The following is a 42,070-nucleotide window of genomic DNA, read 5'->3' on the forward strand; positions in this document are numbered from 1 at the left end:
ACTGGAGCGATTACGGTTTCTTCGTCGTCTACGGGTGTTGAGTATAGCTTCGACAACGGCGTTAGCTATCAGGCAGGCAATGCGAAGAGCGGCTTGGCTTCAGGCATTTACCAACTCAAGGTTCGCTCAACGGCTTGGGGCTGTGAGTCAGCGTCCGTGAGCGCAACGGTCAATGCCGCTCCGGAAGTACCGGCCAACCCAACGGCGAATGTGATCCAGCCGACCTGTGCCGTTTTAACGGGAGCGATCACGATCAATACGCCGTCTACGGGTGTTGAGTACAGTTTCGACAACGGCCTCAGCTATCAGGCAGGCAATGCGAAGAGCGGCTTGGCTTCAGGCATTTACCAACTCAAGGTTCGCTCAACGGCTTGGGGCTGTGAGTCAGCGTCCGTGAGCGCAACGGTCAATGCCGCTCCGGAAGTACCGGCCAACCCAACGGCGAATGTGATCCAGCCGACCTGTGCCGTTTCGACGGGGACAATCACGATCAATACGCCCGCCGGCGGTGTGGCCTACAGTTTCGACAACGGTCTGAGTTATCAGTCAGGCAATGTAAAGAGCATTTTGGCGGCAGGCGTTTATCAACTCAAGGTTCGCTCAACGGCTTGGGGCTGTGAGTCAGCGTCCGTGAGCGCAACGGTCAATGCCGCTCCGGAAGTACCGGCCAACCCAACGGTGAATGTGATCCAGCCGACCTGTGCCGTTTCGACGGGGACAATCACGATCAATACGCCCGCCGGCGGTGTGGCCTACAGTTTCGACAACGGTTTGAGTTATCAGTCAGGTAATGCGAAGAGCGGTTTGGCTTCGGGCGTTTATCAACTCAAAGCCCGCTCGACGGCTTCGGGTTGTGAGTCGGGGCCTGTGAGCGTAACGGTGAACATTGCTCCGGAAATACCGGCCAATCCAACGGCGGGTGTAGTGCAGCCGACCTGTACCGTTTCGACGGGAGCGATTACGATCAATACGCCGGCCAGCGGCGTTGAGTATAGCTTTGATAATGGCGTAACCTATCAGGCTGGCAATGCGAAGAGTGGTTTGGCTTCAGGCATTTACCAACTCAAGGTTCGCTCGACGGCTTCGGGTTGCGAATCGGGGCCCGTGAGCGCAACGGTGAACGCGGCTCCGGAAGTACCGGCCAACCCAACGGCAAGTGTGGTGCAGCCGACCTGTACCGTTTCGACGGGAACGATTATGATCAATACGCCGGCCATCGGCGTAGCCTATAGTTTTGACAACGGCCTCAGCTATCAGTCAGGCAATATGAAGAGTAGCTTGGCGTCGGCCGTCTACCAACTCAAGGTTCGTTCGACGGTTTCGGGCTGCGAGTCGGGGCCCGTGAGCGAAACGGTGAACGCGGCTCCGGAAGTACCGGCCAACCCAACGGCGAATGTAGTGCAGCCAACCTGTGCCGTTTCGACGGGGACGATTACCGTCAATACACCCGCCAGCGGCGTGGCCTACAGTTTCGACAACGGTTTGAGTTATCAGTCAGGCAATGTAAAGAGCGGTTTGGCGGCAGGTGTTTACCAGCTTAAGGTGCGCTCAACGGCTTCGGGCTGTGAATCGGGGCCGGTGAGCGTGACGGTCAATACCGCTCCGGTAGTACCTGCTATGCCAATAGCGAATGTGGTACAGCCGAATTGCCTGACGTTAACAGGAACAGCAGCGATTATATCGTCATCAACAAATCAATGGTATAGCTTTACCGGTGGCGTTGATTTTCAGGAATCTGCCCTTAAAACCGCTATTGTGCCGGGCACAAAGCTGACTATTCTGACAAAAGATAAAGAAAGTGGGTGCTTGTCAGCAGCGTTATCTGTTATCATAAGCGATCTGGCGAATTGCCCGCCGGTTGCCCGACCGAATGCGGGGACAGTGCTGCTTGGAAGCTCGCTGACCGGTAATTTACTGACAGATGACTACGATCCGGAGGGAAGCAATTTACGGATCAGCCGGATTACTGCGAACGGTATCAATTATACACTAAACAGTAATGAGCCAATTTCGATCACGATACCAGGTAACGGCACCCTAACCGTTGATGGGAATGGTACGTTTACGTTCCTGCCAACACCTGCGTTTACCGGTGCTGTACCTGTTATTGACTATGTCGTGAGTGATAATGCCGGCGCAACGGCCATGGCCACGTTAGCCCTGTTCGTTAATAAGATTGATTTACAGCTTATTGCCCCGATCTACGAGTGTGCATCAGGCAAACTTATCATACAGATGAAAGGCGGCGACGGATCGGCCGCTGAATGGCGTGCTTCCGGGCTGACCGACTGGACAACAAACTTGTCGGCAACAGTACCGGACGAGTTGAGAAGTGATCCGAAAACCATCATTCTGTACGTACGTCAATCGGGTTATATCGCGACTTATTCCTTTGACCTGGTAGCCACCTGCGGTGATTGTTCTCCGGGGCCGGACAAGCCGCTTCGTCTGAAAACACCGGTGCTGAATTGTAAGGAAAGTACTGTTTGTATAGCCACCTGCGGCGGTGACGGGTCGGCAGTAACGTATAAGATTGACAATGTAAGCGAATGGAATACCGAAGCCTGTGTAATGGCAGGGGATGATCTGGTACACCGGGATCCGAAAGTCCTGTTTATCCGTGTTCGTCAGGGTACGCAGGAGCAGGTTTTTGAGTATAATCTGCCGCTTATTTCGGCGGCATGTCCTGACAGCACCCGACCCTGGAACCAGCGTATTCCGGTGACCCCGCCACCACCGTCAACAACAACGACCATTCCCGGATCGCCAACCGGCAATACAGGTCAGCCAATGGCCTTACTGGAACCTTTATACAGCTGTGGTACCGGCGTGATTACGTTCCGGTATCAGGGAGGAGACGGGCAACCGGTTGAGTATATGGCGGTCGGGGTTACCGGCTGGACAGCCCAGGCAATCCATCACGTAGAGGAGGCGCTCCGGCTGGAACAACCGCCGGTTCTGATTTATGCCCGGCAAGGAAGTTCTCTGGTCAGTTACCTGTTCGATCTGAAAGGATACTGCCAGAAGGCAGCCGTACCGCTACCACCACCACCCGCTACCACCAGTGCTCAGCCTGCATCACCCGTCAGCCTGACGTTGTTGCCGCCTGTATACGATTGTCAGACCGGCGGGTTGCGCTTTCAGGTGGCGGGCGGGGACAATAGCCCGGTTGAATTCATGGCAGTTGGTATTACCGGCTGGACAACCCGGACGGAGCATACACTGGAGGCTGCCATCCGGGAAAGCGGGGAAACGGTCCGGATTTTTGCACGGCAGCAGGGGATTGTCAGCAGTTTACTCTGGAACCCTGCACAGGCATGCGGGTCAGGGGGAAGGCAGGCGCAGGGGGGCAGCGGTTTGCAGGTGCAGTTGCTGGGAAATCCTGTGCTGACAAGCCATGCGGTCCTTCGGCTGACTGGTTTAAGGGCAGGTAAAGCGGTGAGGGTGCTGTGCTACGATAGTCAGGGGCGGTTCGTCAGCAGTACGGTTCAGGAACCACTGACCGAATCAGTCAGTATATCGGTTACATTAGGCCAAATGGCTGGTGTTTATGTTATTAGCGTTTTAGCTGATGGGCAGCAGGTACAGGTTAAGGCGGTAAAGCCGTAAAAAAACTGTAGTTTTAACCGACAATCTGCAGTTTACATAGTTATGCTGTTGGTAAAATGAATACAGGCTATGCGTATTGAACACATTCGGGAGCAGATTCATCAGCTCGTTGATGAGATAGACGATATTTATGTCCTTAACGGATTATACCGGAACCTGATGGCGGAAAAACGCCAGAAAGAAGAATACGAGCGCGATCAGGCGAAGTCGTCGGAAAAAGCCAAAGGCCGCCGGATGCGCGATGCATAAATACATGCGGCAGGAGTGAGCAACAATGTTGCCCACTCCTGTCAGTTATTCAGAACGAAGACTGTTGGCCGGATTGGTTTGGGCTACACGGTACGTCCGCCAGCCGATGGTTAATCCACCCACAAGCAGCAGTATGCCCAGACAGCCGCCCAGTGTTTCTACGCCAATACTGACATGATAGGCGAAACTCATCAGAAAGGTGTACCCCAGTAACGTTCCCAGCGGAAAAGCAATGGCGCTGGCAATCAGTAACAACCGGACGAAGTCCCACGATAGTAACCAGACCAGCTCGCCCACTTTCGCCCCCAGCACTTTCCGGATACCGACTTCCTTGATGCGTAACGTTGTATTGTACGTTACCATTCCAAGCAGCCCCAGACACGCAATCGACAGAGCAAGTCCTACGAGTAGTGACATGAAAAAGAGGTCGTCGTTATGGCTGTGGCGCTGATCCAGATAGTCAGTATACCACTGGCCCTCAAAGGAGTCATATGGCGCCAGTTTTTTCCAGATACGGTTAACGTCGGCCAGCACCTGCGCTTCGGCTCCGTTGGCAACCGTAAGGTTGAGGTACCGGAAACGATGAGGTTGGTATTGAATCAATAGCGGCATAATGGCCCATGCCATGGTCGCATACCGGAAATCGGCCACAACCCCGGCAATCTGCACATCCGTACTGTCGTTGAGCCAGATGGTTTTACCAACCGCATCCCGGCTATCTCCCAGCTTCAACGCCTTCACCATCTCCTGATTCACCAGAACCAGCCGGCCCGACGAATCGTTATGGCTGACCGGCAGGTTCTGACCCGCTACCAGCTTCAGGCCCATAGCTGGCAGAAAACCCGCATCAGCCGAAATGCTCATCGTACCAACCGAGTCGGTAGCCGACCGGCTCCGGCGGACCATGTTGTGATCATCGCCACCGTGGTCGGCCAGCATCACCGACAACGGGGAAAGCTCTTCGACACCGGCCACTGACGTTAACTCATTGGCCAGCCGCTGATAGGGAAGGCCGCCCAACGGAATACTTAAGACGCGTTCAGTACGGAAACCGTAATTCGAGCTGGCCATAAACCGCTGCTGCCGGATCATGGTCAGTAATCCGATCATGGCAATCATGGAAATGGAAAACTGAGCCACAATCAGGGACTTACGTAATGAAATGCCTTTGATCACTTTCAGTCCGGTATGGCTCCGGAGAACCTGTGCCGGTTCGAAAGCAGATAAAATACGGGCGGGTGCAAAACCGGCCACAAGACCAGCTACTAAGGCAAAACCGACAAAAAGACTGAAAAGTGATACATCCCAGGTTGCCCCTTTAACCAGCCACTGCTGAACAAAAGGCATCGGTGTCACAAGTTGCAGAAAGACAAACGCCAGCACCAGCGCGAGAACGGAAAGTACCACTGATTCGGCCATAAACTGGCCCATCAGCTGCCAGCGAAGCGCCCCCGAAACCTTACGGATACCTACTTCCCGCGCCCGGCTCAGCGAGCGCGCCAGCGTAAGGTTCACATAGTTGAAGCCTGCCAGCAGTAAGGTCAGTAAACCAACCCCCATTTCGACGCTGAGGCCACCAATCTGCGGCTCATAGGTTGAAAAGGCCAGTTCGGTAAAGGCGGGGGAAATGCTGGTCAGCGCCTGGCTCCGGAAGGTGTAGCGTTTGGCATAGGGGAATTGGGTAGTCTGGCAGATTTTAGCCGATAATCCGGCCAGAATCCGGTCGAATGTTGCGACAGGCGTGTTTGGTTTGAGGCGTACATAGGTGTAGCCACCCGTGTAATTTTTCCAGTCGCTGAGGAATTTCCGGCCACTGGCATTGGCTCCGTTCAGCGAAATCAGCAAATCAAAGCGGAGGTGAGAATTCCGGTGCTCGTCTGCCAGCACGCCGGTAACGGTCAACGGAGCCAGATCGCTGATCAGGATGGTTTGGCCGATTGGATTGGTTTTGCCAAAAAAGCGTCTGGCTGTTTCGTTAGTCAACACAACCGTATTGGGTGCGGTGGCGGGACTGCCTGTCTGTAGGCGGAAGCCGAATAGGGAAAAGAAATCCGGATCAACGGCATAGCTTGTCGCATCCAGCCGCTTATTATTGACGTTAATGTCACCGTATACCCGCGTAAACCGGGTCATTTTTTCAATAAACGGATAGTCGCGGGTAAGCAGCGGAGCAAGGGGCATCGGTGACGTTGCAAAGGCTGTCAGGTTGCTGCCTTTGTCTTCGACATCGGTCAACACGCGGTAGATGCGTTCGCCGTGGGGATGAAAGGTGTCGTAGGTAAATGCGGTCCGGATATGGGTAATGGCCAGTAAACAGACGGTTAGTCCCGAAGCAAGTCCGAAAATATTGATAGCGGTAAACAGACGGTGCTTCCAGAGATTCCGAAGCGCGATGGTAAAGTAAGACCGGAGCATATTTTCAGGCTATAAAGGTTTGCCGGAATAGAGCCTCAAGGAATATGCCATAAAGATAATCTGCTTGATTATCAGAAGGGTATAGGGGATAAAAAAACGGGTGATGTCCGCACGCGGACATCACCCGTTCAGAAAGGGACAGCCTCGGTTTAGTCGTTCAGGTAAACGCTGCCGCTGGCCGAAGAGATTTTTACCGGAATACCGCCACCGTTCAGGCGACCGGTTACCCGTGTTTTTTCAATGCTGCCGTCGAAATTACTCAGCGAGGCCGTTGACACACGGTTGCCGCGCAGGTCAAGGTCCAGGCCTTTGTTGAGCGGCATCCGTACGCGGACGCTGCCCGCACTGCCGCTGAGCCGGACATAGTCGCCGAGGCGGGTGATTTCGGCCTCAATGCTGCCACCGCTGGTACTGGCATCAACGCTGCCGGCAATGCCCGTCAGGCGGACAGACCCACCGGATGTGCCGGTTTTGAGACTGCCGTCAATATCGTTCGCCTGAACACTGCCGCCACTGGTATGGGCATCGATCTGGCCTTTCAGGTTGGTCATCCGTACCGAACCACCCGACGTTGTCAGGTGCATATCTCCCGTCGATTCGCTGGCCGTGATCGACCCGCCCGAGGTTCTCATGTCGATGCGTTCGCCGCTGCGGCCCGAGCGGCAGTTGGCCATCGTGATGCTCCCGCCCGATGTCCGGCCGTTGATATTACCCTCAATGGTGTTAATGTTGAGGCTGCCGCCGCTGGTAGCAAAGTTTTGCTGGCCGGTCAGGTTTGCCAGCCGGATGCTGCCGCCTGATGTCCGCAGATCGGTGTTCATGTTGCGGGGCGTATATACTTTGAATGAGATACTGACGCCGTTTTTCCAGCTCCAGTTGCCGTCCTGATTTTTACGCTTTGCCGTTGCAATGATTGTTCCGCCCTGAGCATCGAGCGTAATATCATACTCTTTCAGGCGTTCGGCAATTTCATCTTTTGAGAGTTCGTCTTTGCCAAACCAGTTGTTGGGCCGCACATACATTTCAACTTTTGTTTCGGCCGACTGACCGCCTTCAACAGAGATGCTCCCGCCTGACGTTTCAACCCGCAGGTTTGTCAGATTGCCCTTGAATGACTTAACCTGATACGGCGGCAGGTTATCATCCGTTCCTGTAAACGAGGATAACGTGATAAAGGCAAGCAGTGTGAGAACAGATAGTAATGGTTTCATGGCTCAGCGTTTTTGTTGTTGTTTTTTCAAAGATGCAGTAGTGTGCCGAAACGTTGCGTGTAGTTTGATTTTTTTCTGAATCTGCCTGAAATCAATACTTAACTTTATTTTAATATGTGTACCGGAATTAAGTAAATTAGTAGGTCGATATAATACTAAAATTGCTAATAATTGTCATATTTTGCCCAGTGTTGACTGTTTTTTAACAATATTGATACTAAGTGATGATATTGCATGGTAGAATAGAGTCGTTAAGTACTTTTTAATAAAAATTAAGAATATCTTTGTTTTATGCATAAGTAAGACCTCATTGTGCAAAAACATTACAATGCCATTGTAAAATGCTTTTCTGATCTTAACCTTAAAACGTATGAAAAATATCGTGCCATATCCGGTTAGCCTGCCTGTCCCGGCCTTTCCTCATTCCAGTTAGTAGTTAACAGACCATGCATATTATCCGGCAACACCATGCTCCGGCTGTTGCTTAACCCTGTTTCATAAAGGGGTTTACAGCGCGTGCGATCAAGCCTGCATTACCAATTTTACCAACTTAGTATGTAGATCCTCTTGATATAATGGAATGCTCTTCTTTGTCTTGTAACCGTCCGGGAACAAGTCCCTATTTGTAAACAAAAGGCTGTTAGTTCTTTTCTAATTTATCTTCAATGAAAATTTCTACTCCAGAGAAATTCCAAAGTGTAAAAGCCGGTCTTTTCGCTTTGTTGCTGCTGGTCGGTACGGTGACGGCCTCTTTTGCCCAGAATTTTACGGTAAAAGGGAAAGTGGTCGATGATCAGGGGCAGGCCCTTCCGGGGGTTAGTATTGTCTTAAAAGGTACGACAACGGGCTCCGTCAGTGACAATGGCGGTAACTACTCCCTGTCGGTGCCAAACGGTAATGGTACACTGGTGTTCTCGTTTATCGGGTATCTTACCCAGGAGATCGCGGTGGCTAAACAATCTGCTATTAATGTAACACTGGCAACCGACCTGAAAACACTGAATGAAGTCGTTGTCGTTGGTTACGGTGTTCAGAAGAAAGAAACGGTAACCGGTTCGGTTGCCAGCGTAAAAGGGGCCGAACTGGTGAAATCACCGGCCGTTAACCTCTCAAACTCAATTGCGGGCCGTATGGCGGGGGTTGTCGCGGTGAACCGGAGCGGTGAGCCTGGCTATGATGACTCATCAATCCGTATTCGCGGAGCCAACTCACTGGGTAACAACGATGCTTTGATTGTAATTGATGGTGTTCCTGCCCGGGCAGGAGGGATCAGCCGGATAAACCCGGCCGACATCGAAACGATTTCGGTTCTGAAAGATGCGTCGGCAGCCATCTATGGTTCACGGGCGGCGAACGGGGTAATCCTGATTACCACAAAACGTGGTAAAACGGGTAAGCCAGAACTGTCGTACTCGTTTAACCAAGGTTGGGCGCAGCCGACTGTAATTCCAAAACTGGCTAACTCTGCTCAGTATGCTGAGATGCTGAATGATCTGGATATCTATCAGCTACCGACAAATGAGTGGTCAGCCGCCAATACAGCTTATAGAGCGAGTGGCTCATTTACACGCCCTAACGGTACGGTACGTAAGGCGCCGTACTCGCCTGCTGAAATTCAGAAATATAACGATGGCTCTGACCCATGGTTATATCCAGATACAGATTGGTATGCAGCTACTCTGAAACCATGGTCGCCACAGTCACGCCATAACCTGCAGCTGACGGGTGGTACGGACAACATCAAGTATCTGGCTTCGCTTGGTTATCAGAATCAGGATGCCTTTTACAAAAACTCGGCTACCGGCTATTCTCAGTATGACCTGCGATTGAACCTTGATGCTAAAATTAACAAATATGTTAACGTTAGTATTGGCATGTTGGGCCGTGAAGAAAATCGCCGCTTCCCGACTAAATCAGCCGGTGCCATTTTCCGGATGCAGATGCGGGGTAAGCCGAATCAGCCGGCTTTCTGGCCGAATGGTTTGCCGGGTCCTGATATTGAAAATGGTGAAAACCCGGTGGTTATCACAACAAACCTGACGGGTTATGACCGTGATAAGCAGTTTTATGTACAGACTAACGGACAGATTGATATCAAGATTCCGGGGGTCGAAGGGTTAAAGTTTACGGGTACAGCCGCCCTTGATAAGCGTAACCGGAATACGAAGCGGTGGGAGACACCATGGACATTGTATCAGTTAGGGTCTGGCTTCGAAGCGGATGGTAAGACTCCTAAGCTGGTGCCAAGCCTGCGCGGACCGGCCGAACCTCGTCTGACGCTGGGTAATGAAACGCAGCTGAACGTATTGTTAGGCGGTATAATGACGTATGAGCGCAAGTTTGGTAACCACGGTGTTACGGTCCTGGCCGGTACAAACAAAGAAACTATCGAAGGGGATAACTTTAATGCATATCGCCGGTTCTTTATCTCTACGGCACTTGACCAGTTGTTTGCCGGTGGTGACCTGGAGAAAAATAACGGTGGCGGAGCCTTTGAACGGGCGCGTATCAATTACTTTGGCCGGGCGGCTTACAATTATAAGGAAAAGTACCTGGCAGAGTTCCTGTGGCGGTACGATGGTTCTGATATCTTCCCTGAAGAGACTCGGTATGGTTTCTTTCCTGGTGTAATGGGGGGCTGGGTTATTTCAGAAGAAAACTTCTGGAAAAACAATGTACCTTCTGTAAACTACCTGAAACTGCGCGGTTCATGGGGGCAGTTGGGTAACGACCAGATCGCTACGTATCAGTATCTCTCGACATATGGTTTCCGGAGTTATATTGTAAATAACGTAGAAACCAAGACGTTGTTTGAAGCTCGGATTCCGAACAAGAACATCACGTGGGAGGTTGCCAACAACTCAGATATTGGTCTGGAAGGACAACTGATGAATGGCAAATTCTCGTTTGAACTCGACTACTTCTACAATCTGCGTACCAACATCCTCTGGACACGTAACGCTTCTGTACCGCAAACAACCGGTTTATCGCTGCCTGCCGAAAATATTGGTAAAGTAGCAAACCGCGGTTTCGATTTTAATATCGCCTACCGGAATCAGGCCAAGCAGTTTAAGTATAGCATTAGCCTGAACGGTGGTTACGCGCAAAATAAAATCCTGTTCTGGGACGAAGCTCCGGGTGCTCCGGACTGGCAGCGGACAACCGGCCGCCCGATGAATACATTCATGGCTTATATCTATGACGGCGTGTTCAAAGATCAGGGCGAAATCGATGCCAACAAGATTGATTATAAGTCGATTGTCGGTACGTTGCGTCCTGGTGATATGAAATATCAAGACTACAACAATGACGGTAAAATTACACCGGATGATCAGGTTCGGACGAACTTCACCCAGCTTCCGATGTTCCAGGGCGGTATGAACCTGACAGCACAGTACAAAAACTTTGACCTGACGATTCTCTTCCAGGGATCTGCCGGTGCGAAGCAGTATGTAAGTGCCGGTGAATCAGGTAACATTGGTAACTTCCTGCTGGATATTTACCAAAACCGTTGGACGATTGACAACCCGAGCAGCGTTCACCCACGGATTGCGAACCGGAGTGATCAGTATTACTCAAATAATAACACATACTGGCTGCGCAGCTCAGACTACATCCGTCTGAAAAACTTCGAAATCGGTTATACGATTCCAGAAAACATTGGTAAAAAAGTCGGAATCAATAACTTCCGTGTCTATCTAAACGGTCTGAACATGTTTACGCTGGTGAATAAACTGGGTGTATATGACCCTGAGACCATCAACTCGACAGGCCAGTACTATCCACAGTCGAAAATTATGAACCTTGGTTTGACGGCTAGTTTCTAATCCTAACGCTGAACGATTATGAATCGATTGAAATATCTATTGGTAGCAGCTGTTGTAGGATCCTTCATGGTGACAAGCTGCAATGATGACTTTGTAAATACGCAACCGCTTGATCAGGTGTCCGAATCAGCGGTGTGGACGGATGCTGCGCTGGCAGATGCCTTCGTGACGGAAATCTATGCCGGTTTAGGGAATGGAGGCTTTGATGAGCAGATGCTGGCCTCGCTGACAGATGAAACAATCTTTACGCACCCTGGCCGCGGGATTACGACAATCACAGAGTCGCGCTCAAATCCGGCTGATATCGGTTGGGTAAATGGTACGCTGAGCTGGCCGAGCATGTATTCACGAATCCGGGCGTGTAACCTGGCTCTGAAAAATCTGGAAACTCCGAAGTTTACCAACACAAACGGTGTAGTGGAACGGCTACGGGGTGAGACTCTCTTTATGCGGGCCTATTACTACCAGCAGTTGATTCGTTACTATGGTAGTGTACCTCTGATTGACCGTGCCTATGACCTCGGCGAAGCGGACTATCTGGCTCCGCGCAATACATGGGATGAGTGTGTGAACTTCATCGTTAAGGATTGCGACGAAGCCGCTAAATTGCTCGATGGCCGTTCAATGGCCCGCGGCCGTGCCAACAAGGCAGCGGCGCTGGCCCTGAAATCACGGGTGTTATTGTATGCTGCCAGTGATCTGCACGACGTGCCAACCGCTAAGGCCAAGTCAAGCGTCCTGGCAGCTTATGCGAAACCGGAGTTTTTCGGATCGCTGAGCGGCAGCCGTACTGATCGTTGGCAGAAAGCAAAAGATGCGGCTAAAGCTGTTGTCGATATTGCCGGATACGGTAATATGTTGACCCTGAGCGCGCCCTTATCGAAAGATGAAGCAACGCAGACATACATCAACAACTCTATGTCGCGTAACGGTGGTGAAAAAGAAATGTTGTTTGGCCGCTATTTTATCAATGCAAAACAAGAGAATGGTGGCCGTCAGGGCTTATTTAATGGCCCGAACGGATATAACAACTGGGCCGGTAATACGCCGGTGCAGCTGATGGTTGATGACTACGAAATGATGGATGGGTCGAAGTTTGACTGGAACAAACCGGAGCATGCCGCTAATCCGTATGGTAACCGTGATCCGCGTTTCTACGCCTCTATTCTGTATGATGGTTCACAGTGGAAACCACGGAGCGCTGCAAACGCGTCCCGCGATCCGCTGGGGCAGATTCAGACCGGTCGTTATGAGATCGTGAACGCATCAGGTGCCAAAACCACTCACTTTGGTCTGGATACACGTAACAGCCCGATCGAAGACTGGAACGGCAGCTACACCGGCTACTATGCCCGTAAGTTTATCGACGCAAACCCGGCGATTGTTGATCAGAACACATGGCAGGAGGTACCATGGCCGGCACTGCGTTATACTGAAGCGGTCTTTAACTATGCCGAGGCGTGTATTGAGTTAGGTCAGGATGCGGAAGCGCGTACGTGGCTGAACAAAATCCGTTTCCGGTCGGGTATGCCTGCTCTGACTGAGTCGGGAGCTGCCTTGCGCCAGCGCTACCGCAACGAACGCCGGATTGAAATGTACCTTGAGGAACAACGGTACCATGATGCCCGCCGCTGGATGATTGCTGATGCAACGCTGGGCCGGAAAGCTAATGGTATTAATATTATCGGTACGCTGAAAGCCGGCAAATCGGTATCTCTGTACAAGTATGATCCGACCAGTTACGATTACAGCTACAAGGTATTCGAGATCGATCCGGGTAAGGAAAACCGGACGTGGTTAGATAAAATGTACCTGTTACCGATCAGCCGCGACGAGATGAACCGGAATAATAAACTGGTGCAAAACCCTGGCTATTAATCGCTAAAGGTTCCGGCAAGTGAAAAAGTTGGGTAGCCACTGGTTACCCAACTTTTTTTTGACCCTATGCCTAGCGTAAGGCTGCCAATCCTTGCGTAGCCGACGAATCGGACGGGTTGTAGAGGAGCGCTTTTGTAAACAGCTCGCGGGCTTCGTTGCGCTGGCCGAGCATGTATTTTGTCCAGCCGAGCATCAGCACGCTGTCATGGTCGAACGGATAGAGCCGCAGTACTTTCTGGAAGTACCCTTCGGCGGTTTTGTAGTCTTTGCGGTTATAGAAAATGAGCCCCATACGGTAATTGGTCAGACTGTGGTTGGGGTCGAGCCGCAGAATAGCCTGGTACTGCTCCATCACCTTATCCCAGTGATTCAGGGTCGATGCGGGCAAGGCATACCCAAGCCGGGCTTCGATTGAAGACGGCTGTTTGTAGATGGCTTTCTCGTAATAACTTACCGATTCGGTGAGCAGCCCGGCGGCGTAATGTAGCCAGCCAAGCCGGAGGTTTACCTCGTAGGTGTCGGCTCCGGCTTTTTTGAGGGCAGCTATCGCCTGTCTGTAGTCCTTCTTCGCTTCCTGTACATAGCTTTCTTTAAAAGCGGCAATAGACTGGCCATTGCCGGTTGTGACGGCTCCGCTGCTCAGCAAGAGGGCGATTGTAAAAACAGGTATGATTTTCATGGTAGTAAATACGTTTTCAGGTGGTTAAAAGAGAATTGTCAGGCCGCCAACGCCGGTTTGGTAGGCGTAGGCCTGACTGGTAGTAGCCGATGTTTTACGTTCGTACTGGCCAAGCACATAGGCAATTACCCGCTTTGTTACCTGCCCGGTCAGGAGCAGGGTCGTCTTATCGACGGTCGGGTCGGGCGGGTTGTTGAACATACCGGTTGTGATGTCCAGAAAATGATTGGTGTTTATGTAGCTGTACCCAACCCGGACATTGAGCCGGGGCGACAGCGTAACCTGCGTATGCAGACTCCCCATTGGATGCCGGTTAAGCGCCGGTTTGGTTTGCTGCTGCATTGCCAGACTGCCATATAGCCGTACGCGCCCCATGGCATACTCACCGCCGACACCCGCCTGCCACTGGGCTTCAACGGTACGTTTGTATACCCCCGTTTCGGTCAGGGCAGTACCTGCCGTACTGATCTGCGAAATAGCCAGGGCGGGGTAGACTTTCCAGCCCGGACCACTCCGGGTAATACTGAGCTGACCAACCCAGCCGTTCTGGCTCATGGTCGTGTTGAACGTAGCCGTACCGGAAGCGCCAATGAGTTGAAGACCAGGCGAGAGTAGCCAGCTGGCTGCGGCCCGGACATCGGCCCGGAGGCTGTACTGCCACTGGTTCACGTTCAGCACCTGATTATAGCGTACGTTCAGACCCGTCAGCGAATGTGACAACTGAACGGCGGGGCTGATGCGATGCCCCAGCCCGAGGGTAGCGTAATAGACATTGCCTACTGTATTGGGGATGGTGCTGATTTTAATCCCGCTTTCAAGGTTTACCGATGTCAGGAATTGCTGAGGGCGTATCCCTAACCGCTGCTGCACAGATGCCGGCAGTGTCGTTGTCCGGGCAATGGCCTCGGCGGGTTGATTATCCCTGAGCAGGCTATAATACAGAAACTCCAGCGCGGTGGTATCGCAGTGGTCGAAGCGCAGGGCCGCGTTTAAGTGCTTTATACTGCTGCGGTAATTCCCCTGCCGGTAGCTGCTGATACCTGCCCGTTGCCGAAGCCACAAATAATCGGTTTTGCTGGCCAGTGCCTGTCTGGTGGTTGCCTGTACGGCCTGCCAGTCGTGTTGGGCATAGGCGCGTCGGGAGGCCGACTCAATGCTGAGAAAGTCCGGTGGTTCCTGCGCAATACTAAGCTGATAGCCGGCCCAGAGCGTTGCCGTAGTGAGCCATTGGTAGATTCGTTTCATGAGGGTTAGTCAATACTAGCTGTTACGGGTACTTCGTCGGCCGTCTCCGGTTGCGGCATTACCTGCCTGGCCGTCAGGGTCCGGTTATTGTGCCGGATGCTGAACGCACTGAGCGCATTTTTTTCCAGCAGCAACTCAAAATCAAAGAAATCGCGCTGCCGTCCCAGTACTTCCCGGCTTACCGACGACTGTAGTTTCATCCGCGTCGGACGGATGGTATTGTCCGTATACGGGTAGGTGAGCCGGTACAGGTAATGCCGGTAGATGGTAAACGGTGCCATAAAATCCTGTAGAAACCGTCCGGGGCCGCGGTCGAGCTGATGCAGTGGCACGGCATCGCTGATGGTTGTATTCCGGTAATAGCCGAGCATAACCTTGTGGGCAGCCAGGTAGAAGTAGTGCAGCAGCGTGTACCGTGGGCCGGTGTACGCGGAGAAGTAAAACATGGTTCCGTCGTTGACGAAATACGCGGTTGCGCCCGTCGCCACGCAATGCAGATAGGCTTCGTTCTGACTGGTGGTACCAGCCAGCCATTCTTCGCGCAGCTGCCCGTCTTCGGTCTCGAAACGGAGGGTTTGTCCGGGCGTAAAGGTAAACGCATCGCGCAGTAGCGGGGTTGTTTTAATGTTGGCGATGGTTTCGGTCTCCTGAGGCACGTCATAGCTCCGCAGATCAAGCGACTGCGGCCCTTTGAGCAGGTAATACGCCAGCGGGTATTGCAGGGTCGGCGCCGTAAGTTCGGGCGTCGCCTGTAGCTGAAAGTGAATATGGGGCTCCGGCGACCGTCCCGAATTGCCCAGCGCGGCCAGCACATCACCTTTCCGCACATAATCCCCGACCTTGACCGTAAAGCTGTCTTTTTTCAGGTGCGCTATCTTGGAATACAGGTAATCGGCATGTTTGATAATGACGGCGTTACCCCAGTTTTCCTTGATGTTTATGTTGCCGATAGCGTTGTCGTCGACACCGTCGATGACCGCTACTACGTACCCGGCTGCCGGAGCAACTACCGGCATGTTGTAGCCGTAGTAATCGTCGGGCGATTGGCCGGTACTCCGGAACGTTTTGTCCGAAGCATCGCGGATCACGAAATCCCAGGCAAAACGGTAGTTGTCCTTGTGGGTATATTTCCCGTTATACCCCTGATATACCGACCACTCGCCGAAGAAAGGCAGGCCAATCTGCACATACGTCGACTTCCCGAACCGCTGCTGGTAGTTCTGGTAGGAGTACAGGTTTTTTTCGGGCGAATGTTGCTGGTAAACCACCTCAACGATGCCCGGAATCCGGTTGCTCATCCGCAATACATAAATCACCATCGGTACGGTTAGCACAAACGGCAGCGATAAAACGGGCAGGCCGGCTTTTTCCGACAGATTCATACCGGCGACGGATAACAGTACCACAAGGGGCATCAGCAGGACCACGAGCCCGTAGGTCCGCCAGTTAGCGACGAAAAAGAAACCACCTACCGCTAAGGCTGTCAGAATAAAGTTAAAGCCAATGTAATGGCTCCCGATGTGAATGGGGTTGCCGCCCAGCGCCGTAAAGCACGCATATCCAACGCCAAACCCCAGTATTGACAGCGTGAAGCTGATCCGCGACGCCCACAGGATACCGGCAGCAACCAGCAGCCCTGTCACCAGATTGCCTTCGAACAGAATGCTGCCCAACGACCGCAGGTAATCCTGAAACCAGCCGGGCAGGGGCCAGCTTTCGGCAGCGTAATACCAGACCTGGGCATCTTCGGGGGCAAAGACCAGCGGTTGGATGCCGGTAAAGCTGCCGATACACAGCAGGATGACCCAGTACGTCAGTACAAAGGCGAGGCTGAGCGAAGGCAGTTTTGCCTGGCCAAACCCGTGCGCAAGCGCCGCCGACAGCAGCACCGAGAGCAGGCAGGCAATGCCGAACAGGGCCAGAAAAGCGCCGTTTACCTGGAGCGAAGCCGCCAGCCCCAGCGACACCAGCATGCCGTTGTAGCTGACCATACCCTGCTGCCGCAGCACCGGATTGATCCGCAGCAGGGCGGCTATTCCCTGGCAAAGCAACGCCCCCGCCAGACCCCAGATACCAATGCTAGGGGCCGTCATAGAAGCCAGCAGCAGCAACCCACCCGTTACGTTGTTTTGGGTAAAAAACAATTGGGCATAGCTGTTAAGCACACCGGACCCGATGGTTTTAAGCGATTCTTTCATGAAAAAAGGTCTTCGTTTGGGACACAGCCGTTAGAGGTCAAAGGCGCTCAGGTGGGCTGGTGTCGATTCCAGCTGGGTGAGGTACTCCACGGTTTCGGCCTTGCGGATCAGGTGCGGCTGTCCGTCGGTGTCGATCAGGACAATGTTGGGCCGGAGCGAGATGAACTGCATCCACTGTGTCATGTTGTAAGCCCCGACACGGTGCACCACCACCTGATCGCCTTTGTTGAGGAGCGGCAGCCGGATGCTCTCCCGCACCACGTCGATGTTCATACAGAGCGGCCCGTACAAGACCGTATCTTCGGTATACTGGCTGCATTCCTGGGCGGGCGAAATGGTATGCTCGTACCAGAAGGCCGTAAAAAGCAGGTTTACACCAAAATCCATGATGGTGGCCCGCCGCCCGTCGGATAGCCGCTTGTTGGCCAGGACAGTGCCGAGCATGAATCCGGCGTCGTCGATCAGGGCGCGGCCGGTTTCCAGAATCAGGAGCGGTAATTCTTCGGAGCGGAAGCCCGCACGGATGAGCGTTGAGCAGATTTGTTCGGCGTACTCATGAAACGAGGGGGCCACATCGGCGCCGTTCAGGTAGGCTCCCTTGAGGGTGTTGCGCGAAGCAAAGCCACCGCCCAGATCGAGGTATTGAATGTCAATACCAAACTGCCGCTTGATGTTCAGGGCCAGATCGGCCATTTTGGCGGTGGCAACGGCATAGGCGTTGGTCGAGAGCATAAACGTACCGATGTGGCAATGCAGCCCGACCAGATCCATGCGGTCTGTCTGGATGATTTTCAGGATTGCATCCCACGCCTGACCGCTTTCGTAATTGAAGCCGAAACGGTCCCAGATGGGTTGTACGCCCGTATCCATATTTACCCGGATCGCCACTTTGGGGCGTTTGCCCAGCTTCTGACTCACCGCCATCAGGCTGTAAAGTTCGTCGAGGTGGTCGATGTGAATGGGCGAATTGTTCTGTACCGCCACCATGTGGTCGTCGGTGGTTTTGTCGGGGCCGTTGAAGATGATCTTATCGCCCGGAACGCCGTTTTTCAGCGCTTTTTCGTACTCAAACCGCGACACTACTTCGGCCCAGGAGCCTTCCTGATGGAAGATGTTGCAGACGGCGTTCATGTAGTTGGTTTTGTACGACCAGGCAAACTGCACGTTCGGGTACCGGTTGGCAAAGGCACTGAACGCTTCCTGATAGGTTTGCCGGATGGTTCGTTCCGACAGGACAAACAACGGTGACCCATACGTGTTGATGAGGTCTTTAACGGCAATGCCGTCGATGTGCGTATGCGGCATAAGGCCCATTTGCGGGCCGAATTTATTGGTGACGCCGGTGTTGAGTTGTTTAATAACCGGACGTTCGTATTTCAGTTTCTGGTTGGTTTCCATGAGTAGTTGGTAGGGGTTGTTAAGCATTTACGCTAAAGCCTCCGGCCGGATCGTGACTTCGCCGGTAGTCGCTATTTGCTGAAAACGGCTTAGATCGCATACCATATCCCACGAATAGCGGACAAACATGCGGCCCACATTGTAGTCGGTAAAGGGTTCTACGGCCTGCCCCAGTGCCAGTCTGACCAGTGCTTCGGGGTGATTCTGGCCGCAAGCCGTTGCCAGGTACACCCATGCCGGAAAGCGGGGATTGATTTCAATCAGGTAGACCTCGCCGGTGCTGTCTTCTTTGATCAGCTCCAGTTCGAGGCCACCGCCCCAGCGCGTTTGGGTAACGACCGTCCGCGCCATATCCAGCAGCGTATCGTCTTCGATGGCAATGCCGGCCCAGCCCTTCCCGTTGCTGGTGACGTAGGTTTTGCGCATCGGCACCGCGCCGATCAGCCGGCCCTTGCCGTCGCCCAGGGCCGTGACGTTGAACTCCTGTCCGCGGATAAACTGCTGAACAATAATGGGAAAGCCCCATTTGGCGGAAAGCCTGTAAAAATACTGTTGCGCCTGGTCGGCGGTGTGGGCTACGTAAGCCTCGTAAAAGCGTCCTTTGACGACAACCGGGTATCTGGATTCAGCCAGTACCTGCATCAGCTCCCCGATACCGGTAACGGCGTCGCTTTTGGGAACGGCAATACCAAACTGCCTGGCAAAGTCGGTAAGCCGGTCTTTCTGCCGCGACTCAAACTGTTCCTGGGTTGGCAACAGCGTTCGGATGCCCATGGCCGATAGCATGTCGGCCAGCTTAATAAACGTGAGCAGTTCGGCGTCGAAATTGGGAATAATGAGGGTCAGGTCTTCACGTTCGTGGATGTACACCAATCGGGAAAGCAGCATTTCGTGGCCCATCGACGGATAAGGCAGCGTATATACCACGTCAGCCATATCGTCCATGTAAATGCCCGGCTCAAGATTTTCGTAGACCAGCCCCACAATCCGTACCTCAAAATAGCTGCTTTCGCGCAGGCTCCGGATCACCGGAATACCGGGACCGGGGTTGTCCGTATTGTTCAGCCCTGTCACCGCAATTGTGATTGGTATTCTGTTCATACATCCAGCAGGTTATGTTGTTTCAGCACTTTAAGAAAATCGTACAGGTCTTTTTCGCAGGTTGTTTCGTCAATGTCGTACAGGTCGAGCAGCAGAGTTTTCATGTCCTCCTCCGACTTACCGTCGCGCAACCAGTCCAGAATCCGGGCGCCGGTGGGGTTAGCCGAAAACGAATCACCCCGCGACGCATTAAAAACAAAGCCATTTTCGCTGACAGCAACACTTTTTCTTAGTTTCATACTACTTTTGATCAAATCTGTTACAATAGACGGATTTGCTTGCTGAAGCTTGCGGGCTATTCAGCGAATGACCTGAATGAGTCTGTGAATAACCTGATATAGTCAGCGAACGGACATGACCACCGAGACGTTTACTGCGTTTAGTTACCTGATTTATGAAGATAGCCGGGATGCTTCGCAATGGCTGAAGCAGTACCTGAGCGAGCTGGTACCTACACAATCAGTGCGTGTAGTCAGCGATTTGGAAACCGTTGAGAAAAAACTGGCCGAGGAGGAATACAGCGTCCTGATTGTACAGGTCGGAACACTGCCGGTCAACACGTTCAGGCGCCTGGCAAAACTGCCGGTGTGCCCGCCCATTGTGGTTTGTAGTGCCGACCGGGCCGTTGCTGCTGATGCCTATACACTCGATGTCGCCGGATTTGTTCAGCAGGGGGCCGACCGGGACACCGTTTACCGGCAGCTGCACAAAGCGTTGCAGCAGTCGGTCAGGCTGACGGGGGACCGCAACCGGCAACCCGCCAACCGTTGCCGTTCTTTTTTGTGAAGTCGGATTACAAGATTGTACGCATCAATTTTACGGACATTCTGTTCGTCGAAGCAATGGGGGAGTACTTCCGGATTTATACCGATACAGGGCGGTATGTAATGCTGCAATCACTGACGCGGCTGCTGGAAATGCTGCCTGTACAGCAATTTCTGCGTATTCACCGGTCGTACATCGTTAACCTGTACCGGATAAATTTTATTCAGAATAACGTCGTGTCGGTGGGGGCCACGCAGCTGCCCATCGGTAAAAGCCACCGCAAAGCCTTTCTGGAACTGATCGAGCAGATTGGCTTATTTTAACCCATAACCAGTCATCAACAAACCCTTAATCAACGATATGTCTGCTGCCTCAAACGTCCATTACCGTACCTGCAACCTGTGCGAAGCCATGTGCGGGCTCGAAATAACCTACCGGGACCGCGAAGTGCTGTCGATTGCGGGGGACAAGAACGACCCGTTTAGCCGGGGGCACATCTGCCCGAAAGCAGTAGCGCTGAAGGACATTTATACTGACCCGAACCGGCTGAAACGGCCTGTCCGGCGTACGGAAACGGGCTGGGAGGAAATCAGCTGGGAGGAAGCGTTTACCGAGGTAGTCACCCGGCTCCGGCAGGTGCAGGCCCAACACGGGACCGATGCCGTGGGCGTATACGCGGGTAACCCGTCGATACACAACCTCGGAACCACCATAGCGGCTCCGGGTTTCATTAAGGCCTTACAGACACGCCACATGTTTTCGGCTTCGTCGGCCGATCAGTTTCCGCATCATTTTGCAGCCTGGCAGATGTTCGGTCACCCGATGCTGATGCCGGTTCCCGATATTGATCATACCGATTACTGGCTGATTCTGGGGGGCAATCCCATTGCGTCAAACGGAAGTATCATGACCGCTCCCGATGTGGCTAACCGGCTCAGGGCCATTCAGCAGCGCGGGGGCAAGGTGGTTGTGGTGGATCCCCGCCATACCGAGACGGCCCGTAAAGCGGACGAACATGTGTTTATCCGGCCCGGCACCGATGCTTTTTTGCTGATGGCAATGGTGCATGTCCTGTTCGCCGATGGGCTGGTTAATGTAGGTCGGCTTGCTGCATTCACTGACGGGGTAGATACGGTACAGGCCCTGGTCGCCACGGATTTTGCGCCCGAACAGGCGGAGGTCTTGACGGGAATACCGGCCCAAACCATCCGGCGGCTGACGCATGAGTTTGCCGCAGCACCCAAAGCCGCCTGCTATGGCCGCGTCGGGGTGTCGACGCAGGCATTTGGCGGGCTTGCGCTTTGGCTGGTAAATGCCATTAATGTACTGACCGGCAAGCTGGATAGTCCCGGCGGCATGATGTTTACCACCCCGGCGGTTGATTTTCTGGCGGGGGCCAAACCCTATAACCGCTACGGACGCTGGAAAAGCCGGGTGCGCGGGTTGCCGGAGTTCATGGGCGAATTACCCGTTTCGACCCTGTCCGACGAAATTCTGACGCCGGGACCTGGGCAGATCCGGGCGATGGTGACGAGTTGCGGCAATCCGGTGCTGTCGACGCCGAACGGCCGGAAGCTGGACGATGCCTTTGCGTCGCTCGATTTCATGGTGTCGATTGATATTTACATCAACGAAACCACCCGGCACGCACACATTATCCTGCCAACCGCAACCGGTCTGGAAACGGCGCACTACGATACTACGTTTCACTTTCTGGCCATCCGGAATACGGCGAAGTTTTCAGAGCCGTTGTTTGAGAAAGATGCGGGCGCGAAATATGACTGGGAGATTTTTGAGGAGCTGCGGCTCCGGCTCGAACACGCTGAATTCGATGCGACAACGCCGCTACCCCGCCCCGAACAGAAAATTGACCTTGGCCTGCGGTATGGGCCCTATGGTAAAACAGGCTTATCGCTCCGGACGCTGATCGACAATCCGCATGGCATTGATTTAGGGCCGTTGCAGCCCCGGTTGCCGGACCGACTGCTGACTGCCGATAAACGGCTGAATCTGGCTCCTGAACTGATTATCGCCGATGTTTCCCGCCTCAAAGAAGCCCTTACCGCCCGGCTGACCAATGCTATGACCCTGCAACTGATTGGTCGCCGGCACCTGCGCGACAATAACTCGTGGATGCATAACTCGGAGCGGCTCGTTAAAGGGCCCAACCGGTGTACGTTGCAGATGCACCCGCAGGACGCTGCCAGCCGCAGCATTGTGGCCGGTCAAACGGTTACGGTGCGGTCGCGGGTGGGAGCCGTCGAGGTGCCCGTTGAGCTGACGACGGACATGATGCCGGGGGTTGTCAGCATGCCGCACGGATACGGGCATGGCCGTAAGGGCGTAAAACTGGCTATTGCCAGCCAACATGCCGGGGTTAGTATCAACGATTTAACGGATGAGCAGGAGATCGACGCCCTGACCGGGACAGCGGCTTTTAACGGCGTATGGGTTGAGGTACTGGCAGGGGAGAATGTATAGTGAGCATCATCATAGGCAGGTCGGTCACTGCAATCTACTTTTGATTAACTAAATGCACCGGCGCGTTGTTAACCGGTAAACTACACAACGTACTATGGAATTCGTCGATTATTATACCGTGCTGGGGGTACCGAAAACCGCCTCCGACGATGACATAAAAAAGGCCTACCGGAAGCTGGCCCGGAAACTGCATCCGGACCTGAATCCGAACGATACGGATGCGCATAAGAAATTTCAGCAGCTCAACGAGGCAAACGAAGTACTGAGCGATCCGGAAAAACGGAAAAAATACGATCAGTACGGCAAGGACTGGCAGCACGCCGAACAGTTTGAACAGGCCCGGCAACAGCGGCAGCAACAGGCCCGCCAGACGGCCGGTGCGGGCATGGGCGGAGAATATGACTTTTCGGACGGCTTTGGCGGTGCCGATTTCTCCGACTTCCTGTCGTCGATGTTCGGGCAGGAAGGTGGCGGGGCACGCGGACGGCAGGTTAAATTCCGTGGGTCTGACTATCAGGCTGAACTGCACCTGAACCTGCGTGATGCCTACACGACCCACAAGCAGACGCTGAACCTCGACGGGCAACAGATCGGTATTACCATCAAGGCCGGTGTTGAAAACGGTCAGAAAATCAAGCTGACCGGCTATGGCGCACCGGGCGTTAACGGCGGCCCGAAAGGGGATTTGTACATTACTATTCTGGTGGCTGAAGACAGCAGGTATAAGCGGAAGGGCAATGACCTGTATGTTGAGGAGGAGATTGATCTCTATACGGCCGTACTGGGCGGTGAAAAGGTGATTGAGACCCTGAGCGGGAAGGTGAAAATTCCGGTTGCGGCCGGTACGCAGAACGGTGGAAAAAGCCGTCTGAAAGGCAAGGGGTTTCCGGTCTATAACCAGGACGGCACCTTCGGCGATCTGTATGTGCAATGGCAGGTGAAGATACCAACCGACCTGACCGACGAACAAAAAGACTTATTCCGGAAACTGGCCAACCGTTAACTGCAACACACACTGTATGAATACGGAACACTTAATTTCAATCCGCGAATTCTGCCAATACAATCAGGTGGAATTTACTTTTATTGAGGCGCTGGAATACAATGGCCTGATCGAAACGGTGATTGTTGAACAGGTCGTCTATATCCATCCCGAACAACTGGTGCGGCTGGAAAAACTGGTGCGGCTGCATCAGGATCTGGCCATCCACCCCGATGATCTGGATGTCGTGACCGGCCTGCTGGAACGGGTCGAGGCGTTGCAGCAGCAGATTGTGACGCTGCAGAACCGGCTGGCGTTTTACGAACCGCTGTAAAAACAGACAGCCGGTAACCATGCAGGTTACCGGCTGTTTGTCTGGGCGGGTCCGGCGGCTTATGCCATCGTCAGCAGTTGCCGCTGTTTGGCCAGATCTTCTTTTTTTACAAAGGTGACCGGGACAAATTTGTCCGTCGGCGAACCGATGTAATACAGGGTCCAGTCCTGATCGTAGCCGGACAGCATCTGCCGGATGCAGTCGACGCGGTCAAAGGACGGCACGGTGCAATCGCCCCAATAAAACAGTTCTACGCGATAATGCAGTGCCTGTTTCTGGCCGTTGATCGTGACGTCGATTTCGATGTCCTGTTTGCCGGGCACCGTCGGAATAGGGATTGCAATATGTGCCATGAGTGAAAAGGGTTAGTGTAATCCGAGGCTTTTTTCAGTTTCGCGGATAATGCGGCTTTTTTCCTTATCTGACTTCCCCTGCGCGTTGACAGTGCGCTCAAAAATGAACTCTTCGCCGTCTTTTTCATAGCGGTACCGCATAAACAGACGACCCGTTTCGGGATCCTCTTTAATCTGTTTGCTGTACGGCATATGGTCGTTTGTCGTCAGACTTTCAACCGTGCCGCTGTCTGACGGTTGTGGTTCGGGAGTTTCGGTGCGTTCGGCTATGATAATTTCGTCAACCTGCTGGCCTGTTGCCCGGCGGTCAACGTTCACCGAACGCGTATCGTTTTGCGTAGCACCGTAACCTCTGCTGCGGGAGCTGATGACGGCGCCGTGTGCGCTGGCTACCGGCTGATTGTCCTGAAACCGTTTGGCTTTGGCGGGGCCGTTCACACCCAGTGAATCCAGAATGCGGGTTTCGAGCGCCTGCCGTTCAGCGGAGTCCAGACCCTCAATGTTAAACCGCTTGTGGTAATGCAGGGTACGGCCCGGTTCTTCGATATCGACCTTAATGGTCATGATCAGATCATCGACAATGATGTTCTTGCTGACAGACGACCGCTGCGCCATGGCCGTCAGCTGAAGGAGTAGTAAGGCGAAAAGAGCGAATAATTGTTTCATGCCTGAGTGGGGGAAATGACGGTGAAATGCTGCTGAATGGCTCCGGATGGCGGAGAATAACGTATGAAGAACGACAAATGATGAAAAAAGCGTGTAGACTGCTTAAAATTTTCCGGTCATGAGTTCTGTCGGTGCCAGCCGGTAAAAAATAAGGGCCAATCGTTTCCCCGTAGCTGCCGGAGAAACCATTGGCCCCATACTATTAAGTGCGTTCCGAAAGGAATACCAGTATTGTTTCGGACCTTCATCGTATCTGTTGTTTATGGGCTAACGCCTCATATACCAGAATGCCAAATCCTGTGCCAGAAATAATAGTATTCTGATCATCAGTTGGTTGTGTTTTTGGTCTATTCGCGTTTTGTCCGCAAACGGACGGTTTTTCGTTCGTTTGCGGACAAAACCTCTATTCACTGCGCAGGGACCGGACCGGATTAATGAGGGCGGCGCGGATGGTTTGGTAGCTAATGGTCAGGAGGGCAATCAGCAGGGCAGAAATGCCGCCGGCGACGAATACCCAGGCACTGAGCGGAGCGCGGTAGGCGTAGGCACTCAGGTACTTATCGAGCCCCCAATACGCAAGCGGTATGGCAATGAGCGCCGCCAGGGCAACCAGCCACAGGAAGTGCCGGCAGAGCATAACCGTAATGCTGACCACCGACGCCCCGAGTACTTTCCGGATGCCGATTTCCTTTGTCCGCTGCCGGGCCGCCAGTGTGATCAGGCCGAAAATACCCGCACAGGCCGTCAGAATGGCCAGAATCGCCGTGAAGTTGATCATTTTCCAGACGCCTTCGGTCCCCATGTAGGTCTTGTCAACTTCGTCGCTCATGTAGACGTATTTGAAGGGCCGTTTGGCGGGAATCTGCTTAAAGGCTGCTTCCAGTTCTGCCACGATAGCAGGGCTGTTCCGGACGTCGTCGAGCCGGATCGTGAGGTAGTCTTTCAGGTCCATTTTACCCCCGTACCAATGCAGCAGCGGCTCAATCTTGTCTTTCAGCGACTGATAGTGAAAGTCTTTCATCACGCCGATGACCGTCATTACTTCGGAGGAGTTACGGCCCTGAATCTGCTTGCCGACTGCCGTTGTCCAGCCAAATGCCTTTTTGGCTGATTCGTTGATTAATACGGGTTTCGAGGTAGCGTCGCTGGCAATCGTCTCTGAAAAATCACGGCCTTCGACCAGCCGGATGCCAAAGGTTTGCGTGTAGCCAATACCGCCGGCAACGTGCCGCAGGTTTACAAACTTTCGGGTGGTGCCAACGGGCTCATAATCATTGTAATTAGACCAGTAGCGGGTCGGGATGACCGCCGAACTGGCCAGGCTGGTAACGTGTGGGTTTTTGCGGAGCCGGTCGATGATGCCGGTAAACTGGCTATTGGCCGTTTTTGGATCTTTGTAATCCAGATTTGTGCTGACAACCAGTAGATTGTCTTTGTTGAATCCTAAATCCGCCCGTTTCATAAAGCTGATCTGCTGGCGGACGGCGATGGTACCAATGATAAAGAGTACGGCAATGGCAAACTGAACCACAATCAGGCTGTTCTGGGTCATCCGGTTGCCGCGCGGGTTGCTTTGCAGTTTGCCCTTGAGGCTGTTGGTCAGGTTGAGTTTGTTGAGCTGGTAGGCAGGGTAGGTACCTGCAACCAGCGTAACCAGCAGCGCGATGCCGAAAACGCGCAGAAACGTCGGGTAATCGGTGGTCAGGTCGATGGTCAGCTGCATACGTCCCTGGCGGAATTCATTAAACTGCGGCACCAGTACATAAAAAGCGAAGAGCAGGGATAGCCCGAGCGAGAGAAATACTACGAGGCCGGCTTCGACCCAGAACTGAGCCAGAATCTGACGGGTAGCCGAACCGATAACGCGTTTCACGGAGACCTCTTTGATACGCGTCAGCGAAGACGCCATACTCAGGTTAATGAGGTTGATGCTGGTAATGAGCAGGATGAAGGCCGCAATGGTAATGGCCCCGTACAGAATGTTTTTGAAGTTTGGCTCGTCAATAAAAACGCGGTCTTTGACCGGTGCCAGCAGAATCTGCCGGTTCTGAGCCTCCCTGTGAAAGTGCGTTTTAACCAGCGCCGGAAACTTAGCCTCCAGCTTGCGCGGGTCGGCGTCGGGCCGGAGCTTCACGAAAATCTGCGCAAAGGTGTTGTACCAGTCCGCACCCTCTTTAAAGCCCGGAAAGTCGTAGAGGTTGGTGGCCGGGAGCAGTACATCAAACTGAATGGACGAATTGGCCGGTAGTTCTTTCAGTACGCCGGTAACGGTGTATTGGAGGGTGTCATCCAGTGTAACCACCTTCCCGACCGGATTCGTATCGCCGAACAGGTTTTGAGCAACCTTATCGACCAGTACAACGGACCGCTTCGTTTTGAGTGCCGTGGCCGCGTCGCCGTATTTTAACGGAAAGGAAAAGACATCAAAAAAGGTAGAGTCGGCGTAAACCGTTGACTCCTGGACGTTCTTGCCATTGGCGGTAATCCACGGATAACTCCAGGTCTGAATGTGCGTACCGGTTTCAATTTCAGGGTACTCTTCAAGCAGCTGTCCCAGCAGCGGATAGACGGTTTGCCCGTAGGCCTTGTCGTCGCTTTTCGTTTGTACAAAATACAGCCGGCCAATATCACGGTGAAACGCGTCAAACGTAAAGGACTTCTGCACAAACAAGAGCAGTATAATCACACTGGCCAGGCCGGTCGACAAGCCCACGATATTGATCGTCGTAAACAACCGGTTTTTCCACAGACTGCGGACCGCGATTTTAAGGTAATTACGAAGCATGGTGATGTTTTGGGGTTACCGGGTTATTTGTTGTTACTGGGTTATTTGTTGTTGTTGAGTTGCTGGTTGTTGCTGGGTTGCTGGTGTAGCCACCACTCTATAATTCCGTCAAATCCTGTACCGGATTGGTAAGTGGTTGATAATAAGAGGATATATTGGTGCTGTCAGCGTTTTTTGTCCGCCATCGGACACCGTCCGTTCATTTGCGGACGTGTGTTAAAGAGTGAAAGAGCGATAGAGAGAAAGAGTGAAAGGGGCTGTGCAGGTAGGTGGCTGAGTCAGACACATTCGCTCTTTCGCTCTTTGCTGCACCGCAGCCGCTCTTTCGCTCTTTGAGTAGATAAAGGGTGGGTTTTCCTCTCTTTATCATGCAGCGACGAACGTTTATTCAGCAGGCGGCGGCGGTGGCAGCAACGGTAGGGGCAACGGGGTCGATGACACTGGGCGGTACCGGCGTAAAGCCGCAGAACAAACTGCCGAAATGGAAAGGCTTTAACTTACTCGACTTCTTTTCACCGGATCCGGCCCGTAGCCGGCCCGCAACCACCGAAGACCACCTGAAATGGATGCAGGACTGGGGCTTTGATTTTGTCCGGCTCCCGATGGCGTATCCTAATTACCTGTCCTTCGACCGTAGCCGGCCGATCAAGCCGGATGAAGTCTATCAGATTGATGAACGGGCGGTTGACCGCATCGATCAGCTGGTGCATCTGGCGCATAAACACAAACTCCACGTCAGCCTGAACCTGCACCGCGCACCGGGCTACTGCATCAATGCCGGCTTCAACGAACCCTACAACCTCTGGACCGATCAGGCGGCAGTCGATGCGTTCTGTTTCCATTGGAACATGTGGGCAAAGCGCTACAAAAACGTGTCGGCCAAAAAAATCAGCTTCGATCTGCTGAATGAACCCAGTATGCGGGCTGATATGAACGATCAGCACTCCAAAAGCGGACCGGTCCCCGGGGCTGATTACCGGCGGGTAGCGATAGCCGCCTCGGACGCAATCCGGCGCGAAAACAAGAAACACCTCATCATTGCCGACGGAAACAGCGGAGGATCTACCGTGATTCCGGAGCTGGCCGATCTTGACATTGCCCAGAGCTGTCGCGGCTATACGCCCGGCAGTATTTCCCATTACAAAGCCCCGTGGGCCGTGAAAGACCCCGACCGGCAGCCCGAACCGAAATGGCCGGGGCAGGTGGGCAGTCAGTACCTGAGCCGGCAGATGCTCGAAACGTTTTACCAGCCGTGGATCGATCTCGTGAAACAGGGCGTCGGTGTGCATTGCGGTGAATGTGGCTGCTGGAACAAAACCCCGCACGATGTCTTTCTGGCGTGGTTCGGCGATGTGCTCAGCATTCTGTCGGCCAACGGCATCGGCTTTGCCCTGTGGGAGTTCATCGGCGACTTCGGTGTCATGAACTCCAAACGAACCGACGTAGCCTATGAAGACTGGCATGGCTATAAACTTGACCGTAAATTATTAACCCTCCTGATGAACGCCTGATTGCATGTATCGTAACCTGCTTTCCTTATGTGTCGGCGCACTGATGCTGAGCTGTGCTCCGCAGCGCCCCCTGAACATTAATGTCGATAGCTTTTATAAGCCCGACCAGAATCCCATTGTCCGTGCCGATTCCAGCTACACGTTTTTTTGCCCGGTAAAGAATCAGGAAATCCGCTGGCAGAAAGCTGATGTCTTTAATCCGGCGGCTATTGTGCGCAACAACAAGGTGTATCTGCTGTACCGCTGCGAAGACAATCCGGCGGCTCACCTCGGGGGCCGTACATCCCGCTTGGGGCTGGCCGAAAGTGAAGATGGTATCCACTTCAAAAAATACCCGACGCCGGTTTTATATCCCGACAACGATGCGTTTAAGCAGTATGACAGTCCGGGCGGCTGCGAAGACCCGCGCCTGGTCGAAACCGAAGACGGGACTTATGTAGTTGCCTATACTTCATGGAATTATAAAACGCCCCGTTTGTCGATTGCCTTCTCAAAAGACCTGATTAACTGGGAGAAAAAAGGGCCGGCCTTCGCCGTAGCCCATGACCGGAAGTTTCTGAACGTACCCAGCAAATCGGGGTCTATCGTGACGAAAATGGTGAAAAATAAGCCCGTTGTCGCTAAAATCAACGGCAAATACTGGATGTATTGGGGTGAACACCTCGTCAACCTGGCGTGGTCAGAAAACCTGTACGACTGGTATCCGCTTCTGAACGACAAAGGCGATCTGCTGGCAGTGGCGCGGCCCCGTCCGGGTAAGTTCGACAGCAGCCTGACCGAGTGCGGCCCACCGGCCGTTATCACCGAAAAGGGCATTGTGTTGCTCTACAACGGCCGGAACGCGACCAATCAGAATGCCGACCCGAATCTGGCGAAAGGCACGTATTCGGTCGGGCAGATGATTTTTGATCCGGCAAACCCTGAAAAAATGATCGGCCGCTCCGACAACTCGTTTCTGAAACCGACATTGCCGCACGAGGTGGCCGGTCAATATAAATCCGGAACCACCTTTGCCGAAGGCCTTGTCTATTTCAAAGGTAAATGGTTTCTCTATTACGGCACGGCCGATTCCTTTGTGGGGCTTGCTGTGACCAAATAAGCTAAAAGTCAACCGTCAGGACCGATTCGAGCTGTTTGGCACTGACCGACGCGGGAATCTGCCGGAAGACAAAATTACGGATGGCGGCCAATATCGGGCTGCTGAGCTGGGCGACTTTGCCGGCCTGCCGCGATCGGTTTACGATGGCGTGGGTGCGGGAAAGCCGCCTTTTTTCAAAGGCCAGAAAGGCCGCTTCAACAGTCAGGTGTTTGTACCATTCCTGCGCCAGCACCACCGCATCTTCAATGGCCTGACACGCGCCCTGGCCCATATTCGGTGTCGTGGCGTGGGCCGCGTCGCCGAGCAGCAGGATGTTGCCGAAGGCATACCGGTCAATGGGCGTCAGGTCGTTGATGTCGGTCCAGATTAGCTGATCGGGGCGGGTGCGTTCCAGCAGGGCTGGAATGGGATCGTGAAACTTACCGAAATGCCACAGCAGGTCATCGGGTGTATAGCGTTTATAGGCCTCGTTCCGGGGCGTGGAGTTGATACAGGCAAACCAATAGACCTGTTGTCCGGTCAGCGGGACCACCCCGAACCGGCCTTCGGTCCCCCACGTTTCGGTTGCTTCGGTCAGCGTCAGGCCGGGCATATCAACGACTGCCCGCCAGCAGGTATAGCCGGCATACCGCACCGGTTTGTCGGGCAGCAGCTTTTGCCGGACCGGCGACCGGATACCGTCGCAGGCCAGCAGGTAGTCGGCCTCAGCCGAGGTACCGTCGCTGAAATGAAGCGTTACGCGGTCGGGCGTTTGGGTGATGTCAACACAGCGTTTGTTAGTCCGGATACAGGCCGGATCGATGTACGACAGCAGCGTCCGGTGCAGGTCGGCGCGGTGGATGGTAAAATTGTCGGCCCCGAATTTTTGCGACATGGCCACACTATCGGTTTTCGTCAGGATGCGGCCCGATGGCTCTTTGATGGTGAAGGCGTTGAGTAAACTTCCCTTCTGCATAATGGCGTCCTGAATGCCGAGCCGCGCGAATGCCTGCATGGCGTTAGCGGCCAGGGCAATGCCCGCGCCGACCGGCCTGATGTCGGGAGCGGCTTCGTAAATGGTGCAGGAAACCCCTGCATTCCGGAGAGCAATGGCTGTGGTCAGCCCCGCAATGCCCCCGCCTGTAATCGCTACGTTCATAGTATTGTCTGTTAGATAATGTCACAAAGGTCCTGAACGCCGGCGAACTCTTTTTTTACATACGTTAAATTATTGAATCCCTGCACGGATGCGGCTGAGGCTGACCTGGGAGGTGCCCAGATACGAAGCAATGTATTTGAGCGGGCACCGGTTGCTGATGCCGGGGTACCGCTTCTGAAGCTCGGCGTAGCGTTCGCCTGCCGAGTGAAACCGGAGACTTTCGATGCGTTCCTGTTCCTGAATTAACGCAAAAAAAGCCATTTTCCGGATGGCCCGTTCGAGGTCGTGATGCGCCGCACAACAGGCTTCGATGTCTGCCAGTGAAATGCTGTCAACCTCCGAATCTTCAATCAGCCGGATGGCTTTACGGCTAGGTTGTTGCGTAAAGGCGCTCGGCACAGCCCCGACAAACTGCCCGTCGATGGCAAAATAGTCCGTCACGTCCATTTCCTTGTGGTAGTAATACACCCGCGCCAGCCCTTTGCGGATGAAGTACATCGAATGTGCCACCTGCCCCATGGCCAGCAATTCGGTATGGCGGCGGCAGGTTGTCGTACGCAGCACCGCTGCCAGGGCCTGACGGCTTTCGGGCCGGAGCGGGCTGACAGCGGTAATAGCCTCAATCATTGTCATCTTTGTTACCCCGGAGATTCGTGTATTTTTGCTTTCCGAACACGGCCAATCCGACCCAGCCATGACGCAACCCGCTATTCTTGAACAGGTATTATACCAGTTTGCCGGCATTGACGCAGATCACTTTGCCTTGTCACTGCCTTACTGGCAACCCAGAACCTACAAAAAAGGGGAATTTTACAACGAATATAAAAACGTTTGCAGGCACCTTGGCTTTATTTTCGACGGTCTTTTCCGGACGTATTACGTCAACGATGCCACGGGCGAGGAGCGGAATGTCTTTTTTTTCGGGAAAGAACAGGTAATTGTGGCCTATAAGAGTTTTCTGGAGCAATCGCCGTGCAACTACTACACCGAGTCGATGGTAGAATCAACGATTCTGTACATTCATTACGACCATTTACAGACGTTGTATCAGACATCGCACCAGTGGGAGCGGTTCGGGCGGCTGGTAGCCGAGCAGGGTTTTGCAATGATAATGAACCGGACGGAGGATATGCTGTTTAAAACGCCCGAGCAGCGGTATCTGCATCTGGTAGAGGCGCACCCCGACATCTTCAACATGATTCCGCTTTACCACATTGCGTCGTACCTCGATATTCAGGGCCCCTCGCTGAGCCGTATCCGGAAGCGGATTTCGGGGAAATAGGTGCCGGCCAGGTGGAAAAAAACAACTCCCCGAGGGTTCTGAACCCTCGGGGAGTTATCAAAATCGCCAGGCAACCCGGCCGCGGGAAGTTAAATTACCATCTTCTGTTTAATTTCTCTTACAAATTCAATAGAAACAGCTGCTATATCGGCTATTAAGGCCTCATCAAGGCCTTTTACTAAACTATTTTTAACAAACTCTTCAGTTTTTTTACGTTCAGCTTCTTTCAGGCGTTTGTTTTCGTTTTCAATGGCCAGTGCATTGGCGGATAGCGTCATTTCATAAGCCATCCTTTTCTCAGGAGACATAGCCCGGGTATCCAGCTCTTTAATTGCCGCTTCTAACCACTCCTCATTCCAGAATTGAGGAAACTGCTTTGTTTTGGTGGTCTTATGTAACGTCTTCATCGTGTAAACCAGTTTTTCCAAATCCGTTTTAACGCTGGCTAAAGGTTTTCTGAATTTAGCTAGTTCTACTGTAATAAACGTGGTCTGATCGTCTATCAGTTCACCGTTGTCGTTTTTTAAAACAGCAATGTTGTGATAGTCTGCAATATCCGGAAAAATTTCGACTGCCAGAATACCAATACAGTAAATCTTAGGCAACCCGTCAAAACGATATCTTCCTTTCCGTATCAACGTATTGAGGCGATAAAAAGAATAAAACTTCATTCGCTGAATGAAATCCGGGTATTTACTCAATTGCATTTCGACAATGAATTGATTACCGGATTCATCTACACAGGCAATGTCATAGACGCCGCTACGGCTGTCTTTGGTTAATCCTGGAAGTTCACTTTCGATAAAGTCAACGGTATGTATGGCTACCGGAGACTGAATAAGAGCCTGCAACGCCTTTCGTAAAAAACGGGTATCTGTCTGATTTCCGAAGGTTACCTTAAAGCCATAATCAGAGAGGATAGAAATAAATTGATTTTCATTATTATATAGTTTCATATTATAAAAATAGCAAAAAAGAACCTTCCGGGAACAGGGCCGCCTGGCGGTTTAAAACTTCCTGGAAGGTCAGCCGGCACTACTTCACCGCTTCCCGCACCAGACTGCGGATACGGAGCGAGGTAGCGCGGCTGAGGGTATAGCCCGCGTTGAGCTGGAAGGTAAAAATATAGCCGGTCAGTTTTTTCGACGGCACAATCCACGGATGGGCACCAAACAGACCGGGGCTGGAAACCTCTTCGGCCTGGTCGCCGGGCGCCACCACATCGCGCCAGCAGCCAATGCCGTAGCGGATAATATCGTTGTGATACGGGTTGAACTGCGGGTTGGCGGGGTAGGGCGAATGCCCGATCACGACGTTGCCCGACTGGTTTTGCTGCATCGCCAGCACCGATTGCGCACTCAGCACGCGCTTCCCGTTAAACACCCCGCCGTTGACGAGCATGATCAGGAAGTTGGTGTAGTCGCCGGCCGTTGACCGCACACTGCCCGCAAGCGCCGGATTGGTCATTTGCCCGTAGTCGGTGTCGCGCATCTGGCACGGCCCCGCAATTTTCTCCTGAAACAAGGCTTCCCACGCTTTGCCCGAAACTATTTCGGCAATACGCCCGGCTACCTGCATACTCACCCCGCCATACTCAAACGTGCTGCCGGGTTTGTATTTCAGCGGGACGCGCAGGGCGATGGAATCGGCAATGGCGGCCAGGGTGCTGTTGCGGTACCGGATCAGCTCGTACCGCTGCTCCGAATTGCCCGGAAACCCCGAGGTGTGCGACAAGAGCTGCCGGATGGTAATACCGCCCTTGCCATACCGCGAGAAAACGGGCAGGAACCGGCCGACCGTATCCGACAGGCTTAGTTTGCCCTCGTCGACAAGGCTCAGCATCACCGCTCCCGTCAGCCATTTGCTGTTGGAGGCAATCGGGCGTCGGGTGGTGGGCGTCAGGTTGCCGTATGACCGGACATAAACGGGTTTGCCGTCAATCGTGAGCATAATGACCGCATTGCCGTTGTAGATCGTGCTGACCGAATCGCGAATGATTTGGTCAATGGCCGAAAAATCATAGGCGGTCTGTGGCCCGGCCGGCGTCAGACCGGTTGTGCAGGCCAGGCTCAGCAGGCCTGCAAAGAGGATACATACGGTTAACAGGCGCATCATTTCCGGCCACGGCGTTGTTTAAGCTCTTTCCGGAGCTCGTCCTTCATCTGCTCATACTGCTGATACTGGGTGGCGTCGAGTACCGCTTTCAGTTCCTTGTCTTTCCGCTGCATGATGTCCCGCGCCTGCCGGGCGGTTTTCAGGTTGCGTTCGCCGTCCTGGAGCACCGGCTGCATTTCCTGTGCGTATTTCAGGTTGATGGCCGAAACGCTGGTAAGCTGGGCTTCCGAGAGTTTCAGCGATTCCTGCATACGCTCGGTCTGGCGTTTGGCCCGCATGTCGGGTGTGCCCACCTGCCGCTGCTGCGCAAAGGCTGTCAGCGAAAGTGCGAGGCAAAGGCCGGTGATAATCAGTTGTTTTTTCATAGCTATACAGTATTTGTTAAAAGGTTTCCATCCATTTCCGGAACAGCGGTACCCGCTCTTTGCTGACCAGCACCTGATGGGTTGGTGCGGGCCGGAGTTTGAGCAGCAACCGTCCGTTGAAGTAATATTCGGCTTCGACGACGCTGGTTCGTGCGATAATCAGTTGCCGGTTGGCGCGGAAAAACAGCGCCGGATCGAGCCGGGTATCCAGCTCGTCGAGGGTGGTGTCGAGCGGGTAGCTGGTTTTGTCGGATAACGTGGCCGAAACAACCCCGCCCTCGATCTGAAACCAGGCAATGTCGGTTGTTTTGACGGGGATCAGTTTGTCGCGGAACGCTACCAGAAAGCTTTGGCGGTAGGCGGGGGGGCGGAAATGTCCCCCGCTCAGCAACTGTTGCAGCTGCCGGGCTACGGCATCGGGTTGGGCCAGCGAGCGGTATTTACGCAAGGAGCGCTCAAGTGCTTCGGTATCAATCGGTTTAAGCAGGTAGTCAATGCTGTTGAGCCGGAACGCACGGATCGCATATTCGTCGTAGGCCGTCGTGAAAACAATCGGACAGGGTACCTCAACCTGTTCGAGCAGCGAAAAGCTGAGGCCGTCGGCGAGCTGAATATCCGAAAAAATCAGGTCGGGCGGCGACAGGGTCGCCCAGATCTGCCGGCCATCGGCCACGCTGTCGATGACCTGCATGATGCGTATCGCCGGGTCAAGATCGTGCAGCAGCGCCGTCAGGTGATTGGCTGCCGTGGGCTCGTCTTCCAGAATCAGTACGTTCATGGTTGTTCGGGAATGATGGGTAGGTAAACGGTAAACGAATCCTGCTGATGCACGATCCGGACTCCTCGGCCGGTCAGCAGCTGCATGCGGCTGTCCAGATTGGCTAACCCGGTGCCGGTACCATCAGAGGGTTCTGCCTTAGGCTGGTACGGGTTCGTAACCCGGATAACGCCTGCCGCTTCGTCGCATTGCACCAGAACCGTCAGCGGCCGGGTGCGGGAAATGACGTTGTGCTTCACCGCATTTTCGATCAGTAGTTGCAGGGTCATCGGCGGAATAAGCCAGGGCGGGTTGTCGGGCAGCTCATCAATAATCCGGAGCTGTTCGCCAAAACGCATGTGCAGCAAAAAGGCAAACGCTTCCGTAAACCGTCGTTCATCAGCAATGGGCACGAGCTTCTGCTGCTGCACCTGGAGCGAATACCGCAGTACCTGCGACAACTTCTGGACAAACGGCTGACTCAGTTCGCTGTGTTCCCGGATGAGGGAGCTGAGCGTATTGAGCGAGTTGAATAGAAAGTGCGGGTTCAGCTGATCGCGCAGGGCGTTGAACTGTGCCTGAATCGTTTGTTGTTTCAGGCGCTCGTTTTCGGCCAGCATCGTCCGGTTCTGGTCCAGCACCTTCAGGAAGTACCCGATCAGCAGGGCGGCAAACCAGACAAAAAAGCCCCGGAAGTAGGCCGTGAACGCAACCAGCACAGGGTAATTGGGTATGGTCTTCACTACCAGAGCCAAAAAAAGGCCAATCAGGAAGACATACAACAGCACATTGAGGGCGAACCAGCCAATAATCTGTAACGGATTCTGCATCGCCCGCCGCGTCAATATCCAGCGGTTAAATTCAATAAAGAAAAAGGCAAAGGCGCTGTAAAAAAGAAAGCGCAGGCCAAAAAACAGCACGTCGGGAACGCCCTGAAACAGACTGAGCCTGGCCTTCGGCAGAAGGTTGATCAGGGGCAGGTTGGTCAGCAGGGCGACCAGGATAGCAGCGATGGCCGCAATCTGGCGAAGGGATAATCGACTGTGCATGGCTGAAATTAATCAGGAAACAGGGCACAGTATCGGAAATCGGGGTGAACCTGACAAAAAAAGCCGTCAATCGTCTCCGGAAGCCTGTAAAAAAAAGCGGGCGGTTTGATCGATTTTAACCCGGGTTAATTTTTTTCAGGTGCCGGTTGCTGACCTTTGTTCTGTTCAAACACAGAAACAAAACGCAAAACCGCATACAAACATGAAACGCAAAGCTACTGCCGTCTGGAACGGCTCCGGAAAAGAAGGTAACGGCCACCTGACTACCCAAAGCACCGTCCTGAATCAGACACAATATTCGTTTAACAGCCGGTTTGCCGAAGGTATTGGCACCAACCCCGAAGAACTGATTGCCGCCGCCCACTCAGGCTGTTTCACCATGAAGCTGAGCTTTGTCCTGGGCGAAGCGGGTTTTACGCCGGAAAGCCTCGAAACTACCTCGGTGATTACGTTCGAAAACGGCGTAATCAGCAAATCGCACCTGATTCTGAAAGCGAAAGTACCGGGCATCAGCCAGGACGTATTCGATGCCAGCGTGAAAGACGCCGAACTGAACTGTCCGGTAAGCCAGGTGCTGAAAGCTGACATCAGCGTGGAAGCTACGCTGGAGAATTAAGGATAAGGCTTAGCCGAATCGAATACCTTCCAGGAAGTTTAGAACCGCCAGGCGGTCCTGTTCCAGGGAGTTGAACGCCGATACCTTCCAGGAAGTTTAGAACCGCCAGGCGGCCCTGTTCCTGGAAGGTTGTATTTACTCCTGATATATTGGCTTCCCTCCCTGCTGAATCACCCACTTGCCTCCCGACTGCGACACATCCAGCTGTTCATCCTGCCACGAGGCGTTGGTCGCCGACCGGTTCAGGATGGGAACCGGCGCCTGATTCGGGAAAAAAACTTCGACCTGGCTGCTGTCCGCACCAAAGACAATAAACGCCGACATGGTGGAGTCCTGCCCCGCCGCGGCATTCAGGCGAACACCGGCTTCAAAGACCCGGATACACTCCTTTTTTACCTCCGACCAGGTGTAGCCCGCCGACCCGATACAGTCGTGGCTGTCCCGGTCATTCCCGGTTAATATTGTTTCTGTTTTTGTCTCTTTTTGTTCCGCCGAACTACATTGACTGAATAAGGCTGTGACTGTCAGTGCATAGAGGAGATACCGTGTGTTCATGCTTCAGGGAATTGTTGGTTTTGTAGACAGATAGGTGGGAAAAATATATAAAAAGCATCATAGTATGGGTTTTGACAGCGGTATATTGTTTTTAGAAAATAATTAGTAGATATTTGTGTAAGCAGTTACGTAATTGATTAGGTATGGATTTTATTGCACAATTGGGGCCACTGGCATTTGTCAGCCGGATGCGCCGGTTAGCCGAAACCGTGAATGCACAGGCTGGAGCGGTCTACAAGCAATATGGCCTGGATTTTGATCCCAAATGTTTTCCCGTATTCTGGCTGCTCAGTGAGCGGGGACCGATGAGCATCACCGAAATTGCCGATCAGCTCGGTTTTTCGCATCCGGCCATTATTCAGCTGGCGCGGCAGTTGGAGCAGGAAAACCTGATTGTGTCCGGAAAATCGGCAACGGACGGGCGTAAACGCATCCTGCAGCTATCGGAAACCGGGCAGGCGCGGCAACCGGAATTCCGGCAGGTATGGAGCTATATTCAGGCCGTGAACACGCAGTTGCTGAACGATCAGCGGCACAACCTGCTCTGGGCCGTGGAGGAACTGGAAAACGCCCTGGCCGAACAGGACTACCTGAGCCGGTTCAGCGCGTATCTGAAGGAGCGGCAACAGGAAGAGGTAACGATTCTGCCCTATGAACCGGCCTTTGCCCCGGCGTTCAAAGCCCTGAACGTTGCCTGGATTGAGCAGTACTTTGTCGTAGAAGAACATGACCTCGAACAACTGGATGCCCCCGAAGCGATTCTGGCCGGCGGCGGGCATATCCTGTTTGCGCAGTACCGCGGCGAGATTGTCGGGACGGTGGCGCTCGTGGCCGACGGCCCCGGCGTGTTTGAAATGGCCAAAATGGCGGTCGATCCGAAGGTGCAGGGTAAACAGATCGGCAAAACCTTAGGCCTTGCCGCCGTGGAAACGGCTCGTCGGGCGGGGGCGCATCAGCTCTGGCTGGAATCGAACACACGGCTGTTTCCGGCCCTTGAGCTGTACCGGAAACTGGGCTTTTACAAAGTCGAAATGAGCGCGACGCCCTACGCCCGCGCCAATATCAAAATGAAACTTGATGTATAAAATAAGCATGGAGCTAAGGGCAAAGAGCTGCCTGGTATGCCGCCAGAAAAGAACATTATGAACATACGATTAGCCACCACGGCCGATTTACCGGCATTGGGTGAATTACTAAAACAGGTGGTGCCGGTGATGCAGGCGGCCGGTAATTTTCAGTGGGATGCCGGTTACCCGAACATCACCGTTTTCGGGCAGGATATCGAACGCGGCGACCTGTGGGTGGCCGACGTTGACGGCACGGTGGCCGGTGTGGCCGCCCTGACCACCATTCAGGACCCTGAATATGCCCAACTGGGCTGGGACTTATCGGAGACGGCGCTGGTCACCCACCGGCTGGCGGTGCATCCCGGCTTTCAGGGGCGGGGGATTGCCGCCGCCCTGCTGGAACAGGCCGAAGCCCTGGCGGTGGCGCGTGGGATCGGCGTGCTGCGCATCGACACCAACTCGGAGAACGCGGCCACACAACGCCTGTTTCCCAAACTGGGCTATGCCTTTGCCGGTGAACTGACGCTTGGCTTCCGACCTGGCCTGCGGTTTCTGGGGTACGAGAAGCGGTTGATTTAAGCTAGTACACTGTCCGCAGCGACCGGGTGGCTCATGGGCCACCCGTTTTGTTTATCAGGACTTTACTAATAAAAAGTTTCACCGTATCGTCATCAAGTATTTTAATACTTGCCTCTATTTACTTTATTTGCGGATAGCCACCACTAAGTAAACACGATGCACCCATTTACGTACACCACCCCGCTTCTCCGCCCGCCTGACACGGGTACTGTTTCTGTTTTACGTTCTGCCGGATTTTATGGGAAGTATTGGCAAACCTGATGCGATGATGGTGTTGGAAAAGGCCCCATTGTAAAAGTGTATGGCGCTTTGTATTGTTTCAGCTGAGTAGTCAAGGTTTAAAAGAATAGCAGGTATCTTACTGTCAGATAGTTGTGATTTTGGCTGAGAGATAATTTGGATGATTCGTTATTAGCGTATTAAGAAATGATTGTATATGAAAAATGTATTACTAATTTATGTGTCTATTCCATTCTGGATAAAAATTGCTCGCGAAACGCGAGCGATAACAGGAATGCTTCAACGTTATCTTTTATTTTAAATAGACAATGAAATTAAAAGAGAAAGGACGATATTTAGAATTACCAATTAGTGGGCTAAAAATCAAGAAACTGATATTTGACGGATTTTTAACAGTAGTATTTGATGATCAAGAGGAAAGTTATCTTGAGTTTCATTCAGCATTGAAAGTAATGCAATACAATCAGACTATGGATTTGTACCCTAATAACAAAGATACTCTAATGCTATTCTACGATCATTTTAGTCAAACGATAAAAGAAGCGAAAGCTGATAAAAAGGGTAACTTATGGGTTAGGTTTGAAAACGGTACAGAAATAGCAGTTGAAGATGGACCATACGAGAACTGGCATTATACAAAGAAGAGCCTGATTAATCAACTGGACAGTTTATCGGTACATGGTGGTGTTGGACGGACAATATATTAAATAAACTACCGCTAGCATGAAACCCGTGGTTGTCGGGCTGGCCTGCAAGCCTGAATCTTTGTACTTCTATTGAAGCTCAGTCCAGATTGACAGGTTTGTGCACCTAACCCCCCCTGAATGCAAGGTCCGAAAGCCCGGATTATTATTAGTAATACCATGATTGACCAGGCACTTGACATATTTCTAACGGAAAGAGCGGACACGTTTAACTTAAAAAAGATTGCGTTTGATACGCTCAATGCAATATTTTCCGAACATTCTGGTGATAGGGATTTTTTGTGTGGCTTTGAACAGAATGAAATTAAACCCGTATTCGATAGATTTGAATATCATGTTAATAGACGACACGGTGGTTCAATTATCAAAACAAGAATAGGACTCTATGTTGACAGTCAAAATTCACTGGATAATTTAGATAATATCGGCTATTATGAGCTTGAAACAAATCTGAATGGCGAAGTCATAGATGACTGGTTTGTAATTCAAAAAGAAAAATACCTGAAGTAGGAATACATTCACCGATGTCGGATGCGGGGTTGTTCCTTTCCGGCTTACCCCGCTCTCGCTCGCGTTCTGCGAGTGAGAAATATCGAGAAGGGCCTCTGGCCCGAAAGCAGGCTTGTCGCAAAACAATTTACGGGCGGGAGCGGTCCGCCGCAGTCCATTTACTAAAAATTACTCCCTGGACCAAAAAATAAAGAGTTTTATGGAGACATTGGCAAACAGATACTATTAGCTACAGGGCTTTCTCATAAAAAAAGGCAAGAACCAGTATGTCCTATTTTTGTGGTGACGAAACTACAAAACGATGACG

At 52.9% G+C, this 42,070-nt stretch carries 36 protein-coding genes; 17 read left to right on the plus strand and 19 right to left on the minus strand.

Annotated elements, in window-relative coordinates:
* Positions 1–3,609: Ig-like domain-containing protein (locus AC23NW_RS33530; protein WP_487454995.1), on the plus strand; the 3,609-nt coding region annotated here is incomplete at its 5' end.
* 69 nt (positions 3,610–3,678) lie between these two features.
* Positions 3,679–3,858 (plus strand): hypothetical protein, encoded by a 180-nt coding sequence (locus AC23NW_RS33535; protein ID WP_293845181.1) that lies wholly within the window; start codon positions 3,679–3,681, stop codon positions 3,856–3,858.
* A gap of 45 nt (positions 3,859–3,903) precedes the next feature.
* Here the strand turns inward: AC23NW_RS33535 and AC23NW_RS33540 are convergent, their stop codons facing one another.
* Together AC23NW_RS33540 and AC23NW_RS33545 are read right to left on the minus strand one after the other, a co-directional pair.
* Positions 3,904–6,273, minus strand: coding sequence for an ABC transporter permease (locus AC23NW_RS33540; protein ID WP_487454996.1), 2,370 nt, complete (start codon positions 6,271–6,273; stop codon positions 3,904–3,906).
* Between the two features lie 149 nt (positions 6,274–6,422).
* Positions 6,423–7,484 carry a DUF4097 family beta strand repeat-containing protein gene (locus tag AC23NW_RS33545; RefSeq protein WP_487454997.1) on the minus strand — a complete coding sequence of 354 codons (1,062 nt, stop codon included), beginning with the start codon at positions 7,482–7,484 and terminating at the stop codon, positions 6,423–6,425.
* A 665-nt stretch (positions 7,485–8,149) separates the two neighbouring features.
* On the opposite strand from AC23NW_RS33545, the gene AC23NW_RS33550 reads away from it, so the two are divergent.
* Both AC23NW_RS33550 and AC23NW_RS33555 read left to right on the plus strand, forming a co-directional pair.
* Positions 8,150–11,311, plus strand: coding sequence for a SusC/RagA family TonB-linked outer membrane protein (locus AC23NW_RS33550; protein WP_487454998.1), 3,162 nt, complete (start codon positions 8,150–8,152; stop codon positions 11,309–11,311).
* Between the two features lie 18 nt (positions 11,312–11,329).
* Positions 11,330–13,189, plus strand: coding sequence for a RagB/SusD family nutrient uptake outer membrane protein (locus AC23NW_RS33555; protein WP_487454999.1), 1,860 nt, complete (start codon positions 11,330–11,332; stop codon positions 13,187–13,189).
* 70 nt (positions 13,190–13,259) lie between these two features.
* Here AC23NW_RS33555 and AC23NW_RS33560 read toward each other — a convergent pair whose 3' ends face one another.
* The 6 genes from AC23NW_RS33560 to AC23NW_RS33585 are packed head-to-tail and all read right to left on the minus strand — an operon-like array spanning position 13,260 to position 20,049.
* Positions 13,260–13,868: a tetratricopeptide repeat protein gene (locus tag AC23NW_RS33560; RefSeq protein WP_487455000.1), complete on the minus strand. Its 609-nt coding sequence runs from the start codon at positions 13,866–13,868 to the stop codon at positions 13,260–13,262.
* A 24-nt stretch (positions 13,869–13,892) separates the two neighbouring features.
* A complete protein-coding gene (locus AC23NW_RS33565) occupies positions 13,893–15,113 on the minus strand; it encodes a hypothetical protein (RefSeq protein ID WP_487455001.1) in 1,221 nt (406 codons plus the stop codon).
* Positions 15,114–15,118: 5 nt separating this feature from the next.
* Positions 15,119–17,311 carry an urea transporter gene (locus tag AC23NW_RS33570; RefSeq protein ID WP_487455002.1) on the minus strand — a complete coding sequence of 731 codons (2,193 nt, stop codon included), beginning with the start codon at positions 17,309–17,311 and terminating at the stop codon, positions 15,119–15,121.
* Between the two features lie 30 nt (positions 17,312–17,341).
* Positions 17,342–18,709, minus strand: a complete 1,368-nt coding sequence (locus AC23NW_RS33575; protein ID WP_487455003.1) for a diaminopimelate decarboxylase — start codon at positions 18,707–18,709, stop codon at positions 17,342–17,344.
* Between the two features lie 27 nt (positions 18,710–18,736).
* Positions 18,737–19,810, minus strand: a complete 1,074-nt coding sequence (locus AC23NW_RS33580; protein ID WP_487455004.1) for an ATP-grasp domain-containing protein — start codon at positions 19,808–19,810, stop codon at positions 18,737–18,739.
* Positions 19,807–20,049: a PqqD family protein gene (locus tag AC23NW_RS33585; RefSeq protein ID WP_487455005.1), complete on the minus strand. Its 243-nt coding sequence runs from the start codon at positions 20,047–20,049 to the stop codon at positions 19,807–19,809. The genes AC23NW_RS33580 and AC23NW_RS33585 overlap by 4 nt, the downstream gene beginning before the upstream one ends.
* 115 nt (positions 20,050–20,164) lie before the next feature.
* Here AC23NW_RS33585 and AC23NW_RS33590 point away from each other — a divergent pair, with 115 nt between their 5' ends.
* The 5 genes from AC23NW_RS33590 to AC23NW_RS33610 all read left to right on the plus strand — a co-directional run bounded on the left by AC23NW_RS33590 (position 20,165) and on the right by AC23NW_RS33610 (position 24,372).
* Positions 20,165–20,596 (plus strand): hypothetical protein, encoded by a 432-nt coding sequence (locus AC23NW_RS33590; protein ID WP_487455006.1) that lies wholly within the window; start codon positions 20,165–20,167, stop codon positions 20,594–20,596.
* Complete coding sequence (locus AC23NW_RS33595; protein ID WP_487455007.1) at positions 20,593–20,898, plus strand: LytR/AlgR family response regulator transcription factor; 306 nt, start codon at positions 20,593–20,595, stop codon at positions 20,896–20,898. The genes AC23NW_RS33590 and AC23NW_RS33595 overlap by 4 nt, the downstream gene beginning before the upstream one ends.
* A 37-nt stretch (positions 20,899–20,935) precedes the next feature.
* Positions 20,936–23,056: a molybdopterin oxidoreductase family protein gene (locus AC23NW_RS33600; RefSeq protein ID WP_487455008.1), complete on the plus strand. Its 2,121-nt coding sequence runs from the start codon at positions 20,936–20,938 to the stop codon at positions 23,054–23,056.
* A 94-nt stretch (positions 23,057–23,150) separates the two neighbouring features.
* A complete protein-coding gene (locus AC23NW_RS33605) occupies positions 23,151–24,059 on the plus strand; it encodes a DnaJ C-terminal domain-containing protein (RefSeq protein WP_487455009.1) in 909 nt (302 codons plus the stop codon).
* 16 nt (positions 24,060–24,075) lie between these two features.
* A complete protein-coding gene (locus tag AC23NW_RS33610) occupies positions 24,076–24,372 on the plus strand; it encodes a chaperone modulator CbpM (protein ID WP_487455010.1) in 297 nt (98 codons plus the stop codon).
* 59 nt (positions 24,373–24,431) lie between these two features.
* Here AC23NW_RS33610 and AC23NW_RS33615 read toward each other — a convergent pair whose 3' ends face one another.
* The 3 genes from AC23NW_RS33615 to AC23NW_RS33625 form a co-directional block, all read right to left on the minus strand.
* Positions 24,432–24,725 carry a hypothetical protein gene (locus AC23NW_RS33615; protein WP_487455011.1) on the minus strand — a complete coding sequence of 98 codons (294 nt, stop codon included), beginning with the start codon at positions 24,723–24,725 and terminating at the stop codon, positions 24,432–24,434.
* Positions 24,726–24,737: 12 nt separating this feature from the next.
* Complete coding sequence (locus AC23NW_RS33620; protein ID WP_487455012.1) at positions 24,738–25,391, minus strand: hypothetical protein; 654 nt, start codon at positions 25,389–25,391, stop codon at positions 24,738–24,740.
* 403 nt (positions 25,392–25,794) lie between these two features.
* The gene (locus AC23NW_RS33625; protein WP_487455013.1) at positions 25,795–28,176 is read right to left on the minus strand and encodes an ABC transporter permease; all 2,382 of its coding nucleotides are present in this window, start codon (positions 28,174–28,176) and stop codon (positions 25,795–25,797) included.
* A gap of 368 nt (positions 28,177–28,544) precedes the next feature.
* Between AC23NW_RS33625 and AC23NW_RS33630 the strand changes: the two genes are divergently transcribed.
* A complete protein-coding gene (locus AC23NW_RS33630) occupies positions 28,545–29,687 on the plus strand; it encodes a glycoside hydrolase family 5 protein (RefSeq protein WP_487455014.1) in 1,143 nt (380 codons plus the stop codon).
* 4 nt (positions 29,688–29,691) lie between these two features.
* Positions 29,692–30,786, plus strand: coding sequence for a glycoside hydrolase family 130 protein (locus AC23NW_RS33635; protein ID WP_487455015.1), 1,095 nt, complete (start codon positions 29,692–29,694; stop codon positions 30,784–30,786).
* A 1-nt stretch (position 30,787) separates the two neighbouring features.
* On the opposite strand, the gene AC23NW_RS33640 is transcribed toward AC23NW_RS33635, so the two are convergent.
* Together AC23NW_RS33640 and AC23NW_RS33645 are read right to left on the minus strand one after the other, a co-directional pair.
* Positions 30,788–31,924 (minus strand): FAD-dependent monooxygenase, encoded by a 1,137-nt coding sequence (locus AC23NW_RS33640; RefSeq protein WP_487455016.1) that lies wholly within the window; start codon positions 31,922–31,924, stop codon positions 30,788–30,790.
* 69 nt (positions 31,925–31,993) lie between these two features.
* The gene (locus AC23NW_RS33645) at positions 31,994–32,551 is read right to left on the minus strand and encodes a Crp/Fnr family transcriptional regulator (protein WP_487455017.1); all 558 of its coding nucleotides are present in this window, start codon (positions 32,549–32,551) and stop codon (positions 31,994–31,996) included.
* 67 nt (positions 32,552–32,618) lie between these two features.
* On the opposite strand from AC23NW_RS33645, the gene AC23NW_RS33650 reads away from it, so the two are divergent.
* On the plus strand, positions 32,619–33,206 hold the full coding sequence (locus AC23NW_RS33650; RefSeq protein WP_487455018.1) for a Crp/Fnr family transcriptional regulator: 588 nt from the start codon (positions 32,619–32,621) through the stop codon (positions 33,204–33,206).
* Between the two features lie 89 nt (positions 33,207–33,295).
* Here the strand turns inward: AC23NW_RS33650 and AC23NW_RS33655 are convergent, their stop codons facing one another.
* The 5 genes from AC23NW_RS33655 to AC23NW_RS33675 form a co-directional block, all read right to left on the minus strand.
* Positions 33,296–34,162, minus strand: a complete 867-nt coding sequence (locus AC23NW_RS33655) for an Rpn family recombination-promoting nuclease/putative transposase (RefSeq protein ID WP_487455019.1) — start codon at positions 34,160–34,162, stop codon at positions 33,296–33,298.
* A gap of 79 nt (positions 34,163–34,241) precedes the next feature.
* The gene (locus AC23NW_RS33660) at positions 34,242–35,321 is read right to left on the minus strand and encodes a serine hydrolase domain-containing protein (RefSeq protein ID WP_487455020.1); all 1,080 of its coding nucleotides are present in this window, start codon (positions 35,319–35,321) and stop codon (positions 34,242–34,244) included.
* Positions 35,318–35,686, minus strand: coding sequence for a DUF4890 domain-containing protein (locus AC23NW_RS33665; RefSeq protein ID WP_293841294.1), 369 nt, complete (start codon positions 35,684–35,686; stop codon positions 35,318–35,320). The genes AC23NW_RS33660 and AC23NW_RS33665 overlap by 4 nt, the downstream gene beginning before the upstream one ends.
* A 16-nt stretch (positions 35,687–35,702) precedes the next feature.
* Positions 35,703–36,464: a LytR/AlgR family response regulator transcription factor gene (locus AC23NW_RS33670; protein ID WP_487455021.1), complete on the minus strand. Its 762-nt coding sequence runs from the start codon at positions 36,462–36,464 to the stop codon at positions 35,703–35,705.
* The gene (locus AC23NW_RS33675) at positions 36,461–37,492 is read right to left on the minus strand and encodes a sensor histidine kinase (protein WP_487455022.1); all 1,032 of its coding nucleotides are present in this window, start codon (positions 37,490–37,492) and stop codon (positions 36,461–36,463) included. Before AC23NW_RS33675 ends, AC23NW_RS33670 begins: the two co-directional genes overlap by 4 nt.
* A gap of 202 nt (positions 37,493–37,694) precedes the next feature.
* On the opposite strand from AC23NW_RS33675, the gene AC23NW_RS33680 reads away from it, so the two are divergent.
* Positions 37,695–38,108, plus strand: coding sequence for an OsmC family protein (locus AC23NW_RS33680; RefSeq protein ID WP_293841303.1), 414 nt, complete (start codon positions 37,695–37,697; stop codon positions 38,106–38,108).
* Between the two features lie 135 nt (positions 38,109–38,243).
* Here AC23NW_RS33680 and AC23NW_RS33685 read toward each other — a convergent pair whose 3' ends face one another.
* Complete coding sequence (locus AC23NW_RS33685) at positions 38,244–38,663, minus strand: hypothetical protein (protein WP_487455023.1); 420 nt, start codon at positions 38,661–38,663, stop codon at positions 38,244–38,246.
* 143 nt (positions 38,664–38,806) lie between these two features.
* Here AC23NW_RS33685 and AC23NW_RS33690 point away from each other — a divergent pair, with 143 nt between their 5' ends.
* The 4 genes from AC23NW_RS33690 to AC23NW_RS33705 all read left to right on the plus strand — a co-directional run bounded on the left by AC23NW_RS33690 (position 38,807) and on the right by AC23NW_RS33705 (position 41,763).
* Positions 38,807–39,748 carry a bifunctional helix-turn-helix transcriptional regulator/GNAT family N-acetyltransferase gene (locus AC23NW_RS33690; protein ID WP_487455024.1) on the plus strand — a complete coding sequence of 314 codons (942 nt, stop codon included), beginning with the start codon at positions 38,807–38,809 and terminating at the stop codon, positions 39,746–39,748.
* A gap of 57 nt (positions 39,749–39,805) precedes the next feature.
* Positions 39,806–40,309, plus strand: a complete 504-nt coding sequence (locus tag AC23NW_RS33695; RefSeq protein WP_487455025.1) for an N-acetyltransferase family protein — start codon at positions 39,806–39,808, stop codon at positions 40,307–40,309.
* Positions 40,310–40,857: 548 nt separating this feature from the next.
* Positions 40,858–41,256, plus strand: a complete 399-nt coding sequence (locus AC23NW_RS33700) for a DUF6188 family protein (protein WP_487455026.1) — start codon at positions 40,858–40,860, stop codon at positions 41,254–41,256.
* A gap of 117 nt (positions 41,257–41,373) precedes the next feature.
* Complete coding sequence (locus AC23NW_RS33705) at positions 41,374–41,763, plus strand: hypothetical protein (RefSeq protein ID WP_487455027.1); 390 nt, start codon at positions 41,374–41,376, stop codon at positions 41,761–41,763.
* The last annotated feature ends 307 nt before the right edge of the window (positions 41,764–42,070 follow it).

The organism is Arsenicibacter sp. R0_47 (genome assembly GCF_057652235.1).

Coding starts and splice junctions, on each gene's coding strand:
- AC23NW_RS33660 (WP_487455020.1), bottom strand. CDS start 35,321: ATGATGCGCCTGTTAACCGTATGTATCCTCTTTGCAGGCCTGCTGAGC.
- AC23NW_RS33590 (WP_487455006.1), top strand. CDS start 20,165: ATGACCACCGAGACGTTTACTGCGTTTAGTTACCTGATTTATGAAGAT.
- AC23NW_RS33640 (WP_487455016.1), bottom strand. CDS start 31,924: ATGAACGTAGCGATTACAGGCGGGGGCATTGCGGGGCTGACCACAGCC.
- AC23NW_RS33570 (WP_487455002.1), bottom strand. CDS start 17,311: ATGAAAGAATCGCTTAAAACCATCGGGTCCGGTGTGCTTAACAGCTAT.
- AC23NW_RS33665 (WP_293841294.1), bottom strand. CDS start 35,686: ATGAAAAAACAACTGATTATCACCGGCCTTTGCCTCGCACTTTCGCTG.
- AC23NW_RS33670 (WP_487455021.1), bottom strand. CDS start 36,464: ATGAACGTACTGATTCTGGAAGACGAGCCCACGGCAGCCAATCACCTG.
- AC23NW_RS33620 (WP_487455012.1), bottom strand. CDS start 25,391: ATGAAACAATTATTCGCTCTTTTCGCCTTACTACTCCTTCAGCTGACG.
- AC23NW_RS33550 (WP_487454998.1), top strand. CDS start 8,150: ATGAAAATTTCTACTCCAGAGAAATTCCAAAGTGTAAAAGCCGGTCTT.
- AC23NW_RS33630 (WP_487455014.1), top strand. CDS start 28,545: ATGCAGCGACGAACGTTTATTCAGCAGGCGGCGGCGGTGGCAGCAACG.
- AC23NW_RS33535 (WP_293845181.1), top strand. CDS start 3,679: ATGCGTATTGAACACATTCGGGAGCAGATTCATCAGCTCGTTGATGAG.
- AC23NW_RS33690 (WP_487455024.1), top strand. CDS start 38,807: ATGGATTTTATTGCACAATTGGGGCCACTGGCATTTGTCAGCCGGATG.
- AC23NW_RS33685 (WP_487455023.1), bottom strand. CDS start 38,663: ATGAACACACGGTATCTCCTCTATGCACTGACAGTCACAGCCTTATTC.
- AC23NW_RS33605 (WP_487455009.1), top strand. CDS start 23,151: ATGGAATTCGTCGATTATTATACCGTGCTGGGGGTACCGAAAACCGCC.
- AC23NW_RS33655 (WP_487455019.1), bottom strand. CDS start 34,162: ATGAAACTATATAATAATGAAAATCAATTTATTTCTATCCTCTCTGAT.
- AC23NW_RS33680 (WP_293841303.1), top strand. CDS start 37,695: ATGAAACGCAAAGCTACTGCCGTCTGGAACGGCTCCGGAAAAGAAGGT.
- AC23NW_RS33700 (WP_487455026.1), top strand. CDS start 40,858: ATGAAATTAAAAGAGAAAGGACGATATTTAGAATTACCAATTAGTGGG.
- AC23NW_RS33580 (WP_487455004.1), bottom strand. CDS start 19,810: ATGAACAGAATACCAATCACAATTGCGGTGACAGGGCTGAACAATACG.
- AC23NW_RS33610 (WP_487455010.1), top strand. CDS start 24,076: ATGAATACGGAACACTTAATTTCAATCCGCGAATTCTGCCAATACAAT.
- AC23NW_RS33645 (WP_487455017.1), bottom strand. CDS start 32,551: ATGATTGAGGCTATTACCGCTGTCAGCCCGCTCCGGCCCGAAAGCCGT.
- AC23NW_RS33540 (WP_487454996.1), bottom strand. CDS start 6,273: ATGCTCCGGTCTTACTTTACCATCGCGCTTCGGAATCTCTGGAAGCAC.
- AC23NW_RS33705 (WP_487455027.1), top strand. CDS start 41,374: ATGCAAGGTCCGAAAGCCCGGATTATTATTAGTAATACCATGATTGAC.
- AC23NW_RS33585 (WP_487455005.1), bottom strand. CDS start 20,049: ATGAAACTAAGAAAAAGTGTTGCTGTCAGCGAAAATGGCTTTGTTTTT.
- AC23NW_RS33675 (WP_487455022.1), bottom strand. CDS start 37,492: ATGCACAGTCGATTATCCCTTCGCCAGATTGCGGCCATCGCTGCTATC.
- AC23NW_RS33635 (WP_487455015.1), top strand. CDS start 29,692: ATGTATCGTAACCTGCTTTCCTTATGTGTCGGCGCACTGATGCTGAGC.
- AC23NW_RS33650 (WP_487455018.1), top strand. CDS start 32,619: ATGACGCAACCCGCTATTCTTGAACAGGTATTATACCAGTTTGCCGGC.
- AC23NW_RS33565 (WP_487455001.1), bottom strand. CDS start 15,113: ATGAAACGAATCTACCAATGGCTCACTACGGCAACGCTCTGGGCCGGC.
- AC23NW_RS33625 (WP_487455013.1), bottom strand. CDS start 28,176: ATGCTTCGTAATTACCTTAAAATCGCGGTCCGCAGTCTGTGGAAAAAC.
- AC23NW_RS33555 (WP_487454999.1), top strand. CDS start 11,330: ATGAATCGATTGAAATATCTATTGGTAGCAGCTGTTGTAGGATCCTTC.
- AC23NW_RS33545 (WP_487454997.1), bottom strand. CDS start 7,484: ATGAAACCATTACTATCTGTTCTCACACTGCTTGCCTTTATCACGTTA.
- AC23NW_RS33560 (WP_487455000.1), bottom strand. CDS start 13,868: ATGAAAATCATACCTGTTTTTACAATCGCCCTCTTGCTGAGCAGCGGA.
- AC23NW_RS33695 (WP_487455025.1), top strand. CDS start 39,806: ATGAACATACGATTAGCCACCACGGCCGATTTACCGGCATTGGGTGAA.
- AC23NW_RS33575 (WP_487455003.1), bottom strand. CDS start 18,709: ATGGAAACCAACCAGAAACTGAAATACGAACGTCCGGTTATTAAACAA.
- AC23NW_RS33600 (WP_487455008.1), top strand. CDS start 20,936: ATGTCTGCTGCCTCAAACGTCCATTACCGTACCTGCAACCTGTGCGAA.
- AC23NW_RS33615 (WP_487455011.1), bottom strand. CDS start 24,725: ATGGCACATATTGCAATCCCTATTCCGACGGTGCCCGGCAAACAGGAC.